Origin of the sequence: Paenibacillus residui (genome assembly GCF_042677205.1) — a bacterium.
Lineage (GTDB): Bacteria > Bacillota > Bacilli > Paenibacillales > NBRC-103111 > Paenibacillus_L > Paenibacillus_L residui.
Genome location: NZ_JBHTIU010000010.1, coordinates 57,672 through 115,342 on the forward strand (window position 1 = coordinate 57,672; position 57,671 = coordinate 115,342).

General features: G+C 50.2%; 47 protein-coding genes and 1 pseudogene (2 of these 48 cut by a window edge). 21 read left to right on the forward strand and 27 right to left on the reverse strand.

Features of this window, described 5'->3' with window-relative positions; all coding sequences use genetic code 11:
• Positions 1 to 1,510, forward strand: the 3' portion of a protein-coding gene (locus ACFQ03_RS03525) for a DEAD/DEAH box helicase (RefSeq protein ID WP_144941986.1). The gene continues 1,373 nt to the left of window position 1, outside the view; 1,510 of the gene's 2,883 nt are visible here — the last part of the coding sequence; its start codon lies off the left edge, out of view; the stop codon is at positions 1,508 to 1,510.
• A 668-nt stretch (positions 1,511 to 2,178) separates the two neighbouring features.
• Here ACFQ03_RS03525 and ACFQ03_RS03530 read toward each other — a convergent pair.
• Positions 2,179 to 3,138, reverse strand: coding sequence for an MraY family glycosyltransferase (locus tag ACFQ03_RS03530; RefSeq protein WP_144942044.1), 960 nt, complete (start codon positions 3,136 to 3,138; stop codon positions 2,179 to 2,181).
• Between the two features lie 207 nt (positions 3,139 to 3,345).
• Positions 3,346 to 6,555 carry an Ig-like domain-containing protein gene (locus tag ACFQ03_RS03535; RefSeq protein WP_379286094.1) on the reverse strand — a complete coding sequence of 1,070 codons (3,210 nt, stop codon included), beginning with the start codon at positions 6,553 to 6,555 and terminating at the stop codon, positions 3,346 to 3,348.
• A 306-nt stretch (positions 6,556 to 6,861) separates the two neighbouring features.
• Between ACFQ03_RS03535 and ACFQ03_RS03540 the strand changes: the two genes are divergently transcribed.
• The 4 genes from ACFQ03_RS03540 (at position 6,862) to ACFQ03_RS03555 (ending at position 12,831) form a co-directional block, all read left to right on the forward strand.
• Positions 6,862 to 7,191 carry an ArsR/SmtB family transcription factor gene (locus ACFQ03_RS03540; protein WP_144941212.1) on the forward strand — a complete coding sequence of 110 codons (330 nt, stop codon included), beginning with the start codon at positions 6,862 to 6,864 and terminating at the stop codon, positions 7,189 to 7,191.
• A gap of 64 nt (positions 7,192 to 7,255) precedes the next feature.
• Positions 7,256 to 9,400 (forward strand): heavy metal translocating P-type ATPase, encoded by a 2,145-nt coding sequence (locus ACFQ03_RS03545; RefSeq protein WP_379286096.1) that lies wholly within the window; start codon positions 7,256 to 7,258, stop codon positions 9,398 to 9,400.
• 154 nt (positions 9,401 to 9,554) lie between these two features.
• On the forward strand, positions 9,555 to 10,496 hold the full coding sequence (locus ACFQ03_RS03550; RefSeq protein ID WP_260982223.1) for a YihY/virulence factor BrkB family protein: 942 nt from the start codon (positions 9,555 to 9,557) through the stop codon (positions 10,494 to 10,496).
• Positions 10,497 to 10,698: 202 nt separating this feature from the next.
• Positions 10,699 to 12,831: a transglycosylase domain-containing protein gene (locus ACFQ03_RS03555; RefSeq protein WP_379286098.1), complete on the forward strand. Its 2,133-nt coding sequence runs from the start codon at positions 10,699 to 10,701 to the stop codon at positions 12,829 to 12,831.
• A gap of 646 nt (positions 12,832 to 13,477) precedes the next feature.
• On the opposite strand, the gene ACFQ03_RS03560 is transcribed toward ACFQ03_RS03555, so the two are convergent.
• Entirely contained in the window at positions 13,478 to 14,269 is a 792-nt protein-coding gene (locus ACFQ03_RS03560) for an endonuclease/exonuclease/phosphatase family protein (RefSeq protein WP_379286100.1), read from the reverse strand.
• Between the two features lie 151 nt (positions 14,270 to 14,420).
• Positions 14,421 to 14,588 carry a hypothetical protein gene (locus ACFQ03_RS03565; RefSeq protein WP_186328491.1) on the reverse strand — a complete coding sequence of 56 codons (168 nt, stop codon included), beginning with the start codon at positions 14,586 to 14,588 and terminating at the stop codon, positions 14,421 to 14,423.
• Between the two features lie 182 nt (positions 14,589 to 14,770).
• Here ACFQ03_RS03565 and ACFQ03_RS03570 point away from each other — a divergent pair, with 182 nt between their 5' ends.
• The 7 genes from ACFQ03_RS03570 (at position 14,771) to ACFQ03_RS03600 (ending at position 20,409) form a co-directional block, all read left to right on the forward strand.
• On the forward strand, positions 14,771 to 15,298 hold the full coding sequence (locus ACFQ03_RS03570) for a DUF2179 domain-containing protein (protein WP_144941204.1): 528 nt from the start codon (positions 14,771 to 14,773) through the stop codon (positions 15,296 to 15,298).
• A 96-nt stretch (positions 15,299 to 15,394) separates the two neighbouring features.
• Complete coding sequence (locus ACFQ03_RS03575) at positions 15,395 to 16,552, forward strand: ABC transporter ATP-binding protein (RefSeq protein WP_144941202.1); 1,158 nt, start codon at positions 15,395 to 15,397, stop codon at positions 16,550 to 16,552.
• A complete protein-coding gene (locus ACFQ03_RS03580; RefSeq protein ID WP_144941200.1) occupies positions 16,549 to 17,214 on the forward strand; it encodes an ABC transporter permease in 666 nt (221 codons plus the stop codon). Before ACFQ03_RS03575 ends, ACFQ03_RS03580 begins: the two co-directional genes overlap by 4 nt.
• A gap of 72 nt (positions 17,215 to 17,286) precedes the next feature.
• Complete coding sequence (locus ACFQ03_RS03585) at positions 17,287 to 18,183, forward strand: glycine betaine ABC transporter substrate-binding protein (RefSeq protein WP_144941198.1); 897 nt, start codon at positions 17,287 to 17,289, stop codon at positions 18,181 to 18,183.
• 30 nt (positions 18,184 to 18,213) lie between these two features.
• Entirely contained in the window at positions 18,214 to 18,843 is a 630-nt protein-coding gene (locus ACFQ03_RS03590) for an ABC transporter permease (protein ID WP_379286104.1), read from the forward strand.
• Between the two features lie 100 nt (positions 18,844 to 18,943).
• A complete protein-coding gene (locus tag ACFQ03_RS03595; RefSeq protein WP_379286106.1) occupies positions 18,944 to 19,303 on the forward strand; it encodes a TFIIB-type zinc ribbon-containing protein in 360 nt (119 codons plus the stop codon).
• Between the two features lie 185 nt (positions 19,304 to 19,488).
• Positions 19,489 to 20,409 carry a prenyltransferase gene (locus ACFQ03_RS03600; RefSeq protein ID WP_379286108.1) on the forward strand — a complete coding sequence of 307 codons (921 nt, stop codon included), beginning with the start codon at positions 19,489 to 19,491 and terminating at the stop codon, positions 20,407 to 20,409.
• A 96-nt stretch (positions 20,410 to 20,505) separates the two neighbouring features.
• Here the strand turns inward: ACFQ03_RS03600 and ACFQ03_RS03605 are convergent, their stop codons facing one another.
• The gene (locus ACFQ03_RS03605) at positions 20,506 to 21,042 is read right to left on the reverse strand and encodes a glycerol-3-phosphate responsive antiterminator (RefSeq protein WP_144941193.1); all 537 of its coding nucleotides are present in this window, start codon (positions 21,040 to 21,042) and stop codon (positions 20,506 to 20,508) included.
• Positions 21,043 to 21,349: 307 nt separating this feature from the next.
• On the opposite strand from ACFQ03_RS03605, the gene ACFQ03_RS03610 reads away from it, so the two are divergent.
• The 3 genes from ACFQ03_RS03610 to ACFQ03_RS03620 all read left to right on the forward strand — a co-directional run bounded on the left by ACFQ03_RS03610 (position 21,350) and on the right by ACFQ03_RS03620 (position 24,644).
• Positions 21,350 to 22,099 (forward strand): ABC transporter ATP-binding protein, encoded by a 750-nt coding sequence (locus ACFQ03_RS03610; RefSeq protein ID WP_379286111.1) that lies wholly within the window; start codon positions 21,350 to 21,352, stop codon positions 22,097 to 22,099.
• 39 nt (positions 22,100 to 22,138) lie between these two features.
• Positions 22,139 to 23,482 carry an ABC transporter permease gene (locus ACFQ03_RS03615; protein WP_379286113.1) on the forward strand — a complete coding sequence of 448 codons (1,344 nt, stop codon included), beginning with the start codon at positions 22,139 to 22,141 and terminating at the stop codon, positions 23,480 to 23,482.
• Positions 23,483 to 23,558: 76 nt separating this feature from the next.
• Positions 23,559 to 24,644, forward strand: coding sequence for an efflux RND transporter periplasmic adaptor subunit (locus ACFQ03_RS03620; RefSeq protein ID WP_379286115.1), 1,086 nt, complete (start codon positions 23,559 to 23,561; stop codon positions 24,642 to 24,644).
• 394 nt (positions 24,645 to 25,038) lie between these two features.
• Here the strand turns inward: ACFQ03_RS03620 and ACFQ03_RS03625 are convergent, their stop codons facing one another.
• The 3 genes from ACFQ03_RS03625 to ACFQ03_RS03635 all read right to left on the reverse strand — a co-directional run bounded on the left by ACFQ03_RS03625 (position 25,039) and on the right by ACFQ03_RS03635 (position 27,816).
• Positions 25,039 to 25,872: an HAD family hydrolase gene (locus tag ACFQ03_RS03625; protein ID WP_144941185.1), complete on the reverse strand. Its 834-nt coding sequence runs from the start codon at positions 25,870 to 25,872 to the stop codon at positions 25,039 to 25,041.
• Between the two features lie 241 nt (positions 25,873 to 26,113).
• Entirely contained in the window at positions 26,114 to 26,902 is a 789-nt protein-coding gene (locus tag ACFQ03_RS03630) for an MgtC/SapB family protein (protein WP_144941183.1), read from the reverse strand.
• A 407-nt stretch (positions 26,903 to 27,309) separates the two neighbouring features.
• Positions 27,310 to 27,816 (reverse strand): hypothetical protein, encoded by a 507-nt coding sequence (locus ACFQ03_RS03635; protein ID WP_379286118.1) that lies wholly within the window; start codon positions 27,814 to 27,816, stop codon positions 27,310 to 27,312.
• A gap of 333 nt (positions 27,817 to 28,149) precedes the next feature.
• Between ACFQ03_RS03635 and ACFQ03_RS03640 the strand changes: the two genes are divergently transcribed.
• Positions 28,150 to 28,764, forward strand: coding sequence for a hypothetical protein (locus tag ACFQ03_RS03640; RefSeq protein ID WP_379286120.1), 615 nt, complete (start codon positions 28,150 to 28,152; stop codon positions 28,762 to 28,764).
• Between the two features lie 45 nt (positions 28,765 to 28,809).
• Positions 28,810 to 28,968: a hypothetical protein gene (locus tag ACFQ03_RS03645; RefSeq protein WP_186328418.1), complete on the forward strand. Its 159-nt coding sequence runs from the start codon at positions 28,810 to 28,812 to the stop codon at positions 28,966 to 28,968.
• Positions 28,969 to 29,459: 491 nt separating this feature from the next.
• Here ACFQ03_RS03645 and ACFQ03_RS03650 read toward each other — a convergent pair whose 3' ends face one another.
• From ACFQ03_RS03650 to ACFQ03_RS03700, 11 genes are all read right to left on the reverse strand, one after another.
• A complete protein-coding gene (locus ACFQ03_RS03650; protein WP_144939402.1) occupies positions 29,460 to 30,668 on the reverse strand; it encodes an MFS transporter in 1,209 nt (402 codons plus the stop codon).
• A 327-nt stretch (positions 30,669 to 30,995) separates the two neighbouring features.
• Entirely contained in the window at positions 30,996 to 31,853 is an 858-nt protein-coding gene (locus tag ACFQ03_RS03655; protein ID WP_144939410.1) for a MurR/RpiR family transcriptional regulator, read from the reverse strand.
• Between the two features lie 152 nt (positions 31,854 to 32,005).
• Positions 32,006 to 33,745, reverse strand: coding sequence for a hypothetical protein (locus ACFQ03_RS03660; RefSeq protein WP_144939401.1), 1,740 nt, complete (start codon positions 33,743 to 33,745; stop codon positions 32,006 to 32,008).
• A 43-nt stretch (positions 33,746 to 33,788) separates the two neighbouring features.
• Entirely contained in the window at positions 33,789 to 35,045 is a 1,257-nt protein-coding gene (locus tag ACFQ03_RS03665; protein WP_144939399.1) for an efflux RND transporter periplasmic adaptor subunit, read from the reverse strand.
• 28 nt (positions 35,046 to 35,073) lie between these two features.
• Positions 35,074 to 38,175, reverse strand: coding sequence for an efflux RND transporter permease subunit (locus tag ACFQ03_RS03670; protein WP_144939397.1), 3,102 nt, complete (start codon positions 38,173 to 38,175; stop codon positions 35,074 to 35,076).
• A 271-nt stretch (positions 38,176 to 38,446) separates the two neighbouring features.
• Entirely contained in the window at positions 38,447 to 39,178 is a 732-nt protein-coding gene (locus ACFQ03_RS03675) for a glycerophosphodiester phosphodiesterase (RefSeq protein ID WP_379286123.1), read from the reverse strand.
• 256 nt (positions 39,179 to 39,434) lie between these two features.
• A complete protein-coding gene (locus ACFQ03_RS03680) occupies positions 39,435 to 39,566 on the reverse strand; it encodes a hypothetical protein (RefSeq protein WP_379286125.1) in 132 nt (43 codons plus the stop codon).
• A 459-nt stretch (positions 39,567 to 40,025) separates the two neighbouring features.
• The gene (locus ACFQ03_RS03685) at positions 40,026 to 41,951 is read right to left on the reverse strand and encodes an FtsX-like permease family protein (protein WP_379286127.1); all 1,926 of its coding nucleotides are present in this window, start codon (positions 41,949 to 41,951) and stop codon (positions 40,026 to 40,028) included.
• Positions 41,926 to 42,705 (reverse strand): ABC transporter ATP-binding protein, encoded by a 780-nt coding sequence (locus ACFQ03_RS03690; RefSeq protein ID WP_144939391.1) that lies wholly within the window; start codon positions 42,703 to 42,705, stop codon positions 41,926 to 41,928. The genes ACFQ03_RS03685 and ACFQ03_RS03690 overlap by 26 nt, the downstream gene beginning before the upstream one ends.
• A gap of 102 nt (positions 42,706 to 42,807) precedes the next feature.
• Entirely contained in the window at positions 42,808 to 43,917 is a 1,110-nt protein-coding gene (locus ACFQ03_RS03695) for a sensor histidine kinase (protein WP_379286129.1), read from the reverse strand.
• Positions 43,910 to 44,626, reverse strand: a complete 717-nt coding sequence (locus ACFQ03_RS03700) for a response regulator transcription factor (protein ID WP_379286131.1) — start codon at positions 44,624 to 44,626, stop codon at positions 43,910 to 43,912. Before ACFQ03_RS03700 ends, ACFQ03_RS03695 begins: the two co-directional genes overlap by 8 nt.
• 170 nt (positions 44,627 to 44,796) lie before the next feature.
• On the opposite strand from ACFQ03_RS03700, the gene ACFQ03_RS03705 reads away from it, so the two are divergent.
• Positions 44,797 to 45,114 (forward strand): hypothetical protein, encoded by a 318-nt coding sequence (locus tag ACFQ03_RS03705; protein ID WP_379286133.1) that lies wholly within the window; start codon positions 44,797 to 44,799, stop codon positions 45,112 to 45,114.
• Between the two features lie 215 nt (positions 45,115 to 45,329).
• Here ACFQ03_RS03705 and ACFQ03_RS03710 read toward each other — a convergent pair whose 3' ends face one another.
• On the reverse strand, positions 45,330 to 45,899 hold the full coding sequence (locus tag ACFQ03_RS03710) for a DNA-3-methyladenine glycosylase I (protein WP_379286135.1): 570 nt from the start codon (positions 45,897 to 45,899) through the stop codon (positions 45,330 to 45,332).
• 116 nt (positions 45,900 to 46,015) lie between these two features.
• On the opposite strand from ACFQ03_RS03710, the gene ACFQ03_RS03715 reads away from it, so the two are divergent.
• Positions 46,016 to 46,585, forward strand: a complete 570-nt coding sequence (locus ACFQ03_RS03715; RefSeq protein WP_379286137.1) for a Gmad2 immunoglobulin-like domain-containing protein — start codon at positions 46,016 to 46,018, stop codon at positions 46,583 to 46,585.
• Positions 46,586 to 46,740: 155 nt separating this feature from the next.
• Here the strand turns inward: ACFQ03_RS03715 and ACFQ03_RS03720 are convergent.
• The 6 genes and pseudogenes from ACFQ03_RS03720 to ACFQ03_RS03745 form a co-directional block, all read right to left on the reverse strand.
• Positions 46,741 to 46,929, reverse strand: a pseudogene (locus tag ACFQ03_RS03720) (NADPH-dependent oxidoreductase); the annotation flags it as partial.
• A gap of 126 nt (positions 46,930 to 47,055) precedes the next feature.
• A complete protein-coding gene (locus tag ACFQ03_RS03725) occupies positions 47,056 to 47,358 on the reverse strand; it encodes a hypothetical protein (protein WP_144939380.1) in 303 nt (100 codons plus the stop codon).
• Between the two features lie 79 nt (positions 47,359 to 47,437).
• A complete protein-coding gene (locus ACFQ03_RS03730; RefSeq protein ID WP_379286139.1) occupies positions 47,438 to 48,880 on the reverse strand; it encodes an MATE family efflux transporter in 1,443 nt (480 codons plus the stop codon).
• Positions 48,881 to 49,215: 335 nt separating this feature from the next.
• Complete coding sequence (locus tag ACFQ03_RS03735; protein WP_379286173.1) at positions 49,216 to 50,538, reverse strand: DUF4129 domain-containing protein; 1,323 nt, start codon at positions 50,536 to 50,538, stop codon at positions 49,216 to 49,218.
• 1 nt (position 50,539) lies between these two features.
• Positions 50,540 to 51,643, reverse strand: coding sequence for a DUF58 domain-containing protein (locus tag ACFQ03_RS03740; protein ID WP_379286141.1), 1,104 nt, complete (start codon positions 51,641 to 51,643; stop codon positions 50,540 to 50,542).
• A 3-nt stretch (positions 51,644 to 51,646) separates the two neighbouring features.
• Positions 51,647 to 52,609: an AAA family ATPase gene (locus tag ACFQ03_RS03745; RefSeq protein ID WP_379286143.1), complete on the reverse strand. Its 963-nt coding sequence runs from the start codon at positions 52,607 to 52,609 to the stop codon at positions 51,647 to 51,649.
• Between the two features lie 305 nt (positions 52,610 to 52,914).
• On the opposite strand from ACFQ03_RS03745, the gene ACFQ03_RS03750 reads away from it, so the two are divergent.
• Both ACFQ03_RS03750 and ACFQ03_RS03755 read left to right on the forward strand, forming a co-directional pair.
• Complete coding sequence (locus ACFQ03_RS03750) at positions 52,915 to 53,451, forward strand: FxLYD domain-containing protein (protein ID WP_144939369.1); 537 nt, start codon at positions 52,915 to 52,917, stop codon at positions 53,449 to 53,451.
• Positions 53,452 to 53,560: 109 nt separating this feature from the next.
• Entirely contained in the window at positions 53,561 to 54,907 is a 1,347-nt protein-coding gene (locus ACFQ03_RS03755; RefSeq protein ID WP_379286146.1) for a hypothetical protein, read from the forward strand.
• A 170-nt stretch (positions 54,908 to 55,077) separates the two neighbouring features.
• On the opposite strand, the gene ACFQ03_RS03760 is transcribed toward ACFQ03_RS03755, so the two are convergent.
• Positions 55,078 to 57,671, reverse strand: the 3' portion of a protein-coding gene (locus ACFQ03_RS03760; RefSeq protein WP_379286175.1) for an MMPL family transporter. 568 nt of this gene lie beyond the right edge of the window; the window shows 2,594 of its 3,162 coding nt (coding positions 569–3,162); its start codon lies beyond the right edge, outside the window — the gene reads right to left on this strand; it ends in the stop codon at positions 55,078 to 55,080.

Consider the following 57,671-nt stretch of genomic DNA (forward strand, 5'->3'; position numbering starts at 1 on the left):
CCCGCTTGCGGAGGTGCCGGACAGCTTCCAAGGCTCGCTTCGCCCCTACCAGCGCGAAGGAGTCTCATGGATGCTCTTTCTCCGTCGCTTCGGACTTGGCGGCTGTCTCGCCGATGACATGGGCCTGGGCAAGACGATCCAGTGGATCTCTTACCTTCTGACGGTGAAAGACCAGCTGCACTGCACCGCTCCTTCACTGCTGATCTGTCCTACCTCCGTCCTTGGCAATTGGCAGAAGGAGCTTAGAAGGTTCGCGCCTTCCCTTAACGTTCGGCTGCATTACGGACCGAATCGCCATAAGGGAGAGCGCTTTGCCTCCTGGGCCGGGAACGCGGATCTTGTGCTGACTTCTTACAACCTGGCTCATCTGGACGAGGAAGAGCTCCGCTCTGTCACCTGGGACTCCATCTGTCTCGATGAAGCCCAGAATATCAAGAACGCCCATACGAAGCAGTCGTCCTCGATTCGCAGGCTTGAAGGCGGACATCGGATGGCCCTGACCGGAACACCCATCGAGAACCGGTTGACGGAGCTATGGTCCATCTTCGACTTCTTGAATCCGGGGTACCTCGGCTCTCTGCGGGAGTTCACGGGCAAGTTCGCCCATACGATCGAGCGCTCCAGCGATCCGGCCGCCCTGCAGGCTGTGCAAAGCTTGATCCGGCCCTTTCTGCTGCGTAGAGTCAAGAAAGATCCGGCTATTCAGCTTGATCTTCCCGATAAATACGAGTCCAAAACATACGTCTCGTTAACAGCCGAGCAGGCTTCCTTATACGAAAATCATATCCAGGAAATGTTCGAGCGGCTTAACCGGCTAAGCGCCATGGAACGAAGAGGGCTGATTCTCTCTTCGCTAACCAAGCTGAAGCAGCTCTGCAACCATCCGGCCCTGCTCTTGAAGGAGCCCGCGCCCATCCAATGGGAGAACCGTTCCAACAAAGTCGACCGTCTGCTGGAGATGGTCGGCGAGCTGCGGCAGGAAGGGGACCGCTGCCTGATCTTTACGCAATATATTGAGACGGGGAAAATGCTTCAATCCATCCTAAGCAGCACTCTGCAGGAACCGGTCATGTTTCTGCACGGCGGCACCCCGAGAATGGTTCGCGAGCAGATGATTGCGCGATTCCAAGGATATCCGGCCTCCGAGCATGAACCGGCGGACACCGGGAACCCCGAGCCATGCGGGATTTTCCTGCTCTCGCTGAAGGCAGGCGGGACCGGGCTTAATCTGACAGCGGCGAACCATGTCTTTCACTTCGACCGCTGGTGGAATCCGGCCGTTGAGAATCAGGCCACGGACCGGGCCTTCCGCATCGGACAAACGAGAGATGTTCAAGTGCACAAGTTCGTCACCTTGGGCACGCTGGAGGAAAGGATCGATGAAATGATCGAGCGGAAGCAAAGTCTCAGCCAGCAAATCGTCGGCAGCGGCGAGAATTGGATTACCGAGCTCTCCACGGAGGAGCTGGAAGATCTCTTCCGCTTGAGACATGACTGGATTGAAGTATGATTAGGCACTGCCGGAACGTTGTTCCGACTAAACGGCATAACAAAAAAGGCTGCTCCCCATGATATGCTTCGGGGTGCGGCCTTTTTAAGTTTACTTGGGTACGACAGCGCGTTTACAGCGAAGGAGTCAAAAAGGCCGGCTGAACAGGAACGGAAGCTTTATCGTACAGCCTTGAGAGGGCTTGGGAAAATGAACGGACCTGAGAGACCCTATTTCGTCAAATTAGGCGGTTTTTTTAGACTAACGGACACAAAAGCGCTTATTGCATAGAATTCCCCTACTTTCGCGGGCAGTTCTTGGAAATAACGTCATCTGAGTCCGTTAAAGTTAGCGAAAGGCCCTTCCGGAGCGATTAAGGTATCTGAGGTCCGTTAAAAACCAAACCGTGCAGGTTAACCCGGTATTAGAGGTGACTTTTTATGCCAATAGGAATTCTTCTCTTTAAAGAACTTAACAATTTCTATATGGTAAAAAAAGCTCCTAACGGAGCCTCTTCGAAGATGAATAACCCGGTTTTAAAGGTAGCTTTTTATGCCAATTAGAAAGTTGTTCCATTTTAATGCTTTAATGAACTTAAACTTTCTAATGTGGTAATAAAAAGAACCCGCCGGTGCGCGGGTTCCTTTGCCATGTATTCTTATTGGGTCGGCCGTAGAAGACCTCTATACTTATACCTGAAGCAGCAGAAGAATAATCGAGGTCAGACTAAAGCATACACTGACCAGACATAAGAAGGTAACGATTTGCTTCGGGTTCAGCCCGGCGGACAGCAGCCGGTAATGAATCTGGGTGGCGTCCGCTTTGTAGATCGGCTTGCCGTCCTTAAACCTCTTGAGAACGACAAAAATATTGTCGAATATCGGCACACCCAGTGCCAGGATCGGTATGAATAACGACAGCACGGTCGCTTGCTTGAAGGCTCCGTCCAAAGCAATGACGCTCAGGATGAAGCCGAGGAAAGTGGCTCCTGCATCCCCCATATAGATCTTCGCCGGGGGCTTGTTGTATTTCAAATACCCGAGGCCGACTCCCACGAGAGTAATGGCCATAATTGCGGAATCGCTCTGGCCCATAGTGACGGCCACGATAAACAAGGTCATTGCCGAAATTACGGACAGCCCGCCGGCCAACCCATCCATCCCGTCGGAGAAATTGATAACGGTCGTCACTCCGAAAATCCACGTAACGGTCAGCAGAAATTGGAGAACGGTCGGCAGAACGACCATCTGCTCGGTAAACGGGTTGTAGAATCCGACAAACACGATACCGGCCTGATAAATGAGATAGGCGGCAAAGATCTGCACCAAAAACTTGGGCCAAGCCGGAAATTCCTTGCCCTGGGTCTTGTACCAATCATCGATCGTACCGATGGCGAGGATCAGCAGGGAGCCCGCCAGCACAGCCACAGTCTCTTCCCACGGCGCCTCGTTAAAAAGCAGATAGGAAACGACAAATCCGACAAAAATGGCGATGCCGGCCGTTAACGGAACCGGCTCTTTATGTAACTTCCTGGCATTATTTTCTTTAGGCTTGTCCACGAAGTCGATTTTAATTGCAAAACGTCTCAGAAGAGGAATAGACAAATAAACGATAAAAAGTGCTAATAGAAAAGCGGCAAGATAATGAATGACTGCTCCTCCTTCCTAAATTGCTAAAGGAAATATATTGCAGAGCCAGAATCATTATATCATGTTCCTGCCGCTTATTTAAATAAAAGTTTTGTTTTTCCGACAAACCCCGGCAGTCTTTGTGCCGCTCTTCGCCATTCCGGACGCTCTCCGCCCGGGCATCCGCACAGCTTCGCACGGGATTTGTCGACACCTGCATCGGCAGGCTTATTTATTTTTCCCTTTGCCGTTGTCGTTGTTAAAGACTTTGACCCGGATGACCGCCTTCTTCCCTCCGTATTCGACCGTAATGTCGGCGCGGCCCGGCTTGAGCGCGGTCACCAGCCCCGTTTCGGACACATCGGCTACCCGTACATGAGAGGAGCGGAAGGAATCTGCGGTGACCCGTTCGCGGGTTCCGTCCGAATAGACGGCTGTCACTTCCGTTTGATGGGTTTGTCCGACAATCAGGCTGTAATCGTTATCGTCCACTTCGATGCTTACTAATTGTGCCGCCGGAGTGACCCGGACCAAGGTCTCCGCCGCCCGATTCCCGTATACGGCTGTAATGACCGATTCTCCCTGTCTAAGGCCGGTTAATGTGCCGTCCGCAGCTACGGAGACAACCTCCGGCCGGTTGGAGCGGTATTCAACACCTGAGCCGGGAACGCTGCGGCTGCCGTCCGAATAGATCGCCGTCAGGCGGGGGTGTACGGATTCCCCGGTACGAAGCACATATTCGTCTCGTTCGAATTCGAGGCCTGTCAGCTCCGCCTCATTCCGCGTTACTCTAACCGTTTGGCTGTTCGTTTTTCTTCCATCGACCCACACATCTATCCGGATGGTATTCAATCCCGGCCGCAGATCCACCCGGCCAACGAAATCGCCGTATTCGTCCATTTCCGCCTGCATGCCGTTCAGTGTCACCTGTGCCCTTCCCGGCCCCAGCACCTGAACATTCCCTTTCATTTCAAGCACGGAATCAGAGGTGGTGATTCCGTCATAGTCCAGATGTCCGCGCAGCGCGGCCGCCCTGGCGAGATCCCCTTCGCTGTATACGTAAGCCAGAAGCTGGCGCAAGGTCCGAACACCGTCATTGTCAAGGGCGGAGATGACGAAGCCTCCATTCGGAATCACGCTGTTATTCGGCCGGTTGCCGCTCCAATTCCAACGGATCGCCTGCTGTTTGTTGACGACATCCAGCACCTTGCCGTCGGCGCCGACAACTACTTCAACCCCGTAGCTTCCCGACGTTCCCGTAGTCGGTCCGAATTCATCCGAATAGACGGCGATCGTGCCAATTCCCCGATTTTGGTTATAGAAATCCGCTTCTATATACCCGTCAGCGACATACTGCCGCAAATGCTCGGGAAGCTCATACTGGTCCGGGATGCTGAGGCCAAGCTGGTACGGCTTGACATAAGGCCGGTCTTCCAGCGCCGCTTTTTGCACATCCCAATTAATGACGGACAGATCAAACAGCTTAATGCCGTTGGTAAATTTGAGCGCGGCCTGGAATGATTCGCGTTGATCCTCGGGGTCCGGAAGCTGTTGAAGCTGAAAACCGGCATAAACCGGAAATTCTTCTTCCAGAAGCGTATGGATCATGGTAATGCCCCGCTTGACGGCCGAAGGCGTATTATAATAAGTGCCGAGAATCATATAATCAAAGATGTCCTTGGTGCCGAAGCCGGTTTGGGTATACTCCTCCGTATATAGCTCCGCCAGCGGCAGACCCAACCTGGAATCATACGGAATATTGGGATTGGCCCAGTTCTGCCCTACCTCGTAATAAGATGAGTACCAGGAGCCCATGGAGATGGCGAACGGAATTTGCTTCCCGGTTTCCGTATTGATCTGATCGATCCTCTCCCGCAAATTAATGAAAAATTGCTTGGAAACAGTGGAACGGTAAGTCAGCCAATCATAAAACAACGGTCCGTTAACGGTCTTCATATAATTGCCCTGTTCATCATACTGGTGCTCCATAACGTCTTGAGGCCATCGCTGCAATGATTTTCCTTTGCCGGCCAAATAGCTTTCGAACTGCAGCCTCGATAGGTCGCTGAAATCGGCATAGAGGTTATCATATCTGGCCCTGTCCAGCACAATCCCGTCGACATCATAATAGCGCATCACTTCTTCTATAACCTTCATCTGATATTGCTGTGCGCGTTCATTCGCCGGATTCAGAAAGTATACCGAAGGCTTATATCGGCTCTGCCGGATCGGAACGATTCTTCCTCCGTCCTCCGGACGGTAGACCCATTCCTCGAAATCGGCGAATTGCTCCGGGGTAAGACCGGTATCGACTGCAGTGCCGGAGCCATACAGATTGAAGACCGCATCAATTCTTAGTCCAAGCTCCCGGGAATGATCGATAAAAACCTGCAGAACGTCCATGTCCGCCGGAACTCCTCTCTTGGAAGGTTCCGTTATCCGGCTGATGTGGGGAATTCCCGAAATTTCGTTATGCAGATAGGAAGCGAATCCTTCGTGTCCTTTCACCGGAAAAGCGACCGCCGTCACCCCGGCCTCCTTGGCCTTGACCAGCATTCTGCGCACCGCCTCGGAGGAAGGGTACTTGTTAAGATTGGTCGATTGCTCAATCCACAAGTACACCTCCCGTTCATCATGCAGCCGCATATAACGATAGACAACGACCGAGAACCGGTTCTGAATCACCTCTCCCCGCTTCACCCTCACCTCGATATAATTCGTTTGCGGCTCCAAGTCGACTTCATGGGTAAAGGTGCCGTCATCCCGGATCGATACAGGCTGATTCGCAATGAAGATTTGATAAGAGCCTTCTTTATCATAGTTGGTGAGCTTTCCCGACAATATCGCCCGGCTTTGGTCTTGGGGAACCGTAAACATGTTATCCTGATCCAAGATCAGCGTAGAGGGCTGGGCCAGCTCTTCGGTCCTGCTCTTAAACTCCTCGATCGTTACGGCTTGTCCATCCAGTTTAAGCTTGACCTTATCACCGACGTCGAAATTTTCGGCGGCGAATTTTTTGAAGCCCTTCTGCTGATAAGAATCGTCTACAGCCAGAAGAACGAAGCCTCCCGCGGGGATCTCCAGGTTGGGCGAATCCTGCCAGATCGGGGTTGCTCCCGGAGCAGGGGCCTTGTTGGCTACTTGGGTGACCGTGAAGCTGCTGTCTACTTGCACGGCTACATTATATTTACTCGTGTTGTTTGTTCTTTCTCCATAACGGTCCGTCAGCACCGCCAAGTAATCGCCGGAACCCGGTGCGTCCACTACCTGGATTTCTCTAGATATTCCGGAAGCGGTTTCGATTTCAATCTTAAGCAATTGTGATGCGGGCTCGTTGTTCCCGTTCTCGTCCATGGCGTCCCACGCCCCTGCCTGTCCGGCTCCCGCCAGACCAAAGACTAACGATAGCAATAGCAACCAATATACCTTTGTCCTCATTGCTTTTCCCTCCTTAAGGGTTAGACCGATGAATGGTGGGCCTTTATCGTATTCTTCCTTCCCCATTTCCCTCCTTTCACTTGCAAAAAATTCCTCCTCTCCCATCTTTACCAAAAGTATACTTCTAGAAATAGTAAATGACTATTTGAAAGCGATTACTTTTTCTGGTACTTTCATTACTTTGTTTGTTCTCGTATTATGATGTATCCTCATCGGCAGGATTTGACAGAATGCCCATTTTGGTTTATTATATGAACACATATTCATATTATCATATATAGTATAGATAACAAGGAGGCTGCCGAAATGGATGAAACCTCGAAAACCGACAACACTATCCATTGTAAGGAATTAGACGACGAAACGCTGTTTATCGTTTCCCAGACCTTCAAAGCGTTATCCGATTCCACCCGGATCCGCATTTTATATTTAATCTCGCAAAAGGAATGTTCAGTGAATGAAATTGCGGAAGAGCTGTCCCTCCTGCAGTCCACTGTATCCCATCAACTTCGTTTTCTTAAAAATTTGCGGCTGGTCAAGTTCCGCAGAGCAGGAACCACTTTGTTCTACTCAATAGACGATCAGCACGTTATCGATTTGCTGAATGAGGCCATCGATCACGCATGCCATGATTAGCTGTGCCAATAGAAAACCGACAACGTTCCTGCATTGATTCCTATACCGTCTGGAGGGATGTCCTATGAAAACCTATAAAGTCGGCGGACTTTCCTGTGCGCATTGCACCAGCAAATTAGAGGCCCGGATTCAGAAATTGGAGCATGGAGAAACGGCCGCCCTCTCCTACAGCAGCGGCCGGCTTCTGGTCGACGAGCAGATACCTTACGGGCAAATCCAGAAAATATTGAAGGAAGAAGGAGCTTATATCGAACACGAGGATGACGAGGAGAAATCCTTGCACCGTTCCGGCGATTCTACCGGCGCCCATTCGGCTCATGAGCATACCGATTCCTCATCCGTCCGGGTATCTTGGTGGAACAGCAAGACAGAGCTTGTTTTATCGGCGGTTCTTTATGTATTGGCGCTTGTTCTGGAAAGCTATCTGCCCTTATACCTTATCATTGCCTTATTCATTGTCTCTGCGCTGCTCAGCGGTCGGACTACCTTTATTAAAGGGGCTAAACGCCTGTTCCGGCTTGAATTTACGATCGATACGCTAATGACGATCGCTTTGGTCGGAGCAGCCGCTATCGGCGAATGGAAGGAAGCCGCCCTTGTCGCCATTCTCTTCGGTCTGAATGAACATCTGGAAGGATTGGGTATGGAGAAGGCCAGACGGTCTATGGATGCCCTTCTCAAGACGGCTCCCCGTGAGGCGATCTTGATTAAAGGTACAGCAGAGCAGGTCGTGCCCGTAACCTCCCTTCAAGCAGGCGATCTGGTTCTGGTGCGGCCGGGGGATCAGATTCCTTCCGACGGCGTAATTGTTGAGGGAGTCAGTTCCGTTAACGAAGCGGCGATTACCGGAGAATCTCTTCCCGTTGACAAGGGACCGGATCAGGCAGTCTTCGGAGGAAGCCTTAATAATGAAGGTGTCCTGAAGATACGGATCGAGAAGCGTTACGAGGATTCCTCCCTGGCCCAAATTCTGCATCTGGTCCGGGAAGCCCAGGAAACGAAAACGCCCACGGAGCTGTTTATTAATCGCTTTGCCAAATACTATACGCCGCTCATCCTGGTCGTCTCCGCTCTCGTCATTCTGATTCCGCCGCTCTTCTTCGGTGGGAATTGGGTCGATTGGCTATACCAAGGCTTGGCCGTTCTCATCGTCGGCTGCCCTTGTGCCCTGATTCTGTCCTCCCCGGTCGCCATATTGTCCGGAATTACGAGAAATGCCCGGCACGGGATTCTGATCAAGGGCGGGGCGCATCTTGAGCAATTGGGCAAGATCGACACGATCGCCTTCGATAAGACCGGGACGCTCACGACGGGCAGGCCTTATGTGGAACAGATGATTGCCTATGATCAGGAACGCTTTCTGAAAGCCGCCGCCGCTATGGAGAAATCGTCTTCGCATCCGCTGGCCCTGGCCATTCTTAGGGAAGCGGAACGGAACGGAATTTTGCCGGCGGATGCCGAACAATCGGAGACCATTCCGGGACAAGGCATCACCGCCATAGTGGAGGGAGAGCGCTACTGGATCGGCAATGAGAAGAGCCTTGCTCACTTAAGCCTGCAAGCATCGGTGCAGGAAGACATTGAGAAGCTGAAGGCCGATGGCCACACAATCGTCATCGTTTCCGATGAGGCCCGGGTGCTCGGCATGTTCGGGATTTCCGACGAGATCCGGCCCGAGAGCTCTGCCGTCATCTCCGCCCTGCATCGACTGGGTATCCGCCGGACCGTTATGCTGACCGGAGACCATCCGAAGTCGGCCGCCAAAGTGGCGAGAGTGACGGGAATCTCCGACACATACAGCGGCTTGATGCCCGGCGAGAAGGTCGACCTTGTGCGCAAGCTGTCTGCCGAAGGTGCTGTCGCCATGGTGGGCGATGGAATTAATGACGCGCCGGCCCTGGCGACCGCACGGCTTGGCATCGCCATGGGCAAAGGGACCGCCAGCGCGATCGAGACGGCCGACGTGGTGCTGATGCAGAACCACCTGGGCAAGCTGCCCGAGGCCATCTCGCTGGCCCGCCGCGTTAACCGCATCATCCGCTGGAATATCGGCCTGTCCCTCGGGCTGAAGCTAATCGCGCTGATTCTCGCTGTGCCCGGCTTGCTGACCTTATGGATAGCCATATTATCCGATATGGGAGCAACCATCCTCGTCACCTTAATCAGCCTCTCGATTCTCATTGAATCCAAGAAAGTGACCCATCCGTAGATTTTTCTGCGGCGGGTCGCTTTTTTTACGCTTGAACCATCCTTCTCGGAAGACGGTTGTTTCGCTGCGTCTATTTTTCTATAGTTATATATAAGACACATACTTCTCCGCCTGATTCATTATTCCTTGGCCGGGTAATAAGCTCTGACTTGGCTTGCCATATTCGAAGAAAGGAGGGGCACCCATCAAACGTTCCGTCTCTTTTCTATACCACCTGTATACCCGTTTCCAAGAGGATGAAGTGCCTGCTTTGGGAGCCCAGATGACCTATTATTTAATCCTGTCATTCTTCCCGTTCCTGATCTTCCTTGCCTCCTTGATCGGCTTCCTGCCGGTCACCCCGGAAGAGATGATCGAGTCGGCCGCCATCCTTCTTCCGCAGTTATCTACCCAAACCATCCTTACATACATGCACCAGCTTAAGCTGGAAAGCAGCGGAGCCCTGATGTCCATCGGAATGATTGCCGCTGTCTGGTCCGCTTCCAAAGGAACGATGGCTATCATGAAGGGACTGAACAAAGCTTATGGCGAGAAGGAGACCCGCCCTTATTGGAAGGTCCGGGGAATTTCCATCCTCTTCACCTTATTGATCACGTTCATCATCCTCTTCTGTCTCATCGTCCTTATCTTCGGGAAAGTGGTCAGCGAACACCTGCTTGCTCTGCTGCCGCTGCCTGAAGTCGCCAACGCCGTATGGAATGGGGCGAAGTATGCCATTCCGCTTGGAATCATGACCACGATTTTTATGATCCTATACCGGTTAAGCCCGAATCGGACGACGACCTGGAGAGAAACGGTGCCGGGAGCTTTGTTTACTACCGCCAGTTGGGTGGCCGTTTCGCTCCTGTTCTCTTTCTACGTCAATCATTTTTCCTCTTATTCGAAAACATACGGAAGCATAGGAGGAATGATTGTTTTTCTGATTTGGCTCTATATAAGCAGTACGATTATCGTGATTGGCGGCGAAATTAATGCGGCTCTCACTTTCCTGCGGGAAGGCAAAATCGATCCTCCCGACAAGCTCTTCTTCCTGCCCTTCCCCTGGAAAAGGAAAAAGAAAGATAAACCAAATGATCCACCCATTCGTTTGAACTAACGGATTCCCCGGCCGCGTTCGCCCGGATCCGCACCGGCGCGGAAAGATAGATGCACACAGAAAGCTTATGGAACAATCCGCCTCAAGGCGATCCCATAAGCCTATTCCCGGGCCCGCCACCAGTCTCCCGGACCGAAATCTGCCTTTACTTACGTATGTTATAGGGAACTTACTGCAGTATTTCGGCAAGGAGCATAACACCATGGTAAAAATACATATTCGATCCGCCAAGCAGCCGGCGCCGACCCAAGGCAAGAAATCGGCTCAAGGCAAGAAGCGCAAGCGGAAGTCCTCCCGGCCCCGGTGGGGTCTGCGCCTGTTCCTGGCCGCGTTGATGCTGTTCATCGCGTTATCGGTTACGGCTGCCGTAGGAATTGCCCAAGTAGATGTTTCTTCTTTGGAAAACCCGCTACCCCGCCCGTCATTCATCTATGACCGCTATGGGGAGAAGGCCTCGCAATTGTCCTCTTCCAGAATCATCCCTGTCTCTTTGGATCAAATTCCCGTTCATCTGCAAAATGCCATAGTAGCGGTGGAGGACAAGAGGTTCTATGAACACCCGGGAATCGATGTGCTGTCGATTGGCCGTGCGCTTATCCGGGACCTGCAATCCCAAAGCTGGGCAGAAGGCGGCAGCACCATAACCCAACAATTGGCCAAGAACATGTTTCTCTCCTCGGACAAGTCCCTTTCCAGGAAGCTGAGAGAAGCCGCCTATGCATTAAAAATAGATATGATCTATGATAAAAACGATATTTTGGAGCTTTATTTGAATAATGTTTATTTCGGGGAAGGCTCTTGGGGCGTACAATCGGCATCCAAGCGCTACTTCGGCAAGGAGGTCGGAGAGCTGTCACTGGAAGAAGCGGCACTGTTGGCCGGGCTGCCCAAAGCCCCAACCCACTACTCCCCCTTGAAAGACCGGGAGAAGGCGCTGGAGCGAAGAAATACCGTACTTGCTTTGATGAGAGAACAGCAATATATCTCTGAAGAAGAATATCAGATGGCCGTCTCCGCGCCAATCGTGCTATCCGTCGCACAGGAAGAAGGGCTGCAGGGGAAATACCCCTCTTACCGTGACTATGTTATCCAGGAAGCTGTTTCATTATATGGATTTACGGAAGAGCAGATTTTGACGGGCGGCTTGCAAATCTATACCGAGCTGGACCCGGCTGCACAGAATGCGGCGGAGGAGGTCTATATGGACGACCGCTTCTTCCCCGCCGGCAAGGAAGACCAGCAGATTCAGAGCGGTGTCGTCCTCCTGGACCATTCCAGCGGAGGAGTACGGGCATTAGTGGGCAACCGTGGCGAAGGAGTATTCAGAGGCTTCAATCGGGCCACCCAGTTAAAGAGACAGCCGGGCTCCGCCTTCAAGCCGATTGTCGTTTACGGTCCGGCTCTGGAGCGGGGATATACTCCCTACTCCCGGCTGTACGACGGTGAGCTGAATATCAACGGGTACCAACCGCGAAATTGGGACCACCGATATCGGGGACAGGTAACCCTGGCCGAAGCGGTGACTAATTCATGGAATATTCCGGCGGTCTGGCTGCTGAATGAAATCGGCATCGATGCCGGAATGGATTATGCCCGTTCGTTGGGCATCCCTCTGTCCGATGACGACCGCCATCTCAGCATAGCGCTCGGCGGATTGTCCGAAGGGGTGTCCCCGCTGCAGATGGCTCAAGCTTTCGGTGCCTTCGCCAATCAGGGGATGATGTACGAGGCCCATGCGATCACTAAAATTACGACCCAGGATGGGTATGTCCTGGTAGAGGCCCATGCTGAGCCCAAGCGAATAACGTCGCCGGAGCACGCCTACACGATGACCCGCCTGTTGGAAAATGTCGTCCGCTACGGCACCGGAACCAAGGCCCGGTTGGATCGTCCGACCGCCGGCAAAACGGGAACCACCCAGCTCCCGGATACCGAGGAATTCGCCGGTATTACCGGACCGGTTTCGAAAGACGCCTGGTTCGTCGGGTATACACCGGAGCTGACAGCGGCCGTCTGGCTGGGTTATGACAAAACCGATCGCAACCATTATCTGGAGTCATCCGGCTCGGAAGCCGCCGCTTCCTTGTTCCGGGAGATCATGTCCCGGGCATTGCAGGGAGTTCCGGTCCGGCCTTTCGAGGTCCCCGCTTCTTACCGTGATCATTGGAACTTGTGGACAGGCCAGGAACTGTTCCCCAACTGGAACAAGGATAAGGATAAGGATAAGGATAAGGATAGAGAAAAGGAGAAAAAAGAGGAAAAGAACAAGCCGAACCCGTCGAAAAACAAAAATAGCGACAAAGGAAAAGAAAACAGGAAAAAAGAAAAGGACTAATTAACTAAAAACCGCGCGCGACTCCCAGCGCGGTTGCACAAGTAGAAAACCATTACTTGTGGTGGATCCTCCACGGTCTAACTGTATTTTATGCAGGTAAATTTAAGCGAATGGCGGAAAATGATTAAAGTAAATGGAAAAACTACATTTAGAATCAAGGCTTTTTGCTGAAACCGCCTTTTTTGCACAAACTAGCTGTAGTTTTTCCATTTAGTTTCCATCATTCGCTTCGGAGGGCACAAACTAACTGTATGAAATCCAGTTAGACACGCCATTCTGCGAGAGACTGCTTGACACGGCAACAGCAGAAAATATAAATAGGCGGATTTTTCACTTAGTTTCCATCATTCGCTTCAGAGAGTACAAACTAACTGTATGAAATCCAGTTAGACGCGCCATTCTGCGAGAGACTGCTTGACACGGCAACAGCAGAAAATATAAATAGACGGATTTTCCATTTAGTTTCCATCATTCGCTTCAGAGAGTACAAACTAACTGTATGAAATCCCGTTAGAGCGCCATTCTGCGAGAGACTGCTTGTACGACACCAGCACATGGCCCATGCAGCGACTGCTCGATTGATCATACTCTCCCGGAAAACAACCGCATCTAACTACGGATGAACCGCCGACTTGGGCGCCGTCTCCTAAAGTGTAAGCCGATAGGTTCCCGTTACCGGCAGATGATCGGAGACGACGCGGCTGATTCTCTCGGCACCGATGAGCGTTATCTGTGTGGAAGAGAACACGTAATCAATCCGCTTGGTAAGCCGATAGCCGGACGGGTCCTCTCCGGACAGATCCTTCTCCAGCAAGGTAGGCTCGTCTTGGAGGCCGAACGGTTCAAAAGCATCCTGAAACACTTCTTTCAATTTCAGAATTTCCGGGCTGGATGGCTCGGCATTAAAATCTCCCGTCAACAAGACCGGCTCGGGACTTTGGCCATATTTCCGGATAATCCAGTCTACCTGGGCTTTGCGTTCCTGTTCACCTAGCCCCAGATGGGTATTTAAGAACAAGACGGGCCGGCCTTCCACATCCAGAATGGTCTCCAGCAGCCCTCTCGGCTCATTATGGTGTCCTTCGCTTGTCTCCCCGGGAAGCGGGTAATTATGCTGCCGAACGATAGGAAACCGGCTTAAGATCAAGGTGCCGTACTCCCGGTCCGGTTCGTCTGCCGATGAAGATTCCAGCCTAAGATTGGGGCCATAGGCATAATTCATGTTCAAAGCTTCAGCCAGAAGCCGGCCTTGATCTTCATACCCGCTTCGTTCGGAGAAATGCTTGTCTACTTCCTGCATTCCCACCACATCGGCCCCGCTATCGCGGATGACCTCCGCTATGCGCCCCAAGTCCAGCCGGCCGTCCAGCAGCCCTTCCCCATGATAAATATTGAAAGACATCACTTTGATGACTGCGAAATTGTGAACCCCGCCCATACTGCCACCTCTCCATACTTATAATCTTGCTCGAAATTGAAAATACTTCTTTACTGTCAACAACATACCATATCTGTGGCTTGAAGCGAATTCATTTTATACAAAAAAGGCCACAAAAAAACCTGAGATCCGTACATCCCAGGTTTTATTATTACGGCCGGTTTGTCGATTTGGCCTTATCCGATTTAACCGAGTAATCTTTATGAATGTGATATAATCCGCGGTAATTTTGCTTTAGATGGCGAATCACTTCTTCTCTCTTCCTAAGCTCGGTCTCATTGGCCGGTTTGACGGGCCGCAGCAATTCCATAACCAACATTTCTTCACCTCATCACGAGAATTCACAACAAAATCATTGTATTCATCAATATCTGATTTATGACCGGCTTTTTGGCAGCCGGTACAAAATAGGCGAAGGGCATAAGAGGCATCCTAGTTACATACTGGAAGGTAAAGGGTAATAACCGTTGACTATCTTTTTTTAGGAAGGGGTTCGATATCTTGCTTGGAAACTCCATTCTCTTGACCATCATTATTATCAACATCGTGTACGTATCCTTGTTCACCGTTCGGATTATACTAGTCATGAAATCGAGAAGGCTGCTCGCTTCATTAATCAGCATGCTGGAAGTCTTTATTTATCTGATGGGCTTAAATATTGTCTTAAATAATATCGATCAGCCGCTAAATCTGATTGCCTACTGCGTCGGCTGGGGAAGCGGCGTCTGGCTTGGCATCCGAATTGAGGAGTGGCTGGCGCTCGGTTATTCCACCGTGCAAATTGTAGTCAACTCTGCTGAAACCAGCCTGCCTGCCCGGTTGAGGGATAAAGGGTACGGGGTAACCAGTTGGACCGCTGAAGGAAGGGATGGCCCGCGCCTGGTTATGCAGGTATTGGCCAAACGCAGCAACGAGAAGAAGCTGCTGCAGTATATTCAGGAGTTTGCTCCCAAAGCATTCGTCATTTCTTACGAGCCCCGTTTCTTTCGCGGCGGATTTTGGACCAAGAGGCTCCATGAACGGGAATAATGTCACTCATTTTTTCCATTTTTCTGTTTCAAAAGGGTAAAAAATGGGTAATTGGCTTAGTCGGTAAAAACTAAATAGATGGGGTGGTTACGAAGAATGATTCGATTTGAAGGAGTAAACAAGACGTATGAGGACGGATTTGTCGCCATTAAAAACCTCAATTTGGAATTCAGTGAAGGCGGCATCAACGTGCTGATCGGCCCTAGCGGATGCGGGAAAACGACGACCATGAAGCTGATCAACCGGCTGATCCATCCGAGCAAAGGAAAGGTCTATGTTCACGGCAAAGATATTTCCAAGATCGATCCGGTAGAGCTGCGCCGAAGCATCGGTTATGTCATTCAGAATATCGGGTTGTTCCCCCATATGACCATTGCCCGGAATGTGGCTGTCGTTCCCCGCCTGCTCAAATGGGATAAAGAACGTATCGACCGCCGGGTGGATGAGCTGTTAACCATGGTTAACCTCGATCCGGACACTTACCGGAACCGATACCCGTCCGAATTGAGCGGAGGACAACAGCAGCGGATCGGAGTTATACGCGCATTGGCTGCCGAGCCCAGCATCATTCTGATGGATGAACCCTTCAGCGCTCTGGACCCGATCAGCCGGGAACAGCTTCAGGATGAATTGATCCGGCTGCAGCAGGAATTGAAGAAAACGATCGTTTTCGTTACCCATGATATGGATGAAGCCATCAAAATCGCCGACAACATTGTGCTGATGAAGGACGGAGAAATAGTGCAGCAGGGAAGCCCGGAGCAGATTTTGCGGCATCCGGCTAACGATTTTGTCAAGAGCTTCGTTGGGAAAAAGCGCCTTCAGAACGGCGGCGAGCATCCTGAAGAGCTTCCTACGGTGGATGAAGTCATGGCAGAGCAGCCCGTGACCGCTTTCCCGTCCCGCGGATTGGCGGAAGCGATCAAAATTATGGAAAGAAGACGGGTCGACTCCCTCATTGTAGTAGACAAAAACAACAAACTTCTCGGCCACGCCTCCATCTTTCAGGTTCTGGACAGGTTCAGAGAAGAGAATATGACATTGGCCGACGTCATGAAGCCGTTCGAGCACGTTGTCCCGACCGGTACTTCCCTGGCTGTTGCTCTTAATCTGATGAACGAACATCATCTGCCCTACGTTCCGGTCGTTCGTGACGGCCATCAATTCGCCGGCTTGATAACGAAAGGAAGCATCGTTCGGCACATCGCCGACGTGTATACTCCGACTGACGGACAGGAGGGCGCTACGGGATGAACCAAACGATTTGGGAATTTCTAATGGATCGTCTCCCCGATATTGGGAAAGCGTTTCAGGAACATTTAATGATCGCTTCCGCCGCTATGCTGTTTGGCTGCCTTGTCGCTATTCCCGTAGGGGTGTGGCTGTCCGCCAACCGGGTTCAATGGATTAACTCGGTTATTTTCACTATTGCTAATGTCCTTCAAACGATCCCCAGCCTGGCTCTTCTCGCTCTACTCATTCCATTGTTCGGCATCGGTACCCAACCAGCCATCATCGCCCTGTTTCTATATTCGCTTATGCCTCTAATGAGAAACACCTATTCGGGATTTCAGGCTGTCGATCGGAACCTGCTGGAGGCCGCTCGCGGAATGGGCTACAGTGCGGGACAGAGATTGCTGCGAATCCAGCTGCCTCTCTCCTTCCCTTATATCATGACGGGAATCCGGATCACGGCCGTCTATATTATTAATTGGACCACTCTGGCCGCTCTGATTGGCGCCGGCGGGCTCGGTCAACTTATTCTGTCGGGTTTGGCCGTCAACAAGAAGGAATTGATCTTTACCGGTGCGGTTATTGCCGTGCTGCTGGCCCTGCTGATTGACTTTCTGTTCGGGTTGCTGGAGAAGTCAGTGTCAAGCCGCATGAAGGTTCAAGCTTCGACGGATCCAAGCTGAGAAGGTCAAACTTTCTCTTAGAACCAAGACCAATAAGGCGGGACCGTAAACCATTACAGACGGGGGTATTCTATGAAAGTTTATATAACTAAGGCAGTCGGAATCCTGCTGCTGGCCGCCGTCATGGCGGGAATGACCGGCTGTGGAAGTAAAAACCAATTGATCATCGGCGCGCAAACCTATACCGAGACGAAAATTATTGCTGCCATGTACCAAATCCTGATTGAGGAGCAAACGGACTTGAAGGTTAGAACGATGCCGGACTTGGCTTCCAGCCCGGTAATCATCAACGCCATGAAGAAGAATGACATTCAAATGGCTACGCTATATTCCGGGGAAATCTTTAACAATCACTTTCCCGTTGAGGAAAGCAAGGGCCGGGAGGATGTGCTGCGGCAAGCCCAGGAGGGGTTTGACAAATATTTTAATTTCAAATGGTTCGATCCTTATGGCTTTGAGAACACTTATGCCTTCACCGTTCGTCAAGCGGAAGCCGAGAACAATCATTTGCAGCAAATTTCCGATCTTAAAGATCTGGCCTCCACAATGCGGCTGGGCGTCGATACTTCCTGGCTGGAGCGGAATGACGACGGTTATAAGGCCTTCTCGGAAACATACGGGCTCCAATTCGGGGAGCTGTTCCCTATGGAGATCGGGCTTGTATACGAGGCCGTTGCTAATGACGAGGTCGATATTGTGCTGGCCTACTCTACCGATCCCCGGTTGAAAGAATTTAATTTGACTACGTTAAAAGATGATAAACAATTCTTCCCTCCTTACGATGCTTCTCCTGTGATCCGAAAAGAAGTTCTTGAACAGCATCCGGAATTGAATGATATCATCGGGCAGCTCGTCGGCAAGATCGATGAGGATACGATGACCTCATTGAATTACGAAGTGGATATTAATAAACGCAGTGAGAAAGCGGTCGCCCGCGAATTTCTAAATAAATTGGGCTTGCTCAAGTAACCTCATTTAAGAAGTCTAGGGGGAATGTTTATGGATAGATTTATGGAGTATATAAGCGAAAACTGGATGGATTTATTATATTTGACTTATGACCATATCATGATGGTGGTTCTTGGGGTTCTCTTTGCACTGATCGTAGGCATTCCTCTCGGAATCGTCTGTTCCCTGGACCGCAGGCTGGCTGCCGTCATTCTCACCATTGCCAACGTCATCCAGGTCATTCCCAGTCTTGCGCTGCTCGTCATGCTGATGATTTTGTTAGGATTAGGTTCACAGACCGTCATCGTAGGACTGTTCCTCTATTCCCTGCTTCCGATCATCCGCAATACTTATGTCGGATTGAACGAAATTAACTCCAGTGTGACCGAAGCCGGCCGCGGTGTAGGAATGAGTCCCTTGCAAATTCTAATCAAAGTCCAGCTTCCATTGTCTCTTCCGTTTATTATGACCGGAATTCGGGTCGCGGCCGTCATCGCCATCGGTGTCGCGGCAGTGGCTCCTTTCGTCGGCGGGGACGGACTTGGCCGTGAAATTTATTCCGGCATTAATTACCGCAATGATCTGCGTATATACGGCGGCGCTATCCCGGCGGCTTTGCTGGCTATTGCTGCCGATATTGTTCTCGGCAAACTGCAGAAGAGACTAAAATTTGACAAGTAATATGCCAAGGAGGTCTTCTTGAAACCGGTCCTCCCAAACTGGCATAATAGATTCAGGTTGATTATGCAGCTTGACCTACTCTAATATTGGAGGGTTTCGTATGAAATGTCCCATTTGCAATGATGTTAGGATGCGTGAGGTTGAGAAGGACGGAGTGCTGATTGATGTATGTCCTGATTGCAAAGGAGTATGGCTGGACCGCGGCGAGCTGGAGAAATTGATGAAAGGCGTTCAGGAGCTGCGTGCGGAGTATGATGAGTGGTATGACCGCGAAGAGCCCGACCGGCTCGATGCCAGAGAAACACGGCGGCCGGACAGTTACAGCTACGACGAACGGGACGGAGGCCGTCCATATCGGGATTCCTACCCCTCGAAGGACGAGCGGCACGGTTATCCTCCCAAGCATAAAAGAAAAAAGAAGAAAAATGTTTTTGATATATTCGAAGATTTGTTTGATTAAAAAGGTATGAATGCTGCAGAGAACTTGGAGCCGTCCGGTCAACGACCGGGCGGTTCTTTGATTAGCGGCAAAAGATGGCTATATACTCACTTTTGAGGCTAGTGTTATGATAGAAAAGAGAATATGTCCTCTGCATAAGGGCAAAAAAAGAAGTCGGAAAGCAACGTGAAAAGGAGATGGCATCCATGAGCCGGGCCAAGCTGTTTCTTAGAGCATCAAGATTTCAAGTGATCCCTGTCATGATTCTGCCGGTGATGATTGGCAGCATCGGAGCTTATGCCTGGAATCATGTATTTGATTGGAAATGGTTCGCCGTCACTCTGTTGGGGGCGGTTGCCTTGCACTTATTCTCCAATATGATAAATGATTTGTGGGATTACCGCAGCGGCGCCGATATTGCGGCACATGCGGAGCCCGGAACGATCTCTACCCATTCCGGCATGCTGACGGGCGGCAAGCTGTCGGAATCCAATTTCGCAAGAATGACTTGGGCACTGTTCGGCATCAGTTTACTATGCGGCATTCTGCTGATCTATTTTCGGGGAAGCATGGTTCTGGTGTATGGCGGGATCGGGGCGCTGCTTGCTTACTTCTATGTTGCTCCTCCCATCCGCTACGGATACAGAGGTAAGGGCTTGAGCGAAATTTCGATTTTCGTCAGCTTCGGCATCCTTCCCGTTCTGGGCAGCCATTACGTTCAAGCGCTGCAATTCGATGCCCGCGCCTTACTGGCCTCCTTCCCTATCGGAGGGTTGACGACGTTAATCCTGTTCAATCATCATTTCTTGCATTGGCAAGCCGATAGATTGGCCGGCAAGAACACCCTTGTAGTGGTGCTTGGAGAGAACGGCGCGCAGAAAGTGTCGCTGGCTATCTTTGGTGCAAGCTACGGTTTTCTGCTGCTTGCAGTCGCCCTCGGTGCCCTGCCCGTCTATTCACTGGTCGCCTTGATCACAGCGAACCGGCTGCTCAAGGTCTACAGGCAGCTTCAAGGGAGCAATCCTCCAGCCGCCTATGCTCCGCTTATGAAAGCCTCGCTATCAGCAAGTGTGAACACCGGGCTTATCATAAGCGCTTCATTGTGGCTGCAAGGCTTTTTGCAATAATGTTCGACATTATTCTATAATACTTGGTAATACTTGACGTTAATCGCGGTCTTTCGCCAATTGTAAATAACCTCACAAACTATCAAAAAAAGACCCCTACCAAAATTCGGGGTCGCCAACAGACACATAATCGGCGCCGCTGTTGAGAGCGGTCTCGATTTCGTCTTTATAACGGATCAATCCTCCGACAATGAGCGGGCGGTTGATCCTTCTTTTCATTTCGTTGATCACCCGGGGCATCAGGCCGGGCATAAGCTCGACCTTATCCGGCTTGCTGGTCGCAATCATTTTGATCGCGGTTTCAAAAGCACCCGAATCTATCGCGAACACCCTCTGAATCGTCTTCAAGCCGGCATATTTAGCGGCGGAGATAGCATTGCTCTTGGTCGATACAATCCCGTCCGCCCGGAAAACCTCAGCCAAATATTGAACCGCCGAAGCATCCCGCCCGATTCCGTCCACCATTTCGATATGCACGTATACTTCCTTATTGGTCGAGTGCAGTTGGAAAATGATTTCCTTCAGACTCATAATATCACCGGACATCAGAATGACCTTCTTGACCCGGCTGTTCTTCACTTCATCCAGCTGCTCTTTCTTCGTCATGGCAGCAATAATAGAATTGTGATCCATATCTCCAACCTGCCTTTTTCTATAGAATAACGGCCAAAGCACTAATAATCCTAGTTTACCATAATTTTCGCCATTTAAGGTCACGGTTTGCTTCCGGCAATTCACAAATCGTATACTATTAAAGTACATAAATATTTCCAGCGTAAAATTTTTTTGAGAGATTTGTATAAGGAAGTGCGCCTTGACAGGACGTGCGAAGTTCCGGTTTCTTGTATGCCCACAGGGTACAAAGCCAACATCGGCACCCGATATATAGATTTGCCGGCTTGGCTGCACAAACATTCCAATACCGAAGCGGAGGCAAAGCATGCTTGAGGTACGACAGTTATCCCATACTTTCCAGAATGGTACCGAACAAACCCCCGTGTTGAAAGAGATCAATTTCCGCGTTGACAAAGGAGAAATGATTTCGCTTCTGGGCAGCTCGGGCTCGGGGAAATCAACGTTGTTAAATCTTATGGCGGGACTGATGAAGCCTACCGAAGGCTCGATCCTTATTTCCGGCCAACCGATAGAGAAGATGAATGAAAACCAGCTGGCCGAGTTTCGCAGAACCCATATCGGATTTATCTTTCAGTCTTATGAGCTAATCCCTCATTTCACCGTCAGGGAAAATGTAGAGCTTCCGTTAGTTTTCCATGGCGTTAAACCGTCTGTGAGGAAGGAAAAATCGATGAAGCTTCTTAGCCAGGTCGGCTTGGCCGACAAAACAGAGCTGTTCCCTTCCCAATTATCCGGAGGGCAGCAGCAGCGAGTGAGCATTGCCCGATCGCTTATTACGGAGCCGGCCATCGTCTTCGCGGATGAACCAACCGGAAATCTGGATTCCAAAACCGAACAAGAAATTATCGATCTTCTGATCGACCTGAATGCTAACTCCGGAATCACTTTCGTCATCGTTACTCACGAACAGGAAGTGGCTATGCAAACAGGGAGAATCATTCATTTGAAAGATGGCGAGTTGACCGAAGATACTCGCGGCAGAGCAATAACCGGCCCTGCTATTCCCGCGGTCTCCGGGAATGAAGCATTTATGAACGAGGAACAAGGGACGTGACATAATCGAATGTATAAATAAAGGACAGGGATATGCATTATGAGATGGACCGACTATTTAAGATTGGGCTGGGATCAGCTAAAACGCCGTTTGGTCGTCACATTGCTGTGCGTGATCGGCATTGCCATCGGCTCTTCCTCGATTATCGTTGCGCTGGCGTTCGGGGAATCAGTGACTCAGTTCAGCGAGCAGCGAATCGGCTTTTACTTGAAAACCGACGAGATTCAAATTTATCCGGGACAAGATTCAAGCGACTCCGCCGAAAATAAGGATTCCCGCTCCACCTCAGGCGCTTACGACATCTCCAAGCAGAAAATTGAGATTATCCGGTCGCTGCCTAATGTGATCAGCATCGCGCCTTTCAACAGGCTTCAATACTTCAACTTCACCGCTGATTCCACGAAGAAGGGCTCTGCCGAGCTGATAGCGACCGATTTGACCGCCATGAAGGACTTTGGCTTCGAGCTGCAGCAGGGGGCCTATCAGGATCTGAATAACGCCATTATCTTGAGTTATGGGGCCACCGTCAATTTATACGACGAAAGAACTGCGGCCATTCGCAGAACGCAGTCTCAGCGCATTTCCTCTTCTCGTGAGGAGGAGCCGTTGATCCCCTACCCTCTGTATCAAAAAACTATTCTGCTGGAATTTGCCGACGTACAGACGGATGGAACCCTGCAAACCGTATCCTTCCCGGTTCGGGTAATCGGAATTCTCAAGAAGCCGGAGGGAATGCCGGATTCTATGGTTCGCTATGATCGGACAGCGTATATTTCGCTTGAGCTTGGAGAGAGAATCCAGGAAGCCATGCAAAAGAGCAGGTCCGCAAACCGGTTCGTAGAGAAAAGCATCAAAGCTAAGGTCGATTCGGTCGAACATGTGCGGCAAACGGAAGAATGGATCCGCAAGCTGAAGCTGAACACGCAATCCAATCTGCAGCGGCAGGAGTCCATGCAGCAGGAATTTGTCATCGTCCGTCTGGTCTTCGGAGGAATCGGACTGTTCATTCTATTCGTGGCGTCCATCTCCATTATCGTGGCCATGACGATGTCCACCTATCAGCGCCGAAGGCAGATCGGCATTATGAAGGTACTGGGGTCGAACTTGAGGCAAATTCGAAATATGTTTATCGTCGAGTCCACTCTGCTCGGCCTGCTGGGAGGAATCGCCGGAATCGTGTTATCGTACTGGGTCATTTGGTTGATCAATATTGTCGTTCAGAAGTTTTCCGAAGGAAGCTCTAGTGAAGAGCTGCTGTTCATCAGCTTCTGGATTCTGCCGGTCGGCCTGTTCTTCGCCGTACTGACAGGGGTGTTATCCGGCATCTTCCCTGCCATCAAGGCCTCCCGGACGGACGCTCTTACGGCCATCAAACGGGAATGAGAAACGCAGAGCTCCTGCTTTGGAATAGTGTCAAGACCATTATCAATGCTTCATCATGTCTAGGAGGTTAAGGTTGATGCGCAAGAAAAAAAGATGGATTCCGGTGCTGCTCATTGCCGGAGTGCTCGGGATTACCGCCTTTCTCTATATACAGAGCCGCCCTGTCAACAATATGGAAGCTTCCGCACCGCAGTCCTACAGTCAGGCCCTTGAATTTGAGGCCAAGCAGGAAGCGCTTGTGCAGACAATCGAAGTCAAGGGGAAATCGTCTTACATCCGCGAGACGGCCGTCTACGCCCCTTTCGCCGGGACGATTCAATCTTGGGCGGTGAAGGAAGGCGAGCAAATCAGCGAGGGAGCTCTTCTGTTCGAGATGGAAACGGACGACCTGCGTAAGCAGTTGGCGGTCAAACAGGCCAATGTGGATAAAATGCAAACCGAGCAAAAAATTCAGCAGGCCGTTCAATCCCTTGCTCCCGATTCATCAAGGACTACTGCCGCTTCCGTTGGGGAACAAGAAGCTTTCGCACGCTATACGGATAAAGAAACAGACAAGCTGCAGCAGAAGCTCGATTCAATCAACCTTGCCATGCTGCAGAATGAAATCAAGGAGACCCAGGAGCTGATATCGGAAGCCCGATATTTGGCCAAAGCCGACGGGATATTTCTGTTCGATGAGAAGAAAGAGCCCAAGAGGGTGGCCGAACAGGAGCTGCTCGGCAAAATCGTCGATTTGACACAGTTAAAAATGGTCGCTACCGTGGGAGAGTACGAAGTTTTCCAGATTAAAGAGGGGCTGCCTGTTGACGTTCGAATCGATGCGCTTCCCAATGACAAGCTCAAAGGGAAGGTTACCGAAGTATCCAAATTTGCCAAAAGCGGAAACGACGGAGTATCGAAGTTCGAAGTAACGGTCGAGCTTGAGCCTCATGACCGGCTGATTGCCGGTCTCGGTCTGACGGGGACGATCATCGTCGACCAGAAGGATAATGCTCTGGTCGTTCCGACGATTACGGTCCAGAGAGACGGAGATGATTATTTCGTCTATGTCCTTAACGGGACGGAGCCGGAGAAGAGAATCGTCCAAATCGGCATCGAAACAGCCGAGCAAACGGAAATTATTGAAGGATTGCAAGAAGGTGACAAGGTCGTGCTCCAATAAGGATCACGACCTTGTCGTCGTTCATTCGGTTCCCGGACGTCCGTCCAACGTATGAAAATGCTCGAATCTGACAAGCACGCGGTTCGGGCAACAACACGCTGTTGGCACAGCACCAGCACCTTAAAGACAGTCAAAAGTGCATGTCTATCCGCACCAAATTCCGAAAATCAACCGAATTGAAAAATTTACCTGCACTTATGTTGATCTTTTGCCGATTCTCGTCTTAGCCTTCCAAAAGACCTGCATTATTGCTGTAGAATTGCAGGCCTTTTGCTTTTTAACAGCGCAGCCTTGCTCCACCGGCCAATTTTAGTGAATGCTCTACGCTCAATGTGTCCCCTCCCTGCGTGCTGTGACACAGGGACAACAGACAACACTGTAGCCCATCGCTTCCTTATCCCGCTCCCATTCCCGATGACCTCTCCTGACGGGATGGCAGGCAGAACGTATGTATTGCCTCTACAACACCGTCCCCGTAGCTATCCAGACATACATAATCCGCCTTTTCCTTTAATAACGGATGACTGTTAGCTACAGCGACGCCGACTCCCGCGGTCTCGATCATGTCCAGATCGTTGAGCTGGTTGCCGATAGCCATAACCTGAGACGGTTTCAGGTGAAGTCTGTTCATCAGCTTCTTAAGAGCTTGGCCTTTGCTCTGGTTTTCCGGGATGATCTCCAGAAAGTCGATTTCAGACTGGAAGACAGAATACTGATTTCCAAGCTTTCGTAAATAAGCATCCCATATCGGCTGTATTTTCTGGAAATCGCCGATCCACAACACCTTTTGCAATGTGGCCGACTTCCATTCCTCCGTCGTAAAATCAATCAGGCGGCAGGATATGCCTTCTTTATGCTCAAATCTATCCACATCCTCGGTTCTTCGGAATACGGAAATCTGATTCTCTTCGAACAGCAGTACCGAGATTCCTTCCCGGTCCGCCTCTTCCATCGCCGGAATCAAATCATCTAGCTTCATAGGCACCATTTCCAACGTCCGCTCGCGGTCGGCGATCACCGATCCGTTACAGAGAATAAAAGGCAGATCGATATCCAACGCCTCGACCACCGTCCGTACCGTCAGGCCGGGCCTTCCGGTAGCGAACGTAAACATCCCTCCTGCCTCCGTGAAGCGGCGGACCGCCATGCGGACCTTCTCGGTTAATTGGTGATCGGCGGACAGCAAAGTCCCGTCCAAATCACTGACTATCAATTTGATTTCACCCATGTCCATTCTCTCCCTTGTTCTTTATCTATTGCGGCAGCCAGTTCCTGGGGAAACAAATAGTACAGGTGTATGACCCCAATGCGATTACTCATTTTGCTCTCTGCCCAAACCACGGAAGGCTTATCATCATGCCAACCCGAATTTCGGCATAAAAAACCGCAAGCAACAGCGGTTCCCTATCCCAATCAAGGAAACTGGCGTGCCTGCGGGTTTTCTCATCATCTCCACCCACATAAATGGATTATCCTGCTTTATTAATTCCCTTGCCCTTCTGAAATGCAGCCCGGCCTTTGCCCGACTTGCCGCTGCCGGAAATATGACCTGAATCTACGGCCAGTACGGTTTCCAAGCGTGTCAATTCGTCCAATGCATCCACCAGCTTATCCGCACTGAGAAGCTGCAGCGTCAACCGAATCTTGATGATGTTCTCATCCTCGCTAAACATAAGCCCCTGCTCATGCTCCATATGGATATTCTTGATCTGAATGGAATGATTGCCTAAGAGGGTCGCTATATTTCCAAGGCTTCCCGGCCGGTCAACAATTCTCAGGGTGATTTCCTGAGTCCGACGATGCCACATCATATGCTTCTCCCACTTGTTCAGGAGAAACAGACTGATCAGTACGAGACCGGTGACCAGTATGGCAGCATAATAAAAGCCGGCCCCTACGGACAATCCGATCGCGGCCACTACCCAGATGGACGCCGCTGTCGTTAACCCCGACACGGTAGGGCCTGTGCGCAGGATAGCTCCTGCTCCCAAGAAACCGATCCCGCTGATGACCTGCGCAGCCAGCCGCGCCGGGTCGGTACGAACGTTAGCCTCGTAAACAAATGCGGAGAATCCGTAAATGGACAGCAGCATAATCGAGGCCGACCCGACACATACCAGGATATGTGTGCGAAAACCTGCCGCGTGGTTGTTCCACTCTCTCTCCAATCCGATAAGCCCCCCCAGAAGAAGAGCGAGAATGATTCTTATCGTTAAATCAAAATTGCTGATCTGCCAGAGTTCTGGATTGATACTCATAAGCTTGCTCCTTCCCGTCAATAAACAATATGCCAAAAAGACGATGAGCCGACCACCAGAAACCACACCTATCCCAAGGCATTAATGGTTTCCGGGGTTCTCTCATCGTCTCTACCCAAACGGAATCACAGTATATCTATTATGCTTGCACTCTTGGCAAAATGTCAATGGTTTTTCGAGCATATAACCGCTCGATGTCCACAAATAGTTTAATAAACAAAAAAAGGCCGCCATTTATTGTGATAAAAGGCAGCCCCTTAATACTAAATACCTCCAGTCGTTGAACCACTTACCGGAACATCTATTACTTTTCCGATCCCTTCAATAATAATATTTAAGCTTAGGGTCCCATTTGCTGTCGACTTATATGTTGTAGCAGAAGTTTTTATTGAAGTAACATTTCCTTGTTACCAAGAAACCCCAAGAGTAAAACCATGCAACTGGGTGTTAGCCGACAAAGAAGTAATTTCTCGGTCTTGTGGATATTTTCCAACATCATAAGTGATCGTAGCATATAATTTAACCCAGTAGGTGTAAAAATCCCCTATTGTATAGTCGTGTGTTACAACGTTGCTCCCAGCAATAGAGAAATCGGCCTGGGTATCATACGGATTTGCTGTACCTAATTGTTCACTAATCTGATTCTTAGAAGATAATACTAGTGCAGCTAATTCATCAACATTATTTACCTTAATGCCTTCAAAACCATCCGGGTAGTCTTCAGGATCAATAGTTCTAATTGTAATATCAGCAGAAGCTAGCAATTCGTCAATACTATTTAAAGAACCCTTATAATTGTCAATTACAGATTGTGGTAAAAGGTCTTTTACATCAACTACATTATTTTTGTTGTCTCTGATGCCAGGGCCGAAGAAGCAAAGGAAAGAAATGCAATTAAACCTACCATTAAACATCGCAAAATTACTGAAGGCTTAATCATTTAATGAAATCCTTTCTTCTGATTATTATGATGGCTGCGCAACCATTCATTGTTACAAATATTACCATATATAGACTTTAGTTTACATGGGTCTTAAGTGCGTAATTTGGAAAAATAGGGTATTTTTTAGGAATGTTAATGATATTATTAATATATCAAATAAATTTAGAAAGCAACTGCTGGTTGTGATGAACTACTATACAAACCATCGCTTGTTTAAGTGTTTTTCAATATATCAACAACTAGTTATATATTCGCATAAATCAATTATGCAGAATGGCTTTATAATATGGAGGTGTTTTAAAGCGTGAATCGGATGTTTAGATTTTTATCAATTCTTCTCGTCTTATTACCAGTACTTTTCATGCTACGGTTTCCTAACAAAACTTTTTTAGTCTCTAAATTTTATGACTACTTTAATTTAAGGATTGAAGGCAAAACAGTATTTATATTGCCTATCATAATCTTTGTTTGTTTTGTTATTGGAATCTTTTTACTTATAAAGCATTACAAAAAAAGGAGACTTTTAATCATACTATGTCTAACACTTGCCCCCATATTGCTATTCAAAGCATATATATATTTATTTGTTCATGATGTACGCGCTTTATACTACAATCAAAAAAATAGTTTTTGTGAAATAGGTGTAAATAAAAAGGACGGCCATACTGGATATTGTCAATTTCAAATTACAAATCGCTCAAACAAAGAGATTCGTTTCAAAATCACTATAAGCGACAAGAATTTTATTGATAAAGATTTGAGAGAAATAGTGAGAGAAAGAGAAGAAGAAATCCATACCGCTGGTGCCAATACCACAAAAGTTTTTGAATTAGTATTTCGGAAAGAAGCTGGCTCCGCATCGGATGTATTATCTAAGAAATATTCGGGGATTAACATTGATGTCACAAACGCCCCTTAGAGAGAGATAGATTCAGGTACTTTAACATTTTGACATGGAAGCTAAATGAACTCAACAAGAAAAAGCGTGCTGGTTAAAATTACGGTTTGCTTGTCGATTATCCTGCTGGCTGTGGCCGCTTTTGTGTCGTTCTATAACTTCCCCAAGACGATAGAACTTGAATATCCTGCAGTTTATGTGTTTTACCGGAAATCTCCTCCATAAACAATCTTTTCATTTCCGCACCGGCAACACTTACGAAGAAGCCAGAATTGTGGAATCGAAAACCAACAAATTTACACAACACTTATTCCAAGGATTTTCCTTATTCCATACCACTACATTTCTCCCCAACGTAGTGTTTTGGAATTTTTTTATTCTTTCGCACGCTCCCCGGTCGGCTCGTTAACTCTCCAATATATGCGAATGTATTCCTTTTGTGGACATCCGACATCCTATATAGGTGTTGCTTTCAAAACGAGCAAAAGTGCACGTCTTTTTGCGAATATTCGGTAAATCTCGCAGAAGACGTGCGAATCCGCAGGTCTATCCCCACCCCATGCGGAAAAAACTGTACTTTCGCTGGTCATTCGCCGACTTTGGCTAAAATCCTTCTGAAGACCTGCATTTCTGTCGGTCCTTACGTGGTAACGAGCAACGGTTCACCGGCCTTTTAACCGTCGATCTTACGGCAAATTCGTCCACAGCCTAACAAGCTATACTTTTGCAACGGAGGTCTCCTGCGGCGGAAGCTCCGGGGTCATCTCCAGCTTTTTCTGAAAGTATGGAATGGAAAACAAGGTGCCTATAGCAACGGAGATCAATAGGACAAAGACTACTCCCGAGAAATCTTTAACGAACAAGATAAGTACCAGCATTACACAGCGCGTTAAGCAGATCAAGCATTCCCGCCATACCAGCAGTGAGGACTGCCTCTCGGGAGGATGGTGGCTGATGGCTCTGAACTGCTGGGCATTCCAGGTCGTACCGAAGTAGAACAAGCCAACGGTCGTCATGACATTAGACAATATGAGCACCACGGGCACCGGGTACAGCATCAGCAGAAAACCGCCGGCCAGCAGCAGAATGGCCGCATGGAGCCAGTTCCGTTCTCCAAGCTTGAGCTTGCGATACAGAAACAGGGCAAATAATGAGGAAGAGGTGTACAGCGTATTCAACAGAGCTATGATCGTCTTGTCTTCCGTTATGCTGAATGTAAAGAGGAGAGCAAACAAGCCTTGAAACTGCAGGAACAGTCCGGCGGCCAGACAGGACGGAATAAGCCATTTCAGCCTGGGCTCCATGAAGACCTGCCGGTATTTCATCGTTTCCCCCCAGTTCTGCTGGCGGAGGTCCTTGGACTTTAACGATATTCGGGGAAGCGTTAGCGCGGTTATAAGCATGCCGGTCACAAACAGCAGCATCAAGGTGAAGGAGCCGGAATAGCCGAACCAGCCGATCACTTGAGCCGCAACGATAGGAACCGACATATTGGTAATCTGGGAAATAGTGTTCGAGGCGGCAAAAAAATTGCCGAATTCCTGCCCTTTGCCGGAAGTGGAGATACTTAAATTTTGGGCACAGGAAAAGAAGCCCCACATTATGCCCACCGGCATTCCGATGATGGATATCCACAGCATCCGATTATCGAGATGCAGAAAGGAAAGTAGGAGGAAGGCGGTCCCACCGGATAAAGCGGACAGCCCGAATAACAGCCGGATCGACCAGCGCTTCAAGAGCCATGCTCCAAGCGAGAAGGATAGCGCCCAAGTAAGAAACAGGAACAAATTAAACCAGGCTACATCAGCGATTCGATGCCCCTGCTCCCAAATATAAAGGTTCACAAAAATCCCGATGTAGATAAAAATAATGAATGACATGGCATTCATTAAGAGCAGCCTGCGGAACTCTTTGGGCAATCCCACGGACGATCCTCTACTTTCATTGATGTCATTAACCGCGTTACCCTTAACTTAGCACGTCCGTTATCTTTTTCCGAGGCTCAAATATCGTCTAAAATCGCCGCTTGGAGGCAAATTGGAAGGATTCAGCCAATAAATGCCGCGTCCTCGAATCGTGTAGTTTTATTTAGCGTCTTTTAAGCTGTTTTGGAGTTACGATGAATACAGCCCTTATTTAAGACCGGTTTCCTCAAACTTGAAAAAATAGCTGCACTATTACTTTTAATCGGCACATTTTTCCATAAACGTGCAAAATTAAGTGTACTTATGCTCTTATTATCGGCAGGAAGCTTAGCCGTTTCTTTTGGAAAACCGAACGGCATTCCTTGTTTTCTCAAGAGCGAGAATATTCTCGTCGTAATTCTGGCTGGCAATGCCGACATATAAAATGTCAATGACATTAAGCTGCGCAATTCGGGAAGCCATCGCTCCGCTGCGGATGCTTTTTTCCAAGGAGCTGGTAAAAAGCCTTATTCCCGCCAATTCCATGACCGGGTTATTGCCGAATTTGGTCAAGGAGATGATCGAGGCCCCGCTCTCCCGGGCTACCGTCAACGCCTGGATGATATCCTCAGTCTGACCGGAATAGGATATCCCGAAGGCGACATCGGTTTCCATCAGATTAGCGGCAAGAGTTGCCATCGAATTGAAATCGTAGGCCGCCTCGCACCAGCGGTTAATTCGGGTCAGCTTCTGCTTGAAATCCTCGGCGATAACTGCGGACGCACCGACTCCGAATACCGTGATCTTACGGGCCGAGCTCATCGTTTGGATCGCGTTCTCCACATCGGCTACCCTCAGCACCGACATCGTATCCTGAATCGACTGAATATTGTTATGGGATATCGATTCGATGAGGGAGCTGGTCGAACCGTCCATCTGTATTTCTTGATAGGAATTGATTTCCCGTGTGTTCTGTGCCAAATCGGCAGCTATCTTGATCTTGAGCTCCTGAAACCCTTTGAGCTGCAGGGACCGGGATAACCGGACAATCGTAGCCACGCTCACGCCGGCCAGTTCGGCCAGCTTCTGTACGGACAAATTGACCACCTTGTCCGGGTGCTCCAGGATGTACTTGGCCGCCTTCTGCTCCATCGGCTTCAACGAGCTTAACGCTTCCCGCAAACTTACTAATCCGCCACTTATCATATTCAATCACTCTTTCCCCATAGTCTACTCCTATATCCTCTCAAAAACCGTTACTCAAATTATAATGAATATAATTTCCCTAATCAAATATTACCTTGAAATTTTATTCCTTAACAAAAAAAGCCCCCGCCGAAAAGACAGGGGCCTTGGGATTAATGCTGTTTCAATGTTTTGACAAGCCGTTTGGCTTCTCCCTGCGGAGTTTCAATCGCTTCGTAGATTCGAATGGTTAATGGGTATTCGTACTGATCCGTTCGCAAATCTTTAAACTCTACCGTTTGCACCCCACTGATCAACCGGTTCATTCCCGTGAACGAGAAATGCTCTTGAGCAATAGTCCGTCCGAGTGTATCGATCAGTTCGACCTTCATGGTGGAGAAGCTCTGATCGAGAACCACTCTGTCCTTCCGTTGAATGTCCAGATCCAATTGAAGTTTATACGAGTAAGTGACATAGCCCGGCATCGGGTTCGTGCTGGTCAGGAGCGTCCAATCCTTCAGTTCGACATCGAACGGATAGAAGGACAAGCGCGAGCTCGTTTCGTCCTGCTTCATGATCTCCGTCTGATAGGCGCTGATCGTCGTACGATAAGGCTTTGCAGTCTGGCTGTCCACCAGGAATAACCCCAGCTTCTCCTCGTTCTCCGATTCCGGGATGGCAAATGAATAGCTGACGGTATAGCTTAAATTGGGCATCAGCTTCTCCGTGGAAGAGATTTGGCGGACCCCGCTGTACGTATATCCTCCGCTATTCTTCAAATCGACATCGAATACGGGCACGGGCACGGGCTGCTCGCCCTTGTTGCGAAGCTTGAATTTGGCAATCGCCGTCTTATAGCCTTCCCCTTGGTTCTCATGCATGTAAAGCTCGACCAGCGATACGTCCACATCCGGATGAATTAACGAATTCACGTCGTCCACCTTCATCGGGGTGTCCATCACATACCGGTTTAACCCGTGCAAGGAAAAGCCCGTCTTTCCCGGCAGAACCACGTTCAATCGTCCTATCTCGTACGGAATGGGAGTCAGCTTGCCGGTCGGATCGGCGACCATGAAATTTTCCTGAGTGAGCAGGTTGAAGCTTTCCAGGTCCACATTATTTTTGACCGGGATGGCGTAATGGATATACTCCCGTTCCCCCGGCTCCAGCGTAATGGGCTCCGTCTCTGCCCGTTGTCCCTTGAACACGGACTTCCCCGACTTGCCTTCCAGCATAAAGTCGGGAACGGTCTCCATCGTCGTGCCCGGATTCTCGACAAGCAGCGTTATCAGCTTAACCGGACCGGTTGGCGTATTCTCTTCCTCCACTTTGGAAGGGGTATACCGCAGCGGGGAAGTCAGCGATGGAATCGTGAACGATTCTCCCCATTTCAGTACCGCGCCCTGCCGGTTAATTTCATCCCCGCTGCCCGTCCATTCCAACTGCTGAACCGGTACGGTCAGCATTTCGGTCTCCACCTTGGGGTATACATACATATCAATATCGACCCAACTGATTTCCGAAACGTTGAACCCGGTACGGTCGACCGAGGTCATATAACTGAGCTCAATCTTCTCCTTGGGCTGCACCGTCCTTGCATTCGTTGCGCTTGGCTGCAGCGTATATTGCAAGCCGTCCGACGTGCGCACCCTGACTTCATAATCCGGCACCCGCGCGTTGCGGCCGCTGTTATTCTCCATCTTGACCACAATTCCTATGCGCGAACCGGTATCGTTACGTTCGTTAAGGACGCTCTTCACTTCGACGGACAGAGCTTCCGTCAATGAATAGACCGCGCTCGTCTGCTCGGCTGCAACCGGAAGGTCACCCGCCGCATAAGCACTGTATCCGGAAGACAGCAGGGAGGCGGTCAGAACGACCGCCGACAATGTTTTTTTCCAACGTACTACCATAGTTTCTCCTCCCCAGGACGTTCTTCTTGCTATTTCAACGTTTTTAGTCGGCTACTTTAACGGTTTCCTGATCCACCAGTTGATGCTGTCCCGATATGACCAGCCGCTCCCCTTCTTCAACGCCCGACAGAATTTCTTGATTCAATCCGTCCAGCCGGCCCAATTCCACTTTCCGTCTCTCCACATGGTCCTGCTTGAGGATAAAGACGTAGCTGTCGGAGCCTTCCCGAACAATGCTGGAGGTCGGCACGGCTAAGACAAGCTGCTCCTCCTCGGTAAGCATCAGTTGAACACGAGTTCCCGGCTTCAATTTATGCTCCTCGTTGGGCACCTCCACATTCAACTCGTAGGTTTTCGTATCTACATTCATGACATCCGCCAGGTAGGTTATGGTTCCCTGCATCTTCTCTCCGCTGTCCGGCACATAGAAGGATACCTGTTCTTGGCCACGCAGGTAGGAAGCCGCCTCCTCCGTAAGTCTGGCCGTTATTTTGGCGGGATTCAATTGCTCGATTCTTCCAACCTGTACCCCTGGAGACAGGGTGGTCTTCTCGACAACGGACAATTCGGTCAGAATGCCGCTCACCGGCGCTTTAACTTCATAATACTGCAGGCTCCGGTCAATCTCCTGCAAGTTTAGCTGCGAGGACTCCAATTGAACCTCCAGGGCAGCCATCGAATTGGACGATTCCATCGTGGCAAGCTTCTTGCGCATAATATCCAGGTCCATTCGCTGGTTGTTCAGTTGGGTTTCCATCTGCTCCAGCTCCATCTTGGTGGCCTGCCCGAGATCATAATCGTTGCGCAGCTTGTTGTAGTTTTTCTCCATTTCGGCAATGGCCTGCTCCTGCTTCTGAATCGAATTCTTCATCTCGGTCAAGCCGTTGACGTAGTCTCGCTGCGCACGCTCCAGCTCAGCCTGGGCGCTCTTCACGCTGAGCAGCCCTTTCTGCCGCTGTACCTGGACATCATGCTTATCGATCTTAAGGATGACATCCCCTTCGTTGACATAGTCCCCGCGTTTCTTTACCAACTGAACCACATCGCCGTTTGCTTTGGCAAAGACGTCCATCCTAAGAGACGGAACGACTTCAGCGACTTGCTCCAGCGGCTCTCCGATTTTCTGTTTTTCTATATTTATCGTCTTAACCGTCTTCACCTGCTGTTCTTGCTCCACAGACGGGTTTGCAGAGGTCACCGGATCGGCACTGCAGCCGGAGATTAGGGCCGCGCTGATAACAACCGCTCCAAGCACTGCGGAAACCTTAGTCCGTTTGTTCATTCGTTCCATGTGCTTCATTATGCCTGATTCTCCTTTACTCTTACGATTATTGGGCTGCGGAAGTTGCCGTTGCTTGGGACGCTTTCGGCGATCTGCGGAAGATCCGTGCCAGCCTTCTATTCACAGAATGAATTAAGTCATAGACGATCGGTACAATAACCAGCGTCAATATAGTGGAGGTAATTAATCCTCCAATGACGACGACGGCCAACCCTTTGGAAATCAAGGCTCCTTTGGAGAAGCCCATCGCCAGTGGCATGAGAGCAAATATGGTGGCTCCTGCGGTCATCAGAATGGGGCGCAAGCGCTCCATAGCTCCTTCGATAAGCGCGTCGCGAACCGGAAGGTTCTCTTCCCGCAGCTGCTGCACGCGGTCTATCATGACGATCGCGTTCGTTACCACAATCCCGATTAACATCATGAATCCGATCAAGGAAGTGACGTTCAGTGATTCCGAGGTAATCAACAAGCCCAGCAATCCGCCGATTACAGCCAATGGCAGAGAGAACAGAATGGCGAATGGCGCACTGGCATTTCCGAAGGTGAGAACCATGATCAAATAAACAATGAAGATGGCAGCTCCCATCGCGACGAACAAGTCACCAAATCCTTCGCTGATGTTATCCGATACACCGGACACTTCCCGGGTGACACCGGACGGAAGCTCCAATTGATCCAGGGCGGCAGCCACTCTGGCGCTTACTCCGCCTTTGTCCTTGCTGTCGATAGCAGCCGTTACCCGAAGCGTCTGACTCTGATTATCTCTGGCGATGGACACCGGAGCGTCAATCTGCCGGAGCTTGGCGATTTCGTTCAGCTGCACCTTGGCACCGGTAGGTGAAGTCAATTGGATTTTTCCTAATGCCTCCAATGAATCTTTGTATTTATCGTCTAGTTCAACTACAGTTTTGTACAGGACATTGTCAAATTTCAGATCACCCAGCTTTTCCTTGCCGATCCAACCGGCCACCGTCTGCATGACTTCCGCTGAAGTCAGACCGTATACTCTCGCCTTGTTCTGGTCCACCATCACTTCAACTTCGGTCTTCAATTCACTCAGACTGTCCTTGATCGACGTCATCTCCGGGAATTCCTTCAGCTTCTCCTTAACAAGAGCAGCCGCCTGCTGCAGGACCAATGTATCCTCGCCTTTAAGCAGATAGGAGAAGTCCACTCCCCCGCCGCCGTCTCCGCCGAACGAAATCAATGAGCCGGAAACCTGAGAGCCTTTGGGAAGCTCGTACAAGACTTGCTCTTTCAATTCATTCAATGCCTTCTTGGCATTCGTAGCTTCAGAGGCCGCGGTAAACAGGGTGGCCTTATAAGGAACCACATCTTCACTGAAATCATAGCCTACCAGCGATTCGATATAAGTGAATTTAGGCTGTCCGTTAACGTCCTTCTGTTCCCGAATCATATCTTCGATTTCCTTCATCTTCGCATCCATCATTTCCATGGACGTTTCCCTCGGCATGTTAACCGACAGATACATGTGCTTGTCTGATTCACTCTCCGGCATGAAGGAGATGGCCAGGTTGGGAACGATCAGAACAATGGACAGGATGAACATCAGCCCGGACAACAGCAAAGTTTTGATCCGATGCTTTAAGCTCCACTCCAAAGCGCTCTTGTAACGCAGAGTAACTTTGCCTACGGTATGTTCCTTCGCTATACTCTTGCTTCTCATGACCATCAATTTGGCCAGCATCGGAATGACCGTAAGTGCGACCAACAGAGAAGACATCAGCGCTACACCTAACGTAATGGCAAAAGGTCGGAATATCTCCCCGATCATGCCGCCTATGAAACCAAGCGGCCCAAACACTCCCACGGTGGTTATCGTAGAAGAAGTGATGGCGGCAGCCACCTGCTTGGTAGCCATCAATATAACCGATTCGTTGCGCTCATGCGCCTTCTGCAACTGGCTGTAAATATTCTCGATAACAACAATGGAGTCGTCCACGACCCGCCCGACCGCTATGGCCATTCCGCCTAACGTCATAATGTTAAGAGAGATGCCAAGCGGCGCCATGACCATTAGAGTGATCAATATCGATAGCGGAATGGAGACCAGCACGATCAAGGTCATTCGTACATTCCTCAGGAACAGCAGGATCATGATGGAAGCCAGCAGCGCACCGAGCGCTCCTTCTTGAACCATGCCATGGATCGAATTCTCTATATCGGTTGCGGAATTGTAAATCGTCTGGAAGGCGATGTTCGGATGAGTCTGCTTCCAGACTTCGATCATCCGGTCTACTTCGTTGCCGAATTGGACGGCGTTGGCGCTCTTGGTCTTGTATAAATGAACCCCAATAGCCGGCTTATCATCCAGCCGCCCGATAAATTTCGATTCGCTGATCGCCTCTATAGAAGCTATGTCCCTAAGGGTTAAGGTTTCTCCTGTCGGCGCGGTGAGCTTCATATTCTCCAAGCTGTAGATGGAATTAAACTCTCCCGTGATCCGAACCATCTGGTTATTTCCACGAAATTCAACGGTTCCCGCCGGACTGGACATAATGGAAGACTGGATATAACCGGCTACCTGTGCCGGTGTGAACCCGTAACGGCTAATCGCCGTCGCGTCCAGCTTAATGGTCAGCGCCGTCTCCTGATTCCCTATCGAATCGACGTGGTCCAGCCCGCTAACGGAGTTGAAGCCAGGCAAAATAACGTCCCGATAGATCTTGTCAAGCTCTGCCTGATTCATGCCCTCCTCACCATAGATGGCCATGTAATAGACCGGCGACGAAGCAAATCCGAATGTCTGTACTTTGGGCTTCTCCGCTCCCAGCGGCAGCCGAACGTTAGCGACCAGGCTTTCAATCTCTCTCTTCGCCTTGTCGAGATCGGCACCCTGCTTCAGCTCGACCATAATATTGGAGTAATTATCGCTCGAGGTTGAAGTCAGGTTTTTCAAGCCTTCCATGCCGGATATCGTCTTTTCCAACGGTTTAGTTACATGCTCAAGCACATCACTGGGCGGTGCCATATATTGCGTGTTGACCATAACCATGGGTAAGGAGATATCGGGCATACTTTCCACTTTCAATATAGATGAGGCATACATTCCCCCGCCAACGAGCATTATCATCATGATGATTAATGCCGCTACGTTTTTCATGGAAAATTTCGTAATACTCTCCATATTGGCTTGCTCCCCCCACTCCTGTTATTGGAACGGCCTTGGTCGGCCGAACCTTTCTAATTTTATTCACAAATAAGTATATCGATTGTCCCTATGGGTGACAGGTGGAAAAAGTCATAAAATGGCTATGATGCCGGTCATATTTTCCATATGACCCTTGTAATAAACCGATATGACCTATGATGCATTAATAAACTTTGCGTAAAAGAAAAGCAGCCCAAGGGGCTCCCCTGGACTGCTCATGCGAAGGATATATTATGAAATATCCGGGTTATTTCCCGGTCAGCAGCTTCTGCAGCTTAGCCGGGCAATCGGTAATAATCCCCGATACTCCGGCCTCAATCATCTTCCTCATATCATCCTCATTATTTACAGTATATACATAGACCTCATAGCCGCCTTCCCGCAAATCCCGGATATCCTCGGCCTGGATATAACGGAAGTGAGGATGAACCGAGTATAAAGGCGCCGGGCTTAAATCGGCATAGCCTCTGTGGCTGTACAGCTCATCGTAAAGAATCCCGATCTTCAAGTCCGGCTCCAGAGCCTTAAGACGGGCAAGACATTGATGGCGGAAGGAGGAAACCACGACGGAATCCAACCGGTCCGAGCTCCGAATCAGATCGACCAGTTTACCTTCGACAGCTCCATCATAAGTATTCTTCAGCTCGATGTTAATCATAATATGCTTCGGAACCAGTTCAAAAACCTCTGACAATAGAGGGATTCGCTCCCCGCGGAACGATTCGTCAAAACGGATTCCGGCGTCCAGCTGTTTCAGCTCTGCCACCGTCATGGAGCGGATGGCCCCGGTTCCATCCGTCGTCCGGTTGACCGTCGAATCGTGACAAACGACAATCTCCCCATCCGCAGTCAGATGAATGTCCAGCTCCAATCCGTCTGCCCCTTGCTCCAGAGCCTTCTGGAAGGCGATCAGCGTATTCTCGGGTGCTTCTGAAGCTGCCCCCCGATGACCGATATTCATTGTCCTCTTTGTGTTCATAACAATCTCCTTTGAATGGTTGGTGAGTACTTGCCAAGCCGCACAGCCGCATGACAAAAAAGACGCGATGAAACCACAAGCCCTTCGCTCTCGCAAAGCCTTGAATGCTTGCAGGTTTTCTCAGCGTCTCCACCTGAATTATTTGACTATCCCTATTATGTCAAGCTCATTCTGATCCGTCAATAGATTTCCTGGGCAAGCCGGCCCCGAATAAGCCGCTTCGTACGGGTCTGCCTCGTCCAGACATTATATTCTTCTATTTCTTGCGCCGTTTCGGGTTGATTTCTCCCTTTATCTTATTCGTTCTTGCATCCACAATCTGTATACTAAGCCCGGTGAAAGCACGGTTCAGCTCGAAGAGTTCCGCTATGGCTTCTTCTTTCGTCATTGGTCCCCAGAGTCTTCTTCCCTTATAACAAATATAATAATGCAGCATCGATTGCTCCATTTCGACGGCCCGCATCATTGGGTCAGAACGTTAATGGACAGTACATATTCTCGATGAAGAAACTTTGCCTAAGGAGGGCTCCCGTTCCAGGGAACCGCCCTCAAAATCTATGGTCCATTATATCATATCCGCTGTTGATTCCTGCCGAACGATTGGAAGGGGCAGAGCATCTAGCAACGCTGTCACGTCGAGCCAACGGGCGTGTGAATTTGGTCAAGCAATCGAGTAAAAAAGATGCAATGTGCAGGTTCATACCTTTATACCGCTACTCTCACGATGTGTGGGCAAACGGCAATAGACCGAATGAAAAAATGCCGAAATCGCAGTCCGGCTCGATCCCCGCGGAGAAGAAAAAAAAAGAACACCCCGGTTTCCGGGGCATCCTGGACGAGTATCGATTTATTTCAAAATACGCCTCATGTATGCATAACGAGTAAGGATAAAATAGAGGTACTGCATAAAGAAGAACAGGCCGATGACGACTAATCCATACTTCCAGACACTGACGGCAAGCAGATTCCCAAGCGCTTTGAACGCGAAGCAGGCATGGACCGTACCGACCATAAAAGGAATGAAGAAAACAAGCCCGATCTGGGTAGTAATCACTCTCTTCAATTCCGCCGGCGTCATGCCGATCTTTCGCAGGGACCTGTAGACAGCCTGATCCTCCTGCAACTCTGTGAACCATTTAAAATATATCATGCTGCCCGCCGCTATAAAAAACAGCACGCTGATAAATATTCCAATAAACAGCGCTAACGAATTTGCCTGAGCCATGTCCAAGTAATTTTGAACTCGCGAAGTAAAATACGGCTTCTGCTCCAGATCGATTTCACTGATCACCCGGTTCACCGTGTCGTTCGTCCGCTCCCAGTTCTTCAGTTCAAAGCCGTAATATCTTATTTTGAAAGCATCCGGGGTGGAATCCATCAACTGTCTATAATGTTCGTCATTAATAATAAGGAAGGATCTTATCCGGATGCTCGTATTCCCTAATCCGTGTTCGATCTGCCCATCCATCTCAAAGGACATCTTATGCTCGCCTATCGATGTTTCCAGCAGGTCCCCCTTGGCGAAAAAATCATGTCCCAATATATTTCGGTACGGAAATACGAACAGCGCATGCCCCTCTTCCACCTTCACCGGCTTCCAGGCCTTCCGCTCAGCGAGTTCATTATATTTGCTTGCCGGGATCATCAGCGCCGAAGTATCCGTCGTGTTAATATATTTAACTTGAAAAGGAACAGCAACCCCCGTCATTTCGAATTCATATTCGATCTGCACCTTATCCTGCCGCATAATGTCCCTAATTCTCTGCGGGTCCATAACCGGGTGGCCTTCCATCCCTTGCTCTTCGTATCCTATCGTCTGCGGATACTGCTCCAGCAATTGACTTCGGGAATCATGGTAGAACACATAGATGGTACCGGATGCGGTCAGAACGACCGCACTGAGAATGGAAACCGCAAATAGCAGCCGGGCATTATCTTTCATCTTGAAGACGAGTTGGGAAATCGTGATCAAGTGAGTTTGCTTGTAATAGACGGATTTCATTCTTTGCAGCTTGCGGAATATGGCCGTGCTTCCTTGTGTATACAGAAAATACGTTCCTGTTATGACAAGGAACAGCACGACAAAGAAGGTTTTGACAATGTTTGACATGTTGGAAATACACGCCAGATAGTACCCTGTCCCAAGACATATCAGCGACAGGAGGACGAGAAACCATGAGAAGGCCGGCACATTCTTCGGTTTTTTGGCCGCTTGGAGCAGATCGATAATCTTGCTGCGCCTAAGCCGGAACAGGTTGAACAAGGTAATGACCTGGAACAGCAGGAAGAACCCTCCCGCCGTGATCCCTACCGCCTTGGGAACAAACCGGAACGGAATCGGATCATTGGTTTTTAACAATTCGGCCAAGGTCATAAAGAACAGCTTCGCAAACAAAGAACCGAACGCCATCCCAACGGCAATGGAAACAAGCGCGATAATCGAGCTCTCATACCAGACCATTCTCTTCAATTGCCAGTGGTTCATCCCGAGCAGCGTGAACAAGCCGAATTCCTTCTTGCGCGATTTAATAAATGCAGAATTGGAATACAGCACGAAAAAAAACGAGAAGATGAAAATGATATACTCACAGGCGATAAGCCCGTTGCGGACCTTGTCAGCGGCCCGGATCGTTCCGTTCACGACACCCGGATGGAAAATAAACTCGGCATAGATGAAGAAGATCATGACGGAAAATACGCTGCTCAGAAAAAAGGCTATATACTGATGCCAATTCCCGGCAACGTTCTTAATGGCGAGCTGCCGGTATTTCATCGAAGGTGCCTCCCAATACGCTCAACGAGTCCAAGATTTGCTGAAAAAAAGCTTGTCGGTTGGAGCCTCTGCGGATTTCCGAGAAAGGCTTGCCGTCCTTGATAAAGATGATTCGCCCGCAGAAGCTTGCGACGAACGGATCGTGCGTCACCATCATGATTGTCGCGTTCTGCCGTTCATTCACTTCTTTAAGGGAAAGCATGACATCGTTGGCCGATTTGGAATCCAGATTGCCCGTCAACTCATCGGCAAACAGAATGGAAGGCCGATGAATCATGGCTCTGGCAATGGCCGTCCGCTGCTGCTGCCCTCCGGATACTTCGAAGGTCCGCTTGTTCAAGATGGATTGGATGCCGAGAATATCCGCGATCTCCTGTAGTCGTTCTTCCATCACCTTAACGGGCGTGTTGTCCAGGACGAGAGGGAGAATAATGTTCTCCTTGATGGATAGTGTATCCAGCAAATTAAAGTCCTGGAAGACAAAGCCGAGCTGCCTTCTCCGAAACAGGGCCAGTTTATTCTTCCTGAGCCGGGAAGGGTCCGTCCCGTTAATTTCTACATGACCGGATGTAGGAGTATCGATCGTGGCCAATATATTAAGCAGTGTGGTTTTGCCGCTGCCCGACGGTCCCATGACCCCCACGAATTCGCCCTCCGCAATTTCCAAATGGAAGTTGTCGAGCGCTTTGTAAGTCATGCTGCTTTTGGGGGAGCCGTATATTTTCGTCAGCGCATTGGCTTTTAACACGGTCATTCCGCTTCCTCCGTTCTTTTTCTCCGATGCCGACAGAGGGCCTTCCGTTAAAATTTGTAGGTAACCTCCGTTCGCGGGAATATCTTGCCGTCATTCTTCATCCTATGAGAAGTCATACATGGACGACGGTTTCGGGAAGAGGATGGTTACGGTCGTTCCCTGGCCTTCCTGAGAGGCAACCGACAGACGGTGTCCGAGCTTTCCGCATACTTGCTGGGCCAGGAACAACCCCATTCCCGTAGACTCTGCCGTTGTTCTTCCGTTGGACCCGGTGAAGAAAGGGTCGAATACGCGCGGAAGATCCTGCTCGGGGATGCCGATCCCTTCGTCCTGGATGGCAAGGCTCCACCCCTTCTCCTTCTCCTTCTCCTCGATCGTAATCTTCAATTGCATGGCCTTTATCTCCCCGCTGTCCTTATCGTGCGAAGAAGTTGTCTTGCGTTTAGCCACAGAATATTTAATCGCGTTGGTCAGAATCTGGCGAAGGATGAACTCCATCCACTTGCGGTCCGTCTCTACATAAACCTCCTGCTTCTCCGCAGTTAACTTAGGGTAGAGGGAACGAGCGATCCATACCGATTTATATTCGTTAATAACCCCTCTTACCAAAGAAACGAGCTCTATCCGATCCGCCTTCAAATCCAGTTCGAATTTCTCCAGCCTGGCCGTGTGGAGCATCATGCTTAACCCATGGCTCAGCCGATCCGTTTCCTCCCTGATGCTTTGAAAGAGCGGCTTCCATTGGCCGGAAGGGTCCTCTTTGGACGCTTGCTGGACCAACAGATCGATGACCGAGACCGGGGTTTTCATTTGATGCACCCATTGATTGGTGAAGTTCAGGTGCTGTTCCTGCTTAGCACGGTACTCATGAAGCTCTTTGGCATAGAGCCTGTAACAGGTATGCAGCAATTCCTGCACACGCAACTGCTCCTGTGTCACCGCAGACTCGAGGCTCAGGATCTGGTCTGGTTTAATCCCGTCTTCTGATATAAGAGCCAATTGGCGATAGAAGGTTCGCTGACGCACATAATCGATGAACAGAAAGCAGGTCAATCCGGCCAGCGATAAAATAAAAATGTAGAGTAGATTGCCCCAGGGGAGCAGAACTCCTTCATGCGAATAGCTTAAATAAACAACCAGCACGATGAGAACCACGTTGATTAAATAAACAAACATGTACATCAAGCGGTCTTTGAGAAAGGATTTAAGCATCTGCCGACTCCCTCTTCCATACCGGCTCCAACCGGTATCCTTGTCCCCGCACCGTCTCAATGGCACCCTTAATGCCCAGCTCCTCCAGCTTCTTGCGCACCCGGGTCACGTTTACCGTCAAAGTATTGTCATCGACGAAATCGGCATCATCCCATAATTCCTCCAGCAGCTCTTCACGGGTAATAATTTGGCCGACCTGCTGAATAAGGCAATTTAAAAGCCTGAATTCATTATGGCTTAAGATGATTTTGCCGCCGTTCCACAGAACTTGGTTCTTGGACCGGTCCAGACCCAATCCGTAAACTTCATACAAATCGCCGGAGCCCGCAGACACTGAGGCATATTCGCCATACGCCCTGCGGAGCGCTCCTTTAATTTTGGCCACTACGACATCCAGGTTGAACGGCTTGGTTAAATAATCATCTCCCCCGTTCTCTATGGCCATAACTTGATCCATCTCCCCGACGCGGGCCGAGATGAAAATAATCGGGACATTGGATATCGTGCGAATCTGCCTGCACCAATAAAATCCGTCGTATTGAGGCAGGTTGATATCCAACAGAACCAAATGAGGACGGTTCTCGACAAACTCATTCCTAATATCGTCGAAACGGGCGGCACGAACCACCTCATAATTATATTTGCGAATATAACCGCTCAATATTTCAGCGATTTTGTCATCATCTTCCACAATCATAATCCGATACACATTTATCCCCTCCGTGTAGGTCACACCCATTGCTTTGGACCGCTGCAAAACGCGACTTCTTCGTAACGCGAGCCCATGGATGGAATTTCCTTGGCCTGCGCATGCTAATGACAACAGATCCGTCCACCCGGATCTCATTATTCCCGATGCCTAGGAAAGGAGAACCTACGTTGACTCAACAAAAACAGCATCAGCAATCGCTGGAAAACGCCATTCAAAACGCTCATCATGCCCTTAATAGCTCTCAGGACGCAGAGCAGGCGGTAGAACAGGCTATGACCAGCTCTGATCCTCAGCAAATGCAGCGGGCCCGCCAGATCGTCGGCCAGGCTAACCGCGCAGTATACGATGCCGAGGAAAGACTGCGGGCCGAAGCGAACGAATCCCAGGAGCAGCAGACCGTTCAAGTTCTGGAGCAGCTTGAACAGGCGAAGCAGGATCTGTCCGAGGCCTCTGAGCGGACAGAGCAGCCGAAGCAAATGCGTTAGAGCTTCTCTAATGGCTATTGGCGCAGACGTTGCCCAGAACATCGCTCGGACGCAGCAGCTGCATTCCGCTTAATCTCGCAGTCTCTATCATCTGCGACGCATGGAGCCGGCCGTGAAACCAGCACTTGCCCCATATTCCCGCCGCTTCTTCAATGGCGGGAACTTGGAGGCTTGTCTTTCATACAACCCATCTATCCTATAAATCCGTTGTCGATTTACCGGCCGGCTCGGCCTGCATACAGAAAGCAATCCGCTGTATGGTCATTGACCATGCCGGCGGCCTGCATATAGGCATAGCAAATAGTGCTCCCCACGAATTTGAAGCCCCGGCTTTTCAAGTCTTTGCTCATTCTGTCGGACTCTGCCGTAGAGGCAGGGACCTCCTGTATGGCGTTCCAATGGTTAATGATTGGTTCTCCGCCGACAAAACCCCAAATATACCGGTCGAAGCTGCCAAATTCCTCCTGTACCTTAAGAAATGCCCGAGCGTTGGCAGTGGTCGCCTCCAGCTTCAATCGGTTGCGGACGATGCCCGGGTTATTCAGCAGTCTTTCTATATCCGCCTGCCCGTATTCGGCTATCCGCTCCGGGTTGAACCCGTCCAGAGCCTGGCGAAAGTTTTCCCTCTTCTTCAATATTGTCAGCCAGCTAAGGCCGGCCTGCATTCCTTCCAGAAGCAGCATTTCAAACAGCTTGCGGTCATCATGAACGGGAACTCCCCACTCTCTGTCATGGTATTGGATATACAGCGGGTCGTCCGTAGTCCAAGCACATCTTTTCATCATGAGCGCCTCCGTGCTTTTATCAATTATTATACCTTTCGAAATTACCTGTTCCAAACATTGATTTTTAGAACATGGCATGGCAAACTGAAACAAAAGAGGAGAAAGGTGGGAAAAGTTTGAAGAAACTGTTTGCCGGTATTGTCATAGGCTGTTCCCTGACGTTGTCGACGACTGTTTTTGCCCAGATGGTTAAAGAGTACAAACTGGTTGAATCCACTTATCCCGTCCTTATGAACGGAGCCAATTACAGCAATGAGGAATGGCCGATTCTGAATTACAATGGGACGACTTACATTCCTTTGAAGGAGTTGGCGGAAGGCCTTCAAGCAAAGGTTCGTTGGAATGAAGAGCTGAAGCGGGTCGAAGTTCGGGGAGAGCAATCGAATCAAGCGTTTGTTATTCATGAAATAGATGGCGATAACGGCAGCTATACCATTACAGGAGAAGCCAGGGTGTTTGAAGGAGTTTTCCAGTATGCCATCAGTGACGGTCATGATTACCTGTTGACGGATCACCTTCAACTCGAGGCCGGAGCCCCCGAGTGGGCCCCATTTACGATAAAGGTTTCGCTGCCCCAGAGCAAGCTTCCAGGGAATGGCACCCTGATGCTGGAAATCTACGAAGAGAGCGCCAAGGACGACTCCCGGATGAACGAACTGTTCGTTCCGCTGCAGAGCTTCCGGTGATCGAGTCAACTTTCGCAAGGAACGCTACGAACTACTAACGTGCTTTTTTAAGAATAGAAATAACCTATTAAAAAATGGTTCCGACCATCATACGGATGATCGGAACCATTTTGGCCACCGGATTCCGGTTACTTTCTATAACGAATCGTGATCCATTAGCTGCGAACCGATTTTAATGCGGCAGACCAGCTAATCACCTGATTCAGCATTTCGTTCACATGTGGAATGTGTAATTCTGCAGGCTTAAAAATCGTATATTGCTCGAAATCGGTAAATAAATTTAACGCGGGGTGTGTGCGAACATCTGCCACTTGTAATTCTGCCAGAATTCCGCGCCCTCTTTCTTATCTTTTTCCCCCAAAAAAACTGCCGACAAAAGTCATTTCGTCGGCAGTACAAGCTGTCCTCATTATATATCCAGATCTTGTCTCACGTTGATCGCCGGGCTGCCCATCTCGCTCATCGCTAAACTACATAGCCCTTCTAATCTTGGAGATATTGTATAACGAAACTATAATCGCAACAATACGAAACAGATAACCGACAATGGGAATAAAGCTGAGAACCGCCATCAAAATATTCAGCCCTGTCGAGAACATCGTATCGTTCTTCAGGAACAAAGAAAAGATGAAGCTGATAATGACAAGCGGAAATACCCAACCGGACGACCATAAATACAAAAACGGAATAAGGGCGAACACAAATCCGATAATGATAGCAATCTCGATTATTATTTGAATCGCACCCAGCAAACGCGCAGTATCCCGGTTCATAGTTCTTTTCCTCCTCACAACTTATTCGACTATATTATATTTTACGTGACAGCAAGCTATACGTTTCAGGCAAATCGGGCTACATGTTCATCGTTTTCCACTTTCCGCCCTTATACCGCCGGTAGATGAGAACAGACCGGATGATCTGATCCGCCGCAATTCCCAGCCAAGCCCCCAGTATTCCCCATTCAAACCATAGCACGAACAGCAGGCTGAGAATGACACGGAAGCCCCATACTCCGATGAAAGTGGAATATAGAGGAAACTTCGTATCCCCGGCTCCGCGCAGCGCCCCCGCCAATATAAACTGAGTCGCTTGGGAGACCTGAACAAAACCGACCACTCTCAGGGCTATGCTCCCCTGCTTGATAATCTCCGGGTCATTCGTATACGGCATCATAATGTATGGAGCGAACAGAATAAAGACCACGCCCAGCGAAGCGGCCACGATGACCCCCAGCTTACGGATCTCCCAGCCGAATTTATCCGCCAGCTCCGGCTTGCCTGCTCCGAGCGATTGGCCTACCATCGTAGTGGCTACGAGCGCGAAGGCCATTCCGGGCATAAACGTCAGTCCGAGAATGCTGAAAGCAATCTGATTGGCGGCAAAGGTGACCGTCCCCAATCCGGCGACGACCTTGCTGAAAATAAGCTGGCCCCCGCGCATGGCGAATTGTTCGCCGGCTGCGGGCAGCCCGATTTTTAATATTTTCCGAATCAGTCCGACATCGAAGCGGAAGATCGATTTTAACGTCAGCCGGACGGTCGATTGACCGCTGAACAGAACATACACAACCCAGGTCATAGCGGTAAAGTTAGCTATCATTGTAGAAATCGCCGCTCCTACCACCCCAAGCCGCGGGAAACCAAACAGTCCATAGATCAGCGGAAAGCCGATAAGGACGACCAGTGCATTGGACAAGACATTGATTTTCATAGGGGTCTTCGTATTGCCCGAACCCCGTAATATGGCCGACAAGCTCATGGAGACCGTCGTGAATCCGATTGACAGGAAAATAATCTTGGCGTACGCCACCCCTTCCACCAGCACTTCGGGGGAGGCACCCATTAATATGAGCATATCTTCGGCATATATATAGCTGAACAGAATGACGACTACGGCAAGGATGATGTTCAACAGGAAGGCCTGGCCTGCGGCACGATTGGCTTCTTCCACATCGCCCGAGCCGATGGAACGGGCCACAATGACCGTAGTCCCTACGTTCAAGGTCATAAATAGGGCCAACAGAAGAAAAAAGGGCTGATTCGTCAGCCCGACCGCAGCCACAGCCTCCGCTCCTACCCGCCCTACCATGATCATATTCAACATCTGCACCATATTAAGCAGCAGCATCTCTACGAGGGACGGTCCGGCTAATTGAAGAATGCGCTTTCGGACGGCTTTTCGGTCATCAATATCGACTTCGGTAAAGGAGTCCGACAACTGACCGGCATCAGGACGAGCTTTCCTCTTGCCTGGTTCCGGGTTAGGACTCGCTAGCTCTCCCTTAATTTCGTTCACCTTCGCTTCTGCAACTTGGCATTTTTCCTATATTATACTAGACCCCGCCTGATAACGCATTCGCAGCCAGCAGTTGCCTGAACCCCAATTCCTCCAAATGTTCCATAAATTCACTGAGTTTCAGGAAGAATCAGCCATTTTGCGGTAGGTTCGGTGCTCTGCCGTTCCCCTTCGTGCAAATGGCGAGAAAAGCCGAACCCCCAAGGCCCGGCTTTTCTTGTAAATGAAGTTGGCAGAGAGAGAGGAGATTCTCTTAATAATAATTTATGCTATTCCGTTCCGATAGCTTGGATGATAGATAGAGAGAATCCGCCCTTTTCTTAATTATGCGGGGCTCACTTGATTCTAAGCCGCTGCTTGAGCCGTTCCAGATCGCCATTCGGTTCCTGCTCCCCGTATCTTGCCTGCTCATAAGCTTCTATAAGCGGCTCGATGGAATCGCCGTCGGTGATCCCCTTCCCGCTCCATTCACGCATAGCCTCCTTGGGAGTCCATGACGCGTCGAAGGGGCGCCCTTGCTCCACCTGCTTCCAGATATAATGCCGATACAGATAGCGGGCCTTATCCCGATCGCTGCGCAAGGCTTCCCACTTCGGCTCCCGGTTTCGCCATTGCTCGAACCAGGCTTGAAGACGGTCTGCGGTGCTTCTGCGCCAATGACCGAGCCCGCCCTCCAGCTTCTCCTCCTCATCGGTATACCCGCTGCTCTCGGATAAATCCAGGCCCTGCCTGTTCATTCTCGCGGCCATCCACCGGTTAAGCCAGCGGGCAGCAGCGGCCGATTTCTTGGCGAGCCAATAAAGAAGCGCCAGGGAAGCAAGCAGTATAACGATGTAAAAGACGAACAAGGCCGCCTTCTCCAGCCAAACGAAGAATGCGGACGGCTCTCCCCTCTCGAGCCCGGGAGGCGCGGACAGGTTTGGAGCCGAGGGAGACTCAGGCGGCGGAAGCTCGGCTTCTTCGGAGGAGAACAACGTGCTAAGCCAGCCGATCAGCCGTGCATACAGCCAGGCAATGCCGTCCTTCATCTGCTTCCAGAGACTGACAAGCATGATCAGAACCAACAGGAAGAGAAGAAGGAAGCGATTCTGCCACAGAAGGCCCGCCCCCAGCTTCTGCTCTTCTTCCGCCTTCTGATTCTTGTTGCGGGACAGTGCCGCCCATTGCAGATGAACGTGGTTGGACATGAGCATGCTGACGACCAGGGAGGCCAGTCCTAGCCAGAACATCAAAGGAATATAAGGGGTCAGCCTCTCCAGCTTGAAGTAAAAGATGGAGGTGACGAAATAAATAATCGGCCCGAGCCAGTAGAACATCTCCGGGTAAACATCGACCGCATTCCGGAAGGCCATATACGCCCCCCTATAGAAGGCGAGCAAGCCGATGGCCCAGGTTACCCAGCCGGCCAATTCGTTGCCATAGACGGCTATGGAAATCAGCCCGGTAACAGCCAGAGCATACAGCAGCAGCCAAAACCTCCTCGTTATCCGGAGAAGGACAATCGAGGTAGTACCCGCCAGATAGAATACCGCCAGCAGAACAAGCCATAGCGGAAGCTTGCCTTCTAGGGAGAGGAAAATGCCGGGCAGAATGGCTAACGGCATAAACAACAGCATCTCGATGCAGCCATGCATCCATCCCTTTAACGATAGGATCATTCTACGCACTGGCCTGTTCCCCCCCTTCACTGCGGTTCAGCGGGATGATTTCCACCCTGTTTCCGTTTGATTCCAACCGATGGATTTTATCCTGCATTTTAGCGCTTACATAAGGTGTGATTAACAGATAGACTGTGTTCTGGTTTCCGTTCCAGGCTTCCGCCTCGAGGAACGCCGACATCTCGCAGCTGCACTCTATAACCAGCTTGGCCATGGTCTCATAGAGCAGCGTCAGATGCTCTTGTCCGCTGACCGGCTCGATGCGCACGGCCTCATTCGGCTGATCGACGGTATAACCGTTGCATCCGAACCCGACCTCCATCCCTTGCCGGATACCGTCCTCCGCCAAGGTCGCCGCATAGGAGATTCCCCGTTCGATCAATTCGGGGTCGGTGACTGCGTTCCACATTTCCTCAGACACTTCGAAATTAACGCAGATCATCAACCGGTGATCGGCCGTAAACCCCCGGTTATGAACCTGGAGCGTGCCGACCCGGGCCGTTGCCTTCCAGTTCACATCCTTCATGGAATCCCCATAGCGGTATTCCCGGACGCCATTGATCATGAACGGGTCCTCCATGATCCAGCGGCGTACGAGCAAGTCTCCCTGCCAGCTGCGGTAAGGAAGGGGAATCTCTTCCATAGGGACGGTCTTCGGGTAGACCAGCAGCTGGGCCGAAACGGGGACGGTCTTGAAGACCGACTGCATTCCGAGCAGATCTCCGCAAGTGAGGGTGGCGGTATCCAGCGAATAGGCCCCTCTCTTCATGCAGCGGATATAATGCCGGCGGGTGATCTGGGTGTAGGGCATCAAGCTGAACAGACTGGAGTGATTCTGGAACATCTGGCCCCCGCTGATATTCAGATTATACTGCTTCTGAAACTGCAGATTGGCATGGATCAGCGACTCCAGCTTCAACCAGGGAACAGGCAGCCACTTGCGGTTGGCGATCCTCTCCACCAGCTGGACCTCCTCCCCTTCGAAGACGGCAGCCTTGTTGAAGCTTCGCCCGACGGACAGATGCTTGAGAGCTTTTCTTTTATATAGAAAGCTCTGGGCAAGTACGACAATAAAACTGACAAATAAAATCCAGTGTATGCCCATTTCTTACCTCTTAAGCAATGACTCTTCGGAGGGAGTCTCGGTCTCTCCCAATATTTTATCGATCACCTGCTCGTCCATCCGATCCTTGTATCGCATGGCGTTCCTCAACAGGATTCGATGAGCCAGCACCGGCTTGGCCATCGCCTTCACATCATCGGGAGTGACATAGTCTCTTCCTTGCAGGATTGCGTAAACTTGAACCGCTTTCAATAAAGCTTGGCTTCCCCGCGGACTGACGCCCATGGCCACCTCGCTATGCGCTCTCGTTTTCTCAACGATGGCAATCATATATCGCAATATATCTTCGCTTACCTTGATCTGCGAATACCGGTCCTGCGCCGCTACGATATCCCGGGCAGATGCGACGGCTTCGATCCGGTCGAGCGGATTTTCTTCCTTAAACCGTTTGAGAATATCGACCGCTTCCTCCGATGTCGGATATCCCATCTTAACTTTGATCAGGAAACGGTCCAACTGGGCCTCCGGCAATGGAAAAGTCCCCTGATTCTCGACCGGATTCTGCGTAGCGATAACCAGGAACGGCCGGTCCAGGCGGCGTGTCTCGCCATCCACCGTAATCTGCCGTTCCTCCATACATTCCAGCAAGCTGGATTGGGTTCGCGGAGTAGCGCGGTTAATCTCGTCGGCCAGGACAATTTGCGAGAAAATGGGACCCTCTCTAAACTCGAAGTCGCCCGTTTTCTGATTGTAATAATTAATTCCGCTCAAATCGGAAGGCAGAAGATCAGGGGTAAACTGAATTCTTCTGAAGGTGCATCCCAATGATTTGGCCATCGCCTTGGCCAGCAGTGTCTTCCCGGTTCCCGGAACGTCCTCCAGCAGGACATGGCCGGAAGAGACAAGCGCAACCAGCAGCAAATCCACAACTTCATCCTTACCGACAATCACCTGGTGAACGTTATGCCTGATTCTGTCCGCCAACGTTCTGATCTGTTCAAAATCCATTGTTCCCACCGCCTATCCTGTAAATGTTTATGCTTCCATCTTATTCTACTATACCTTGGATGACGGAAGTTTCCCATCTGTTTTCAATAAAAAATGCTTTCCGATAAACTTCGCTCCGAAAATGAAACGATCCACCGGCCATCCCCGTATATGATAATCTAAATGCGGTATAAGCAGACTCCTGCTTCATCCCTGCGACATTCGCCCTATTTTTCAGGCAGATGGTTTTCTTTTCGCTCGGGACCGTTTATGATTTACAAGGTGTTGTGCCCTATTTCTTGAGGTAATCGGAGGTGGTTGTTCGCGTGAATATTACATCGATTTTTATTACTCCCTGGGCTTCCATTGCATTAGTGCTCACTGTCGTTGCGGCAGTCTCGCTCATTCTCGGCAAATATGACCGGAAGACCATTCTTTCGGGAACCTTGAAAGCTTTCTTGTCCTTCTATGCCATTACGGTATTTGTAAACGGTGTGATTCAATATGAGAGCTTCTCCGCAGAGCAGCATATGAATGAAATTCTGGACCGCCAATTCGAAACCATTCAACAGCAAAAGTCGAAGCTCTCCACCGCCGATCAATTGGTGATAGCCGTCAGCTCCGGGAATGATGATGGCGATTATATCAGCGAAGTTTATGTCGGTAACTATAGTCAGCAGCACTTGGCCAGCGGCAAGCTTAACCTGATGCTGTACAACAAGGACGGCAACAAGGTCATCTCGGAAACTATCGAGGTTACCGATCTGAAGCCGGGTGAACGCAGGAAGCTGAAACGCATTTATACGGATGATAAAATCGAACAATTCCGATACCGGTGGATGACCTACAAGACAGCGAGCTAAGCAGCAGAATCCAAACTTATATAGAAGTAAACCCCGTATACTTTCAACGAACTTAAAGATTTATGTGATATAAAAGATATTCGCAGCTTGCTAAGAGAGGGGATGACTTATGGAAACATGGAATACGGATAAACCTGTGCTCTACGAACGTCAGGAAGTAAAAATGCAGCCCTTCTATTGGATTCTTACCTTCGAAGCTCTGTTCTTCCTGTTGGCGTTAGGCTTAGGCTTGGTTGCCCTGCCTTTCTATCTTGTTCAATTTAGCACAGTCTGGGCCGTCATTTGCTTTATCGCCGGACTGCCGCTCGGAGGATATCTCATCTGGGCAGCCGTGAGAGCAGGACGTCAAAGAATATGGGAAAATGACCACCTGGACCGCTATCGGTTGTTCGAGGACGGGTTCGAGTTCGAGCAATATGATAAGAAGTTGAAAAGCAAAAAGAGCGCGTTCGTTCCCTTCTCCAAGGTGGAAGAAGCCGTGGGCTCGAAATTTATTGCAAAATACCACTATGCGTATAGAAAGTCGGGCTTTTTCGAGAAACAGCCTTACGCCCATATCTTTCCCGTCCTGTTCTTTATATATCGGGAGGCGGGCGAAAGGAAGCTGGCCCGGATCTATTTCAAAGATGATCACAGCATCAATCAATGGCTGAAGGAAACCGGCAAGAACGGTATTCCGATTCGGATCTGTATTCATCCCTTGGATATTCTTCCCGACGAACAACTGCTGGAGGTTTACGGCAAGGAAAGGGAAGAGTGGCCTCTGTCGGACTTCGGAGACGAGGATGCGGCCAATAAATCGGCAGACGGGGCCGTTGATCCATCCGGCGGCATAGGCCAACAAGGCAGCATGGTCGAAACCGATGAGGGGGCTGGCGGCAGAGGCGATGCACGGCATATGGAGGGTCCCGGCCGTTATACCGGAGCCCAAGGCACCCATCATCAAGCCAGGGGGTGGACGGGAGTCGGCAGGCCCGCGGATTTCCACCTCCGTTTTGAGCAATTGGCGACTGCGGCCTCACGCGAGCAGGCTAACCGGCAAAGGGAGGTAAAGCTGAAGGAAGCCAAAACCAAGGCCGCGATCCCGTTCTGGCTTCCTTATATTCTGCTGGCACTCGGGCTGGCTTTGCTGTATGGAGCGGCTGACCGCGGAATAATCTCCACGGGCAACTGGTGGATCGGCTTGGCCGTATACCTTCCGGCTTATGCGGGTTCCGTCTATCTCCTGAGGAAAGCGACGATCTGGAAGGCTCTCCTGCTTATTCTGCTGTCCTTCGTCATCCTGTTCGTGACCATGATGTTCGTAACGGAGACGGGGGCTAAAGAAACCGAGGTTTTCTTCGAGAGCTTGCTGACCGCGTACTTTGTTTCGGTTCTGCTCAGCATCGTCCTATATCCTGTTCTCTTGATCTTGCGGAAGAAACGCCCTTTGAAGCATCATGACAATCCTTCCTGATGCTGTAAGAGCTTAAAGATTCCTATGTAGTAAATAGAGAGGCGCATGCTCTGCATGCGCCTCGTTTTTGTTCAAATATAAGAAAGTATAAGTTTCGCCTTATACTTGTTCTCATATTTCATCGGTAAACGCGCCTGTCCCAAGGACGGCGATAGCCGTTTATCCTTGTATTACATGGACAGATCCTTGCCCAGGCTTTCTTTGTCTTTGGGGGCGAATGGCCACCAGTTGGCGGAGCCGAACGTCCTGATCATCACCGGGACAAAGAATGGCATGAAGGCAAAAGCATACAGGAAGAGCCCGGTAATGGCTATCGTGGCGATCTGCAGAAGCGACAGAACGCCGGATGGCAGCATCGCCGCGAATGTTCCTCCCAAAATTATCGCTGCCGAAACAATGACCGTCCCCATATTTTTCATTGAATGGAGCATGGCTTCTTTGACCGGCAAATGTTTGTACTCGTTGAAGCGGTCCATCAGGAATATACTGTAATCGACGCCCAATGCGACCAGAATCACAAAGGCGAAGAATGGCACAGGCCAACTGATTCCCGCATAGCCCATAATATCGACGAACACCACTTCAGCTACCGCGACGGATGTGAAGTAAGTCAGAATAAGCGACAAGATCAGATAGAGCGGCATAATAATCGATCTGAGCAGCAGAATCAGAATAATCGCTATTCCAATAAGCATCAGCACTACGGTTCTGGAATAATCCGCCGCCGAAATTTCGTTCAGGTCGGCGTACATTCCGGTCACACCGCTGATACCGTAGGTAGAATCGGCCAATACCGTGCCCTTGACTGCTCTGTCCACGGCCGCTTTGATTTCATCGATCTTGGCAATGGTCTCCGTACTGTAAGGATTGCCTGTAAATACGACATCCAGGGTAGCTACTCTGCGGTCGGGAGACATGTAAGTGTCGAATACCTGTTTGAAATCTTCGTTCTCCAGCACTTCCGCCGGAATATGCCATCCCGCCATCGTTTCATCGGAGGAGTCCGCCAGTCCGTTCAAATATTGCTGGGCGGATTCCAGTCCGCTGGACAGCTCGGACAGGCCTTCCACGCTTTGGTCCAGCCCTTCGGTAAGCTGAGCAAGCTGATCATCCAGTTGGGCGAAACCTTGCTGGATCTCCTTCTGGCCGGCGGCAATTTGCTCCAGCCCCTGAATCACTCCGGGCACTTTGGCCACAATCTGTCCTTGGCCGTCCGCCGCCTGGTCCATGCCGGTCCGCAGCTGCTCGATGCCGGATACTAATTTGTCCAGGCCCCCTGCTAACAAGGTTTGCCCTTCCACGGATTGTGCCAGGCCGAGGTTCGCTTGTTCCAGCGAAGCTCCGACTTTGGCCAACTCCGCATTAAGCTGTGTCAAGCCTTCGGCCAGCGGCCCGATGCTTTGGCGCACTTGGGACACCGCTGCCTGAATGGCTATAAAATCCTGATCCTGCTTCAGGTCCGGATAGCGTTCCGCCAAGTTCTGAACACTGTGTTCCATTCCTCCAAGCCCTTCGCTTATTCCACTCAGACCCTTCTCGATCTCCCCGTATTTCCCGGCGAACACAGTGATGCCGCTCTCGATCTGCTTGTAGCCGTCGAGCAGTTCCCGGCCTCCCGCGGCAAGCTGCTCCGCAGACTGCTTGGCCTGCTCCAATCCTTGCTTCAAATCATTCGCACCGGATGAGCCTTGACGGATCCCTTGCTCGATTTGCTTCAACCCTTGATTTAGCTCCGTCATGCCGAATTTAAGCTGATCGGTGCCTTGCACCAGACTGCCGACTCCTTCTGCTGCTTTGGAAAGCTCAGGTCCCGATTTGCTTAGCTCGGCGCTGGCTGTTGCCAGGCCTTCACGGATTTGACTCAATCCGTCCGTGCCTTCTCCCAGGCCCTCATCCAGCTTCTTCACCTGCTCGGTGACCAGGAGATCCTTCAATTCCTCTCCGACAGGCCGTGTCGCGCTGCGAATGGACTCTACGCCCTCTACCTTCTCGATCTCCCGGCTGATCTTCTCCATGGCCGCCAATGCTTCCGAAGTATCCATCGGCCGGTCATTCTTCAGCACGATCTTGGCCGGCATCGACTGACCGGGGCCGAAGCTGTCGGCGATAATGTTGAACGCTTTGACCGAGTTATAATCATCGCCGATTTCATCGAGCGAGTTGTAGGATTTAACACCGTCATAGGACAATAACAGCGGAACGACCAGCACTGCCATAAGCAATAAGGTCATCAGCGGGCGTTTCCAGGAAAAGCGTCCGGCCGCCTCCCACATCCGGCTCGGTTTATGCTCGAGAGTTCCCTTAGACGGCCAGAACAGCTTGCTGCCGAGCACCGCCATAAAGAAAGGAACCAAGGTAAGCAGAGCGATCAGCAGTACACCTACTCCGACCGCCACCGCAGCCGCGGATTGATATAGAATGAAGGTCGAGAACCCGATGGAGGCAAATCCGACCATAACGGCAAGACCGGAGAAAAATACAGTCTTGCCCGCCGTCCGATAGGTTTCGACTATGGCGGACCATACGTCATCCGGCTGCTTGACCAGCTCTTCCTTAAACCGGCTTATCAGCAGGATACAGTAATCGGTCCCGATACCGAACATAACGGCAACCATGAAGATTTGAGTAAAATTGGATAGCGGGAAGTTCACCCCGTCTACCAGGAAGGCGATGATCGATTGCGCCGCCAGATAGCTTATGCCTACGGCCAGCAGTGGAACGAACGGCGCAACGGCCGAGCGGAATACGATAAACAAGATCACCA

What these genes read in the sequence shown, in the direction of transcription:
- ACFQ03_RS03535 (WP_379286094.1), bottom strand. Translation starts at nt 6,555, where the DNA reads ATGAGGACAAAGGTATATTGGTTGCTATTGCTATCGTTAGTCTTTGGT.
- ACFQ03_RS03540 (WP_144941212.1), top strand. Translation starts at nt 6,862, where the DNA reads ATGGATGAAACCTCGAAAACCGACAACACTATCCATTGTAAGGAATTA.
- ACFQ03_RS03545 (WP_379286096.1), top strand. Translation starts at nt 7,256, where the DNA reads ATGAAAACCTATAAAGTCGGCGGACTTTCCTGTGCGCATTGCACCAGC.
- ACFQ03_RS03555 (WP_379286098.1), top strand. Translation starts at nt 10,699, where the DNA reads ATGGTAAAAATACATATTCGATCCGCCAAGCAGCCGGCGCCGACCCAA.
- ACFQ03_RS03560 (WP_379286100.1), bottom strand. Translation starts at nt 14,269, where the DNA reads ATGGGCGGGGTTCACAATTTCGCAGTCATCAAAGTGATGTCTTTCAAT.
- ACFQ03_RS03565 (WP_186328491.1), bottom strand. Translation starts at nt 14,588, where the DNA reads ATGTTGGTTATGGAATTGCTGCGGCCCGTCAAACCGGCCAATGAGACC.
- ACFQ03_RS03575 (WP_144941202.1), top strand. Translation starts at nt 15,395, where the DNA reads ATGATTCGATTTGAAGGAGTAAACAAGACGTATGAGGACGGATTTGTC.
- ACFQ03_RS03580 (WP_144941200.1), top strand. Translation starts at nt 16,549, where the DNA reads ATGAACCAAACGATTTGGGAATTTCTAATGGATCGTCTCCCCGATATT.
- ACFQ03_RS03585 (WP_144941198.1), top strand. Translation starts at nt 17,287, where the DNA reads ATGAAAGTTTATATAACTAAGGCAGTCGGAATCCTGCTGCTGGCCGCC.
- ACFQ03_RS03590 (WP_379286104.1), top strand. Translation starts at nt 18,214, where the DNA reads ATGGATAGATTTATGGAGTATATAAGCGAAAACTGGATGGATTTATTA.
- ACFQ03_RS03595 (WP_379286106.1), top strand. Translation starts at nt 18,944, where the DNA reads ATGAAATGTCCCATTTGCAATGATGTTAGGATGCGTGAGGTTGAGAAG.
- ACFQ03_RS03600 (WP_379286108.1), top strand. Translation starts at nt 19,489, where the DNA reads ATGAGCCGGGCCAAGCTGTTTCTTAGAGCATCAAGATTTCAAGTGATC.
- ACFQ03_RS03605 (WP_144941193.1), bottom strand. Translation starts at nt 21,042, where the DNA reads ATGGATCACAATTCTATTATTGCTGCCATGACGAAGAAAGAGCAGCTG.
- ACFQ03_RS03610 (WP_379286111.1), top strand. Translation starts at nt 21,350, where the DNA reads ATGCTTGAGGTACGACAGTTATCCCATACTTTCCAGAATGGTACCGAA.
- ACFQ03_RS03615 (WP_379286113.1), top strand. Translation starts at nt 22,139, where the DNA reads ATGAGATGGACCGACTATTTAAGATTGGGCTGGGATCAGCTAAAACGC.
- ACFQ03_RS03620 (WP_379286115.1), top strand. Translation starts at nt 23,559, where the DNA reads ATGCGCAAGAAAAAAAGATGGATTCCGGTGCTGCTCATTGCCGGAGTG.
- ACFQ03_RS03625 (WP_144941185.1), bottom strand. Translation starts at nt 25,872, where the DNA reads ATGGGTGAAATCAAATTGATAGTCAGTGATTTGGACGGGACTTTGCTG.
- ACFQ03_RS03630 (WP_144941183.1), bottom strand. Translation starts at nt 26,902, where the DNA reads ATGAGTATCAATCCAGAACTCTGGCAGATCAGCAATTTTGATTTAACG.
- ACFQ03_RS03635 (WP_379286118.1), bottom strand. Translation starts at nt 27,816, where the DNA reads ATGTTTAATGGTAGGTTTAATTGCATTTCTTTCCTTTGCTTCTTCGGC.
- ACFQ03_RS03645 (WP_186328418.1), top strand. Translation starts at nt 28,810, where the DNA reads ATGAACTCAACAAGAAAAAGCGTGCTGGTTAAAATTACGGTTTGCTTG.
- ACFQ03_RS03655 (WP_144939410.1), bottom strand. Translation starts at nt 31,853, where the DNA reads ATGATAAGTGGCGGATTAGTAAGTTTGCGGGAAGCGTTAAGCTCGTTG.
- ACFQ03_RS03660 (WP_144939401.1), bottom strand. Translation starts at nt 33,745, where the DNA reads ATGGTAGTACGTTGGAAAAAAACATTGTCGGCGGTCGTTCTGACCGCC.
- ACFQ03_RS03665 (WP_144939399.1), bottom strand. Translation starts at nt 35,045, where the DNA reads ATGAAGCACATGGAACGAATGAACAAACGGACTAAGGTTTCCGCAGTG.
- ACFQ03_RS03670 (WP_144939397.1), bottom strand. Translation starts at nt 38,175, where the DNA reads ATGGAGAGTATTACGAAATTTTCCATGAAAAACGTAGCGGCATTAATC.
- ACFQ03_RS03675 (WP_379286123.1), bottom strand. Translation starts at nt 39,178, where the DNA reads ATGAACACAAAGAGGACAATGAATATCGGTCATCGGGGGGCAGCTTCA.
- ACFQ03_RS03680 (WP_379286125.1), bottom strand. Translation starts at nt 39,566, where the DNA reads ATGACGAAAGAAGAAGCCATAGCGGAACTCTTCGAGCTGAACCGTGCT.
- ACFQ03_RS03685 (WP_379286127.1), bottom strand. Translation starts at nt 41,951, where the DNA reads ATGAAATACCGGCAGCTCGCCATTAAGAACGTTGCCGGGAATTGGCAT.
- ACFQ03_RS03690 (WP_144939391.1), bottom strand. Translation starts at nt 42,705, where the DNA reads ATGACCGTGTTAAAAGCCAATGCGCTGACGAAAATATACGGCTCCCCC.
- ACFQ03_RS03695 (WP_379286129.1), bottom strand. Translation starts at nt 43,917, where the DNA reads ATGCTTAAATCCTTTCTCAAAGACCGCTTGATGTACATGTTTGTTTAT.
- ACFQ03_RS03710 (WP_379286135.1), bottom strand. Translation starts at nt 45,899, where the DNA reads ATGATGAAAAGATGTGCTTGGACTACGGACGACCCGCTGTATATCCAA.
- ACFQ03_RS03725 (WP_144939380.1), bottom strand. Translation starts at nt 47,358, where the DNA reads ATGAACCGGGATACTGCGCGTTTGCTGGGTGCGATTCAAATAATAATC.
- ACFQ03_RS03735 (WP_379286173.1), bottom strand. Translation starts at nt 50,538, where the DNA reads ATGATCCTATCGTTAAAGGGATGGATGCATGGCTGCATCGAGATGCTG.
- ACFQ03_RS03740 (WP_379286141.1), bottom strand. Translation starts at nt 51,643, where the DNA reads ATGGGCATACACTGGATTTTATTTGTCAGTTTTATTGTCGTACTTGCC.
- ACFQ03_RS03745 (WP_379286143.1), bottom strand. Translation starts at nt 52,609, where the DNA reads ATGGATTTTGAACAGATCAGAACGTTGGCGGACAGAATCAGGCATAAC.
- ACFQ03_RS03755 (WP_379286146.1), top strand. Translation starts at nt 53,561, where the DNA reads ATGGAAACATGGAATACGGATAAACCTGTGCTCTACGAACGTCAGGAA.